We start from the raw sequence: 40,928 nt of genomic DNA, 5'->3' as shown, positions 1-40,928 counted from the left end.
GTCGGGGGACTGGCCGGCGTGGAGCGCGAGGGTTTCGGGTCCGAAGGTCTTGGGTTGGGTCATCGGCGGGGCGGCTGGTTGTCCTCGGCGCGAGCGGGGCTCACGCCAGTTCGTCGGGGTCGAGCATGCGCTGGATGACGGCGATGCGGTCCTTGAGGGCGAGCTTGCGCTTCTTCAGGCGGCGCAGCAGCAGTTCGTCTTCCTGCGGGGAGCCCTGCAGACGCGTGATGGCGTCATCGAGGTCGCGGTGCTCGTTGCGGAGCTCCGTGAGCCGGATCTGCAGGCTGGTGACGTGATCGAAGGCTTCCTCTGTCATCGGGTACCTGCTCGGGCTGGGCGTATGTACGCCGTTGGAGGGAGGTCAAGATCATCAATCTTATGCGCCGCGCAGGGCGATGACAACTTGCTGCGCCGCAGAGCGTGCCTTGTCGGCCAGCAGTTCCGCGCCGAGATGGGCCTTCAGTCCCGCCGGCTGGCGCGCGTGCACGGGGAAGTCGCGGCGCGCGGCTTCGAGCTGCGCGCGGTTGGCGCTGAAGTAGCGCGCGGCCTTGACCGCCCGCGGGAGGTTGCGCACCAGGTGCCAGAGGCTCCAGCGGTGTTCCCACAGGCGACGGGCGAAGCGGCGGCGGTAGCCCTCGCTGTCGTAGAAGCGGCGGACGTGCCAGTTGTAGAGGGCGTCCATCTCTTCGCGCGAGGCGAAGCCTGCGGGGCGGTAGACGAAGTTGAGGCAGTTCATCAGGCGCCAGTCCTCGCGGAAGTCGCCGCTGCTGCCGTCGACGCATTCGTCCCAGATCGGCGCGCCGTACATGGGGCTGAACTTGGTCATGTTCATCTCGTCGAGATCGAGCGAGAGGATGAAGTCGCTGGTGGCGCGCAGCGTCTGCGGCGTCTCGCCGGGTAGGCCGAAGATGAAGAGGCCCTTCGCGCGCAGCCCCGCGGCGTGGATCTTGCGGACGGTGTCGCGCACGGCGTCGAGGGTGACGCCGGCCTTGTGGCGTTCCATCATCGCCGGGTCGGCGGACTCGATGCCGAGCGAGACCATCAGCGCGCCGGCGCGCTTCAACTGGTGCAGCATCTCCTGCGAGGTGTGGCCGGTGCGGATCGCGCAGTTGAACTGCATGCCCAGGGGCTTCTCGATGAGCAGGCGGCACAGCTCGTCGACGCGTTCGCGGCTGGCGGTGAACAGGTCGTCGTAGAAGTTGATGTGATGCACGCCGAACCGGTCGCGCAGGTGCTTCATGTGCGCGTAGATGTAGGCGGCGGAGTTCACCTTGTAGAGGCGCTCGAACACGGTGCGGTCGCAGAACGAGCAGGTGTAGGGGCAGCCGCGCGAGGTGATCATCGTGGCGCCGTGGCGCTTGGCGTAGGAGAAGAGCGGCAGGTGGTAGCCGGCGGGGAAGCCGGCGAGCTTCTCGTAGGCGGGGAAGGGCAGTTCGTCGAGGTCCAGGATGCGTGGCCGCCGCGGGTTGGCGACGATGCGCGCGCCGTCGCGCCACACGAGGTTGTCGATCGCGGCAGGGGGCTTGCCGTCGGCGAGGTCGAGCAGGGGGCCTTCGCCCTCGCCGATGCACAGGTAGTCGATCTCGGGGAAGTGCTCGAGCAGCGGTGCGCCGATGGACGAGGCGTGGACGTTGCCGAGCACGATGCGGATGTCCGGCCGGCGGCGTCGGATGCTCGTCGCCATGTCGACGGCGTCCATGAACGCCGAGGTGGTCGCGGAGAAGCCGACGAGTTCGGGTTCGGTGGCGAGGATGGCGTCGACGTTGGCTTCGATGCCGGGCGGCGCGAAGGGTCCGAGGCAGTCGTGGACGGCCGTTTCATGACCGTGCTTGTCCAGCCAGGCGGCGAGCGACAGGATGCCGATCGGCGCCATGCGGTTGGCCAGCACCGAGAAATCGGGCTGTCCGGGGACGAAGTTGAAGCCGGCCGGATGGACGAGGGTGACGCGCACGGGGGGGCGTCAGCCGCAGAGCGCAGCGAGGATCAGCTGGCGGTTTTCGCGAGTGGATTCGAGCAGATTGTCGAGGTCCTGCTGGTCGATGCCGTGCGTGGCCGCGTCGAGGAGGCTGGCACGGTGATCCAGTCCGAGGAGTTTGTCGAAGGGGTTGGGCGTTTCCGCCGCAAGCTCCGCGACGAAAAGAATGTCGGCGAGGTTCGCGGGGGGCCAGGAGCCGCCGTAGGGGTTGCTGCACTCGAATGCGTCCAGGATCGATTCGGGCAGTTCGAAGACGTCGAGCACTGCCTCGCTGACGGGTTGGCTCCAGGTGGTCACGAACTCGGCAAAACGCGGCAGGTTGTCCTCCAGCGCGGGGTATTCGGCGGCACGGGCGAGCAGCAGGAATTGCCCGATGTCGGCCAGCATGCCTGCGAACATCGCGGTGTCGGGATTGACGACGCGCAGTTCGCGAGCGAGGGCGGAGGACCACGCGGCGACATCCACCGAGTGCATCCACAGCCCGGAGGCGATGGCGCGCATCTTGGGCGAGCGGTGATCCTGGGCGAGCTGTTCGGCGGCCACTGCGAAGGCCAGGCAGCGCAGTGACGAGAGGCCGATGCGACGCACGGCGTCGGCGACGTTGGTGATGGGGGTGGCTTGCGGGTTGAGCGCGACGGCGTTGGCCATGCGCACCGTCTTGGCGCTGAGGACCGGCTCGGTCTTCACCGCGGCGGCGATCTCTTCCAGCGAGGATGCGGGGCTGTCGGCGAGCCGCTTGATGCGCAGGGAGACATCGAGGGATGTGGGGAAGCTGAGATGCCCTTCGGCGATCTCGGCCTCGATCTGCTCGCCGAATGCCCGTGCCTGAGATTCGAAATCCTGCATCACGCCCCCGGATGAATGTTGTTCGTGAGAGTTTACCCTGCCTGCGCGGCTGCTGCCGGGGCTTGGTAGCTCGCGGGAACCGCCTGCGGGCTGGTTGCCGCGGCGACGTTGCTGCCGTCGAGTTCGCGAATCAGCGGGGCGAGCCGTTCGAGCGGGGTGCCTTCGGTTTGGGCTTCGGCGCGAAGGTGCAGGTTGCGCGCGAGGTTGCGCATGCGCCATTCGATTTCGCGGATCACGAGATTGATTTCCGCGATGAGTTCGCCGTCGAGGTTGCCGGCGCCGAGGGAGTTGGCCTCCATGACGCCGGTGGAGCGCAGCGACTTGAGCAGGTTGTGCAGCAGGGCGAGCGCGTTGCCGGCAGTTTGCCGCAAGAAGGGCGTCTGACCCTTGGCGATCAGGAACTCTGCCTCGGCCATCGCGGCGTTCATGTGCCGCCAGCTTTCCTGGATGCGCGCGCCGAAGTCGCCCTCGGGCGTCGTTCCGAACGCGTCTTCGCCGTTGCGCAGGGCCTGTGTCACGACCGCAACCGCGTCGTGGTCGAATTCTTCGGGAACGATGCGCAGCGCCAGCGAGGCGCGCAGGGCGGCTCCGTCGTCGCCGCGTGCGAGGATGGCCCCTACGGAGTCGGCGACCGCGAGCCACGAACCGAGGCGGCTGTGATTGCTGCCGCCCACCTGATTCGGGTAGCCGCTGCCGTCGAGGCGTTCATGATGGTGCGCGACGCACTGGCCGACGGCGGCGGGCAGCGTGGTGAGTTCGGCGATGAGGAGCTGGCCGACGCGGGGATGGCTGGCCACGTGCTTCCATTCCCCCGGCTGGAGGCGGTAACTGTCGCGCAGGAAGTCGGGGTTGATGTACATCTCCCCTAGGTCGTGCACCAGGGCCGCGACCAGCAGGAGTTGTGCGTCGTGATCGCTCGCGTTCAGGCGTGCGGCAATCCCGGCGCATATGACGACAGCGCTAAGCGCATGCTTGAAGCTGCTGCTGCCCTTTGCATGTGCGGCGGTGAGCAGCAACCGCAGTGGCGGCGGGAGCGGCACGTTGCGCATGTTGTTGATGAGCCCGATCGCGTCGCGGTTGACGATGCGGGCAAGCAGCGGATTCTGTTCGATGTGCGCGACGCAGGCGCTGGCGACGTCACTGAATGCGATGGCGCCGTCGACCGCCAGGGTGGCTTCGAGCGGCTTCGCCAGTTTGCGGCGGAGGAGCTTCTCCTGCAGATCGGCGGAAACGGGCTTGCCCTTGGCCCAGAGTTTCATCCCGCGCTCATCGTAGATGTCTTCCGCGGCCTCCACCGTTTGGGTTTCGGCGAGTTCTACGATGCGTCCAAGGCAGTGCTGGTTGACCGAATTGAATAGCATGATGTGCTCTTCCTGGCGGCGATGCCGGCGGCACACATGCGACCGGCACGATACCAGCGGGATTTTGGGCGCTTGTAGCGGAGGGATCAATAGGTAATTTTGCCCCCCCGCGGCGTACCGACCGATAGGGGGATCAGAGGCTGATTGAGGCTCCGATGGCCGCGATGCCGGCGCGCGCGATCAGCGCGTCGTCGGAGGATTTGACGCCGGAGACACCCACGGCGCCGATCACTTCGCCGCCGACGACGATCATCTCGCCGCCTTCGAGCGGGGTGACGGGCAGGCCGAGGCCGGCGAAGCGGCCGTTGTTGACCATGTCTTCGATGGCCTTGCTGGGTTTGCGCATCATCACGCAGGTGCGGGCCTTCTCGGGCGCGACATAGGCGCTCGACGGGGGCGCGTTGTCCAGACGCTGCAGCCACAGCAGGTGGCCCCCTTCATCGCAGATCGCAATGGTGACGGCCCAGCCGTTGCGCAGGGCTTCGCTTTCCGCCGCGCTTGCGATCTTGCGTGCGTCTTCGAGGGTCAGGACCTGGCGGGTCTTCATCGTGGGGCTCTCCATTGGGCAAAAAGGGCGCAATTGTGCAGTGTGCGGCGCATTTGGAAAAGCTCGCGTCGGAGGGCGGAGGCGAGGGTGCGGGAATGCCACGGCCCGGTCACGCGGCGAATGTATGGTGCGCGGCGGTGTTCTTGATGCGGATCACGTATTTTCTCGGCGAATCCCCATACCCTGACGACAACGCTGACATATACCGCACATCCGGATGCCCGGAGGATGTGCAACGGATGTCCGGTGATGCCGGAAATGTGTGCGGGCTCGTTCGTGGAGTGAATCGTGAAACTGATTTTTGCACCTGCAGTGGGTCTGATGAATCGTTGCAGCTATCCGCTGAAGTTCGGCCTGCTGGGCCTGATCATCCTGGTGGCCTTTGCCAGCCTGATGCTGACGCTGGCGCGCCAGCTGAACGCGACGATCGAACGGACCGAGCGCGAACTCGTGGCGTCGGAGCTCTCCCGCCCGATTTCCCGGGTGGTGGAGCTGATGCAGCAGCACCGCGGTTTGTCGTCGGCGCTGCTCGGAGGTCTGGAGAGCGCCAAGGCGACGCGTGCGGACAAGGCCGTGGAAGTCGATCGGGCCATCGAGACGCTTGAGGCGGCGCTTCCGCAGTCGGTGCGCAACAGCGAGTGGGGCGACATCCGTTCGCGCTGGGGGGCGTTGAAGCAGGAGGGGCTGAAGCTGAGCCAGCCCGAGAATTTCGAGGCGCATACGCGATTGATCGACCAGGTGCTGGATTTCCAGATCTCGGTTGCGGACGAGTACGGCCTGACCTTCGATCCGCAGCAGGACAGCTATTACCTGATGTCGACGGCGGTGATCCGCATGCCCTATCTGCTGGAGCGCATGGGGCAGTTGCGTGCCAGGGGGTCTGCCGCGCTGGCGCGTGGCACCATCGACGATGCGGCAAAGCTCAAGGTGAGTGTGCTCGCAGGCGACGTGGCCGAGGCGCTGGGCGACCTGGAGACCAACATCGGCAAGATCGTCGTCCAGCGGCCCGATCTCAAGCAACGGCTGGAGTCATCGGTCGCCGAACTGAAGCAGAAGCTCTCCGCGGTGAATGGGGTGGTGAGCGAGATCGTAAGCGGCGACCTGCAGAGCACACTTTCGTCGGCCTATTTCGGGATGGCCACCGAGACGATTTCCGTCGGCTACCGACAGATGAACGAGATCCTGTTGCCGACGCTGGATGAACTGCTGCGGCAACGGATTGCGGAGGCTCAGCGCGTGCTGCATTTCAACGTCGCCGTGCTAGTGGTCGTCGCCATCGCGATCGCCTACCTGTCGATCGGGGTGTATCTGTCGATCATGGGAAGCGTGAAACGGCTCGCCGAGGGGAGCCACCGGCTGGCGACCGGCGACCTGACGACGGCGATCAGGCTGCAGGCGCGCGACGAGTTGCATGTGATCGCCGACAGCTTCAACGACATGGCGTCGACGATGTGCCGCCTGATTACGAGCATCCAGGGCAATTCGGGCCAGGTGGCGGAGACGGCCCGCGGCATGGTGGAGTCGGCGCGCCAGATCGATACGGCCTCGCAACGCCAGAGCGAGGCGGCGTCGAGCATGGCGGCGGCGGTGGAGGAGATGACGGTGGGTATCGATCACATCGCGAGCAACGCGAACAGTGCCAATGAGCTTGCGCGCCGCTCGGGCAAGCTGTCGGGCGAGGGCGGTGAGATCGTCGAGTCGGTGGTCGCGGATATCGGAGAGATCGCGCGGGCGGTGTCAGCGTCGGCCGATACGATTGCCGAGCTCGACCGCAGTTCGGAGCGAATTTCGGCGATCGTGAACGTGATCAAGGAGATCGCCGACCAGACCAACCTGCTGGCGCTCAATGCGGCGATCGAGGCTGCCCGTGCGGGCGAGCAGGGGCGAGGCTTTGCCGTGGTGGCCGATGAGGTGCGCAAGCTGGCCGAGCGCACGACGCATTCGACGCAGGAGATCGCGCAGATGGTGGGCGCGATTCAGCGCGATGCGCGTGGGGCGGTGGGCAGCATGCAGGGCGGCGTGACGCAGGTGAATGCGGGTGTCACGCGGGCGCAGGAGGCGGGCGCGGCGATGTCGAGCATCCGCGACGAGGCTGGCCGGGTGGTGGAAACCGTGGCGGAGATATCGGAGGCCCTGCGCGAGCAGAGCGTGGCGTCCACGGAGATTGCGCGTAACGTGGAGACGATTGCGCGCATGGCAGAGGAGAACAGCGCAGTCGCCGTCGACAGTCACCGCACGGCGGATCGGCTGGAGAGCCTGGCGGAGCAGCTACTTGCCGACGTGAGCCGCTTCAAGGTGGCCTGAGGGCGTGGGGCCCGCCTAGGCTTGGGCCGCGGGAGCCGTCTGGCGCAGCGTTTCGGAAGGCAGCTCGCCGAACATCGCGCGGTAGTCCGACGCGAAATGTGAGAGGTGCCAGAAGCCCCAGCGCGCGGCGATGTCGGCGATCTGGTGGCTGGCGGGGTCTGCACTCTTGAGTTCGCGGCGCACGCCGTTGAGGCGCAAGGCACGCAGGAAGCTGACGGGGTTGAGGTTGAGGATGTCCTGGAAGCTGTATTGCAGCGTGCGGCGGGAGACGCGCAGCTCGGTGCATAGGTCGGCGACGGTGATCGGTGCGTCGATATGCGCGCGCATGTATTCGCGGGCGCGGTCTACGATGAGCTGGCGCGTGCGGCAGGGCGTGGCCGGTCGGGGAGTGTCGTCGCGCGGCGTGATGGCGGCGACGATGCTGGCGTAGATCGCCTGTTCCAACCCCTTGCGCATCTGCGGGTGGCGCAGCAGGTCTGGGGTGGCCTCGAGGCTGGCGAGCACGGTGAGCAGGAAGCTGCGCAAGGTGGCGGCCTGGTCGGCCGTTGCCGGGATGATGCGCCGCTTGCCGATTTCGGCTTCCACATCCCGGTGTTCGACGCGGAAGGCGTAATCGGTGAAGGCTTCGATGTCGGTCGTCACGGCGACGATGTCGTGCAGGCGTGGCGTGCGGTAGTCGAGATCGTCCCCGCCCTTTAGCGTGATGATGGAATCGAGTTCGCACGTTTCGCCGCAGTACCAGCCGGTGCCGTCGATCTCGACCGGCACGCCGATCGTGCGGGAGCCTTCCCACGACATGCCGATTTCATGCACGACCTGGTTGGTGCGTTCGCGGAAGACCTGCACGTTGTCGAACCAGAATTCGTCGAAGCGTCCCGTGAAGGTGCCGGCGGAAAGCTGGTCGTAGCGCTGTCTCCAGTGTTGCAGGCAGGCTGCGTGGTCGTCTGCGTCGCGCGTGTCGAGATGGACGACGGAATACGCGTCATCGCCGGCGGTGCGCGTAATGCTCTCGCGTCCGGCGAGGGTGTGAGCATCCATTTTCCGATTGTCTCCTGACCGGAATGGGCCGTTTGTAGTTATCGCTTTGATTGTTTTTCAAAACTAATACAAAAGTCGCAAGCCGAACAGTGAAATCTTTCTAATGAACGCGTCGTTTGCCCCACTTGAAGCTGCTCCGGGCTCCTCGCTGCGGATTGCCGATTTCGGATAACGCCTCCGGAGCCCGCTTCCTACAATCGTCTCCATCGGTTGTGCCGCCGCGTGAGGACGCGGTCGACGACAGCCGGAAAAAAAGCCGAACCGAACGGCACATCACATCAAGTGAGGAGACGACAACATGACCAAGACGACGAGCTCGCCTCGCCGCGCGCTTATCTGCATCATGCTCGCGGCGGTGCTGGGCAGCGGTGGCGCGCGTGCGGCAGCGACGGAGGCGGAAGCGGCCGCGCTGGGCAAGAGCCTGACGCCGGTGGGGGGCGACGCGGCTGCGAGCAAGGATGGCGCGATTCCGGCCTGGACGGGCGGGATGACGCAGGCGCCTGCCGGCTGGAAGCCGGGGCACCTCGATCCCTTCAAGGACGACAAGCCGCTGTTCTCGATCGACGCGGCCAACGTCGATAAGTACGCGGACAAGCTCTCGGCGGGCCAGATTGCGCTGATCAAGGCGTACAAGGGTTACCGCATGGACGTGTATCCGAGCCGGCGCAGCTGTCCGGTGCCGGATTTCGTCGCCGCGCAAACGAAGAAGAACGCGACCGCCGCGAAGCTGGGTGCCGACGGCTGGCAACTCGAGCAGGTGTTCGGCGCGGGAGTGCCCTTCCCGATCCCGAAGACGGGCGCGGAGGCGATGTGGAACTACAAGCTGCGCTATACGGGCCTGGGGCGCCGCGCGCAGATCTCGGCGCTGATGCCCGAGAAGGATGGCAGCTACGTCGAGAACAAGCAGTGGGCGTACGAGATGTATCCGTTCAACGATCCGAAGGTCTCCGGGCCGGCTGACGTGGGCGGGGTGGAGTCGAAGCTGCTGTACGACGTGCTGACGCCGCCGTCGCGTGCGGGCGAGGGCTACCTGATCCACGCTTACATCGACAAGCCGCAGGATGCGTGGATCTACTTCCCGGGCCAGCGCCGCGTGCGCCGCTCGCCGACCTTCGCCTATGACAACCCGATCGCGGGCTTCGACAACCTGTACTTCGTCGACCAGATCAACATGTTCACCGGGGCGCTGGACCGCTACGACTACAAGCTGGTGGGCAAGAAGGAGATGTACGTGCCGTACAACTCCTACAAGCTGATCGACAAGAAGCAGAAATTCAAGGACATGCTCGGCCCCGAGTACGTCAATCGCGACCTGATGCGCTACGAGCCGCATCGCGTGTGGGTCGTCGAGGCGACGGTGAAGGCGGACAAGCGCCATTCCTTCGCCAAGCGGGTGTTCCACTTCGACGAGGATTCGTGGGCGCTGCTGCAGGTGGATATGTACGACGCCAAGGGCAACCTGTGGCGCGTGCAGGAAGGCAGCGTGTGGGCGGCACCGGACGTCGGGGCGTGCATCACGTACGAAACGCAGATGTACGACCTGGTCGCCCGCCGCTACGTGGTCGACAACTGGACGGCCGAAGGCGAGGTGCTGGACCTGACCGCAGCCAAGGACGGGCGGATCTCCGCCGCCAACTTCACGCAGGACGAGATGCGCCGCCGCGGCGAGCGCTGATCCGCACTCCACCCAGGGAGAATCTCCATGAACAAAAGGACGATTTCGGATCGTCGGGGCACGCTCGCGCCTTCGATCCTGGCAGTTGCGGTTGCGGCGGCATGCTGGTCGCCGGCGAGCCATGCGTTCCGTTTCGGCTCGGAAGAGGGGCTGTCGGGCAGCTTCGACAGCACGGTTTCGTACGGCGTGATGACGCGCTTGCAGTCGGCCGGCTGCAAGACCGTGAGCAACGACAGCGGCGGCTGCAACAACGGCACGAACAATGAGCTGTCGCAGGTGTACAACCTGGGCAACGGCCTGGGCTACGCGAACGCGGACTTCAACTACACGAACTTCGACGACGGCAACCTGAACTACAAGAAGGGCGACATCGTCTCGGCGGTGCTGAAGGGCACGCATGATCTGTCGCTGAAGTATCCGGGTGGCTGGAGCGCGCTGGCGCGCTTCAACTGGTTCGTCGATACGAAGTCCGACGATACGCGCCGCACCGACGTCGCCAGCGAGGCCTCGGGCGAGACGACGCTGCTGGATCTTTGGATCGCCAAGGAGTTCAACGTCGGCGAGCGGCGCGGCAAGGTGAAGCTCGGCAACCAGGTGATCTCCTGGGGCGAGGACATCTTCATCATCGGCGGCGTGAACCAGATCAACGCGATCGACCTGCAGAAGTTCCACGTGCCGGGCACGCAGCTGAAGGAGATCTTCATCCCGGCGCCGATGCTGTCGGCGTCGCTGGGACTGACGGAGAACCTCGGCGCGGAGGCCTACTACCAGTTCGGCTGGAACGGCTTCAAGTTCGACCCCGTGGGTACCTTCTTCTCGGCGGCCGACGTGCTGGGCAAGGGGCGGCGGGTGGCCTACGTGCCGACCAGCATCATCGAGGACTTCGTCGGGCCGGGAGCCTGTGCGGGATTGCCGAACGGGCGTTGCGGCGACAATCCGGGCATCTCGGATGCGGACGCGATCGCCGCCGGCATCGCGGTGCCTTACCTGCGCACGGATGCGCCGAAGAACTCCGGCCAGTACGGGGTGAACTTCCGCTACAACGCGGAGGAGATCGACACCGAGTTCGCCTTCACCTACCAGCGCTATCACGACAAGCTGCCCTTCCTCGGCTTTACCGGCAACACGGCGGGCGCGGTGACCGGCTACTTCATCGCCTACGGCGAGGACAAGGACCTGTACGCGATCTCGGCGAACACGAAGATCGCGAACGTGGCGGTCGGTGCGGAGCTGTCTTACCGGCCGAACGACAGCGTCGGCATCGACCCCACCGTGCCCTTCGGCAACATCTTTGGCGGGCCGTCGAGCAAGTACAGCATCTACGAGCACGGCAGCCACCCGGGCTTCGTCGAGGAGGAGAAGTACCAGTTCCACCTGACGGGCTTCTACACCTTCTCGCACAACGATCCGCTGGGCGGCGTCGCGAAGGCGCTGGGGGCGACGGACGGCTTCATCCTCGCGGAAGCGGCGGTGGCGCATTACCCGGGGCTGGATACCAGCGGCGTGACGCCGTATTTCCTGCCGAACTATGCGCTGCCGGACAAGACCTCGTGGGGCTACGTGGTCGAGGCCGCGCTGAACTACCCGAACGTGGCCGGTACGGGCGTGACGCTGACGCCTCAGATCGACTGGTACCACGACGTGGACGGCACGACGCCCAACGGGCTGCCTTTCGTGGAAGGCCGCAAGGCGCTGACGCTGTCCTTGTTCGCGAACTACCGCGACGCGTGGAAGGGCGCGATCCAGTGGGTGACCTTCTATGGCGGTGGCGCCAACAACCTGATGCGTGACCGCGACTTCCTGTCGGCGAGCGTTTCGTACTCGTTCTGATGCACTTGCCGGCGCCGGGGGGGCAGTCTCCCCCGCGCCGGCCCAATGGATACCCCGACATGATCGAGAAACTCGTGCTGGCGATGCAGCGCGTGTGCTTCAGGCACCGCCTGCTGATCCTGCTGGCGCTGCTCGGCTTCACGGTGGTCATGGCGCTGTTCGCGTCGCGACTGCACATGAGCGCCGGCTTCGACAAGCAGTTGCCGCAAGACCACGAATACATCCAGACCTTCAACCAGTATCGCGAGGTGCTGTTCGGCGCGAACCGCATCATCGTGACCGTCGAGGCCGCCAAGGGCGACATCTGGAACGAGAAGGCGCTGACCAAACTTTATGACGTGACGCAGGCGCTCTTCTTCATGAAGGGCGTGGACCGGCGCACGGTCACGTCCTTGTGGACGCCGAACACCCGTGCGGTGCAGATCACCGAGGAGGGCATGAAGGCCGAGGACGTGATCGGCGGCGACGTCACCGTGAAGGCGCTCACGCCGGACAACATCACCGCGATCCGCGAGCGCACGATCGTCGGCGGCTTCATCGGCTCGCTGGTCGCGAACGACTCGTCGTCTGCGATGGTGGTCGCGGAGCTGGCGGACCCCGATCCGCAGACCGGCGAGCGGCTCGATTACGCGGAGTTCAGCCAGAGGCTGGAATCCGAGGTGCGCAACACCTTCAGCGATGCCGACGTGAAGATCCGCATCATCGGCTTCGCGAAGCAGATGGGCGACATCTCGGAGGGGGCGACGAGCGTGATCGAGTTCTTCGCGCTGGCCTTCCTGCTGACCGCCGCGGCCGTCTATTGGTATACGCGCTCGTGGCTGCTGACCTTCCTGCCGCTGGCGTGCTCGCTGGTGTCGGTGGTGTGGCAGTTCGGCACGATCACGCTGCTGGGCTTCGGCCTCGACCCGCTGGCGATCCTGGTGCCCTTCCTGGTGTTCGCGATCGGCGTGTCGCATGGCATCCAGCAGGTCAATTACATCGCCAAGGAAGTCATCAACGGTGCGGACGGCTATACGGCGGCGAGCCGCAGCTTCACCGGCCTGCTGGTGCCGGGGACGCTGGCGCTGATCACGGCCTTCGTCGGTTTCGCGACGCTGGTGCTGGTGCCGATCCCGATGATCCGCGAGCTGGCGATCACGGCGTCGGTGGGTGTCGCGTACAAGATCGTGACGAACCTCATCATGCTGCCGGTGCTGGCGAGTTACTTCCGCTTCGACGAGCGCTTCGTGCTGCGAGCGACGAAGATGGAGGGGCTGCGCAATCGCACGATGGCGTCGCTGGGCGTGCATATCGCGAATCCGAGGAATGCGGCGATCGGCACACTGGTGTGCCTCGCGCTGCTGGTGGTGGCGGTGTGGCAGAGCCAGGGGCGGCATGTCGGCCACGTGCTGCCCGGCGCGCCGGAGCTGCACGACGACTCGCGCTACAACCAGGACGTCGAAGCCGTGGTCGCGCGCTACGCGCTGGGGCTGGATCTGCTGACCGTGGTGGTCGAGTCGCCGGCCGACGGCTGCTATCGCCACGACGTCATGAGCCATGTCGACCGGCTGACCTGGTACCTCGCGAACGTGCCGGGCGTGCTCTCGGCGCAGTCGCTGCCCAGCCTCACGAAGCTCGCCGCATCGGGCGTGAATGAAGGCAATCCGAAGTGGGCCGCGCTGCCGCAGGAGGAACTGACCCTGGGCGAGGCGGTGCGCCAGGTGCCGGAAGGCATGCGGCTGTTCAACGCGGACTGCACGCTGCTGCCGGTGAACCTGTATCTCGCAGACCACAAGGCCTCGACGATCAAGGAGGTGGTTGCCGCGGTGAAGCACTTCCGCGAGATGCAGCCCTTCCCGGGCGTGACCGTGCGGCTCGCCAGCGGCAATGCAGGCGTGCAGGCGGCGACCAACGAGGTGGTCGAGCATTCCGAGCTGCCGATGATGCTGTATGTGTATGCGACGATCCTGGTGCTGGTGTTCGCGGTGTATCGCGACTGGCGCGCGATGATCGCGTGCTGCCTGCCGCTTACGCTGGCGACCTTTCTCGGCTACTGGTTCATGAAGGAACTGGACATCGGCCTGACGGTGGCGACGCTGCCGGTGATGGTGCTGGCGGTGGGGATCGGCGTCGATTACGCGTTCTATATCTACAACCGGTTGCAGATGCATCTGGCGCACGGCGAGGACATCGTCACCGCGTTCAAGCAGGCGCTGCGCGAGATCGGTGTGGCGACGGTGTTCACCGCGGTGACGCTGTCGATCGGCGTGGCGACCTGGTCGTTCTCGGCGCTGAAGTTCCAGGCCGACATGGGGATGCTGCTGACCTTCATGTTCATGGTGAACATGATCATGGCGATCACGCTGCTGCCCGCGCTGGCGGTGACGATCGACGTGCTGATCCCGCGCCGCGGTCCGGTCCGCGCGCCGCTGATGGCCCACTGAGGAGAGTCCGCGATGAAATCGATGCAGATCAGGCGGACCCTGGTCGGCCTGTGCCTGGCGGCAAGTGCCGCAGTGTTCGCGGCCGCCCCGGCCGACGCGGCCAAAGTGCCCGCACCGGCGATGAAGGCGCGTCTGGCCGCGAAGGTGCCTGTGACCGGATTGGTGCGGGCGGGCAACGCGCTCGTTGCCGTGGGCGACTACGGCACGATCGTGCGTTCGACCGACGAGGGCAAGACCTGGCAGCAGGCCGAGGTGCCGGTGAGCGCGCTTCTGACGGCGGTGAATTTCGTCGATGAGATGCGCGGCTGGGCGGTCGGGCATGGCGGGCTGATTCTCGCCACGACGGACGGCGGCGCGAACTGGCAGGTGCAGGCGACGCTGGACGAGAAGCCGGTGCTGCTGTCGGTGTACTTCGCCGATGCGAAGCGCGGCTACGCAGTGGGTGCCTACGGGACGGCCTTCGGGACGACCGATGGCGGACGCGAGTGGAAGTCGATGGCCGTAGGCAGCGGGCACGACGCGGACCTGCACCTGAACCATGTGTTCGGCACGCGCGACGGGAAGCTCTTCATTGCCGCAGAAACCGGCCTCGCCTTCCGCTCCACGGACCGCGGCGCGAGCTGGGCGAAGCTCGCGACGGGCGTCACCGGTTCGCTGTGGAGCGGGCTGGAGCGCGCGGATGGCGAGGTCGTGCTGCTCGGCATGAGCGGGCGCGTGATCGCCAGCCGCGACGGGGGCACGAGCTGGCGCGCGCTCGAAACCGGGACCGAGCAGTCGCTGACGTCGGGCATTGCGCTGCCGAACGGCGGGCTCATCGTCGTGGGGGCGGGCGGCGCGGTCCTTCGCGGGGACGGCAATGCGCCGCTGCAACTAGAGGTCCGCCCGGACAGGCAGAACCTCGCCGCAGTCGCGGCCGGCCCCACCGGAGCGCTGGTCGTGGCCGGTCAGCTGGGCGTGGAACGCCTCGGCTCGTCCAAATAAGAAACGACAACACCGGAGACCGACGCATGCTGACCAAACTGATGGCCCTGCTGTCCGGCGAACTGCAGGCGGAAGGGCTGGATACGGGCCCGTTCGAGCGCCGCCATATCGCGGTGGCCGCGCTGCTGCTCGAAGCCATGCACATCGACCACCGCGCGAGCGAGCGCGAGCAGGCGGCTATCCGACGCCTGCTGTGCGAGCACTTCGCGCTGCCCGAGGAGGAGGCCCGCAAGCTCGTCGAAGTGGCGGACGAGCGCTTTGCCGAGGTGCTCGACGACTGGGAATTCGCCGAAGCGGTGCGCACCGGCTTCAACGCCGCCGAACGGCGCGAGGTGCTGACGATGCTGTGGGAGGTCGCCTACGCGGACGGTGATCTCGAGCGGCTGGAGGAGCGCCTGGTGTCGCGACTGGGGCAGCAGCTGGACATCGATGCGGAAGGCGTGGATGCGGCACGTGCGACGGCGGTGGCGCGCGCGGGGCTGATCGACGGCGGACCGGACGCGTGATTCGAAATCGATGAACAGACCAACCAATAAGACAGAGGAGACAGGTACATGGAGCGTTACCACGGACAACTGCTGAGCGAAGGCACGCGGCGCTTTCTGGAGCGGCCGCGGCGCATGCTGATCGGCGCCGAGTGGGTGGAGGCGGCGAGCGGCGAGACGCTGGCGGTGGTCGATCCGGCCAATGGCGAGAAATTCGCCAGCGTGCCGGCGGGCGGCGCGGCCGACATCGACCGTGCGGTCGCGGCGGCGCGCCGGGCCTTCGAATCGGGCGACTGGCCGAAGATGCGCCCGGTCGATCGCGAGCGGCTGCTGCTGAAGTTCGCCGAACTCGTCGAGGCAAACGCGCAAGAACTCGCCGAGATCGAGTCGCTCGACAACGGCAAGCCGGTGACGATGGCGCGCCACGTCGATGTGGCGCTGGTGGTCGATTTCCTGCGCTACATGGCGGGCTGGGCGACCAAGATCGAAGGCTCGACCATGGACGTGTCGGTGCCCATCATCCGCGAGCGCGAATTTTTCGGCTTCACGCGCCGCGAGCCGGTGGGCGTGGTCGGCGCGATCATCCCGTGGAACTTCCCGCTGCTGATGGCGGCGTGGAAGGTGGCGCCGGCGCTCGCCACCGGCTGCACGATGGTGCTGAAGCCCGCCGAGGAGACGCCGCTCTCCGCGCTGCGCTTTGCGGAGCTGGCGCTGGAGGCGGGCTATCCGGCGGGCGTGCTGAACGTCGTGACCGGCCTTGGCCACACCGCGGGCGCGGCGCTCGCGTCGCACCAAGGTATCGAGAAGGTCGCCTTCACCGGTTCGACCGAGATCGGCAAGCTGGTCGGCAAGGCGGCGCTCGACAACATGACGCGCGTGTCGCTGGAACTGGGCGGCAAGAGCCCCGTGATCGTGCTCGACGACGCGGACGTGAGCGCGGCCGCGGCCGGCGCGGCGCAGGCGATCTTCTTCAACCAGGGGCAGGTGTGCACGGCCGGCTCGCGTCTGTTCGTGCATAAGAGCCGCTTTGACGAGGTGGTCGAAGGCCTGTCGGGCATCGCTGCGGGCATGAAGCTCGGCGCCGGCATCGACCCGACGACGCAGATCGGTCCGCTGGTGTCGGCCACGCAGCAAAAGCGCGTGCTGGGCTACATCGAGAGCGGCTTTGCCGAAGGCGCGCGCGCGGCGACCGGCGGCGCGGCGGGCGAGGGCGCGGGCTACTTCGTCAAGCCGACGGTGCTGGTCGATACCACCGACGACATGAAGGTGGTGCGCGAGGAGATCTTCGGGCCGGTCGTCGTCGCGATGCCCTACGAGGACCTCGACGAGGTCGCCCGGCGCGCGAACGACACGCCCTACGGGCTCGCGGCGAGCATCTGGTCGAACGACCTCACGCGCGTGCATCGCCTGATCCCCAAGATCCAGGCCGGCACCGTGTGGGTGAACTGCCACAACATCCTCGACAACGCGATGCCCTTCGGCGGCTTCAAGCAGTCCGGCATCGGGCGCGAGATGGGGCGGGCGGTGCTCGATCTGTACACCGAATCGAAGTCCGTGATCATGGCTTTGTGAGTGCGGCGCGCCGCTTCGGGATAGCCGTAGCGGCGCTTTTCCTCACCGGAGAGTGGAGACAGAAGTGAAGGCGCAGACCACACAACACACGCGCAGACGACTGCGCACTGCCGGCGCCGTGGCGCTGGCGCTGGGGATGGCGGGCACGCTGCCGGCCGCGGCGGCGCAGGATCCCGGCCGCGAGGTGATCGACAAGAAGTGTGCGAGCTGTCACCTGGAGGACGGCAAGCTCACGCGCATCCCCGAGATGCGGAAATCCCCCGAAGGCTGGGACATGACCCTCGTGCGCATGGGCATCTGGCACAAGGTCGAGCTGACGGCCGACGAGCGGCGCGCGGTGGTGAAGTACCTCGCCGACCGCCAGGGATTGGCGCCGTCCGAGGCGGCCCCCTTCCGCTTCCTGACCGAGCGACGCCCGAACATGCAGGACACGCCGCCCGACGACGAGATGGCGCAGATGTGCGGCCGCTGCCACAGCTACGGCCGGGTCGCGCTGCAGCGGCGCGACGAGGACGAGTGGCGCAAGCTGATGCATACCCACCTCGGCCAGTTCCCCAGTGCGGAATATTCGGCGCTCGGGCGCGACCGCAACTGGTGGGAGATCGCGCGCGACAAGATGCCGGGACGGCTCGCGGCGATGTACCCGAAGAACACCGACGCCTGGCGCGACTGGAGCCGCAGCAAGCACAAGGCGGCGGACGGACGCTGGGTCGTCGCTGGCGAGCGGCCGGGCTGGGGTGCCTATTCGGGCACGATGACCGTGACCGCGAAGGGCAAGGACCACTACGACGTGCGCTACGAATTGCACTTCGGGCCGGGCAACACGGTGCGCGGCCAGGGCGAGTCGCTCGTGTATACGGGCTACGAATGGCGCGGATCGGCGCACCTCGGTAACGAGCAGACGCAGTCGATCTTCGCGCTGAGCGAGGACGGCGCGCGCATGAGCGGGCGCTGGTTCCTGCGCAATGCCGACGAGATCGGGGCGACCTTCGAGGCGGTGCGCGCCGACAAGGCCGCGAAGAACGCGGTCGCGACGGTGACGCCGCAGATGCTGCGCGCCGGTGACACCGCGACCGTCACGGTGGCGGGCGCGGGTCTCGATGCCAAGCTCGACCTCGGCGCGGGCGTGGAGGTGGTGGAGTGGCTCGGCAAGTCCGCGGAGCAGCTGAAGGTGCGCGTCAAGGTGGCGGCGGATGCGGCGCCGGGTGTGCGCAAGCTGGCGGTGGGCGGGCGCGGGTCGGACAAGACCATCGCCGTGTATCGCCAGATCGACTCGGTCCGCGTCGAGCCGGCCTTCGGCATCGCGCGCGTCGGTGGCGGCACGAATCCGCCGATGACAGCGCAGTTCGACGCCGTCGCTTTCCTCAACGGCGCGGACGGTAAGCCGGGCACCGATGACGACGTGCGCCTCGGCAGCGTGCCGGCGAAGTGGAGCACCGAGCCCTTCGACGAGCGTGCCAAGCACGACGAGGACCTCAAGTTCGCCGGCCACATGGAGCCGCACGGCCAGTTCCTGCCGTCCTTCGCGGGCCCCAACCCGAACCGGCGCGGCCTCAACAACGTCGGCAACCTGTCGGTCGTCGCGACCGTGCAGGACGGCGAGCGCACGCTCGATGCGAAAGGCCAGCTGATGGTGACCGTGCAGCGCTGGAATACCCCGCCGCTGCGATAGCGCCAGGAGAGAGACAATGGCGACACTCCAAATCCAACCCCACAACTACCGCGCGATACGCAAGGGCGACCGGCAGGTGCTGCTGCACGTGCCGACGACCTCGATCTTCGAGCTGGACCCGGCCGCGTCCGACCTGCTCGGCCTGTTCGAGGCCAACCCGGCGGTCAGCGCGGACGACATCCAGAGCCGCTTCGACGGCCGCTACACGCCGGCCGAGCTGTGTGACAGCCTGAGCGATTTCATCGATCTGGGCATCGTCGCGCCGCAGGCCAAGCACTACGAGATCCCGGCGCGCGTCGTCGAGCGCTCGCCGCTGAAGACGCTGGTGCTGACGCTGACCACCGGCTGCAACCTCGGCTGCAGCTACTGCTACCGCGAGGACCTGACTTCGCCGAAGAACTCCTCGGTGATGGACTTCCAGACCGGCGCGCGCTCGATCGACCTCCTCATGGAGGAGGCGAGCGAGCACGAGCGCGTCGGCATCGTCTTCTTCGGTGGCGAGCCGCTGACCCGCATCGCCGTGATCCGCGACCTCGTCGAGTACGCCGAGGACAAGGCCGCGGCGGCCGGCAAGGAAGTCGAATTCTCGCTGACGACCAACGCGACGCTGCTCACCGACGAGATCATCGACTTCCTCGACGCGCACCGCTTCGGCATCACGGTCAGCATCGACGGCGACCAGGCGCAGCACGACCGCCATCGCCGCACGATCGCCGGCGGCGGCACCTACAAGACGGTCGCGATGCGCGTGAAGCGGCTGCTGGATAAGTACAAGTCGAAGCCGGTCGGCGCGCGCGTCACGCTCGCAAGCGGCAACCTCGACGTCGCCGGCATCTACAAGCACCTGCACGACGAACTGGGCTTCTTCGAAGTCGGCTTCGCGCCGGCGACCGCTGGCCCCGACTCCCCGGTCGGGCTCAGCCGCGAAGAGCTCGACATCGTCTTCGAAGCCTTCAAGGCCTTGGGCCGCGAGTACATCAGCGAGGCCAAGCGCGGCCGCCGCCACGGGTTCGGCAACATGCAGCAGCTGATGACCGACCTGTGGATGGGCACGAGGAAGGTCTTGCCTTGTGGCGCAGGCGTCGGCCTGCTGGCGGTCGGCACCAGCGGCAAGATTTCGCTGTGCCACCGCTTCACCGGGTCCGAGCTGGAGACCTTCGGTGACGTCGATAACGGCATCGCGCGCGAGTCGCTGTCCGCCTTCATGACCCGCGCCCAGGCCCCGCACGGCGCCTGCCAGGTCTGCCCGGCGCGCAGCTTGTGCGCCGGCGGCTGCTACCACGAATCGTATTCGCAGAGCGGCGACCCCTTCCAGCCGACCTTCGAATACTGCGACCAGATTCGCGAATGGACGGCCTTCGGGCTGGAGGCTTTCGGCGAGATCGCGCTCGCCAATCCGGCGTTCTTCAACGCTGCCATCGAACAAAGGAGTGCCCTGCAATGAAACGACTGCGAGCCCTGAACCACAAGGCGCACCTGATCGAACAGGCCGCCAGCGACGGCCACCGCGAGGAAGTGCAGCTGATGAGCAGCGTCGTCGGCTGCACGACGACCTTCGACCCCGGCTGGGAAGTCGATGCCTTCGGCGGGCTGGCGAGCCTGTGCCAGCCGATGGAGGCCGACCTCTACGGCTGCACCGACCCCTGCTGGTGGCCCGCGCAGCTCGCCGACAGCCTCAACACCGCGCGCGACTGGACCGACGGCAAGAACTCGGCGCTGCGCGACTGGCGCGAACTGCAGACCTTGTTCCCGGGAGACTGAGCGATGAGGATGCTGCCCATCAAGAAGGCGGTCGTTGCGCTATGCTGCGCCGCCGCGTCGCTGCCGGCGCTCGCCGCGGAGTACCTGCTGACCGTTACGCGACCGAACAACCTGCACATCGTCGATCCGGCCAAGCGGGCGATCGTCCGCTCGATCAATCTGCCCGGCGACGGCATCCCCGGCGCGATAACCGTGCCCAAGGACGGCAAGACCGCCTATGTGCTGACGAACCGCATGGAAAGCGTCGTCGGCGTCGACCTCGACAGCGGCAAGACTGTGTTCCGCGCCGATTTCTCGACGCCGCAGCGCCGCGTGAAGGGGTTCTTTGCCGTCGCGGTGAGCGAGGACGGCAAGGAGCTATACGTGCATCAGGCGCCGGTGCAGCTCGGCCGCTCCGAGTACAAGGTCGAGGATACCTACATCGCCGTGTTCGACACCGCCGACGGCATGACGGCCAAACCGCGCCGCACCTTCCCCGCGCCGCGCCGCATCAGCCTGATGGCCGCCACCGGCAACCCGGACCACATCATCGCGCTGGGCTGGGACATGTACCTCTTCAACACGAAGACCGGCAAGCTGGAGAAGACCTTCCCGATCCGCCACTGGAACCGTCCCGGCATCGGCGAACCGGATGTGCTCGCGATGTGGGGCACCTTCGAGCAGGCGCGCGCCTTGTCGACGCCGTATTTCGTCGCCAACACCGCCGCTGCGCCCGACTCGCCCGAAGCCTTCAAGGCGGGCATCGCGGTGTTCGACCTCGACAGCGAAACCTTGAAGGTCAAGGAGTTCGAGAACGCGACGACGGCGATGTTCTCGTCGGTGATCAACCCGGCTGCGCGCAACGAGGCCTTCCTCGTGATGAACCAGCTCACCAAGGTCGACGTCGACTCCGGCCAGCTCCTCAAGCGCAAGGACCTCGAACAGACCTTCTACGCGATCAACATCTCGGGCGACGGCAAGGAGATCTACGTCGGCGGCGCTCTGGACAAGATCGCGATCTACGACGCCGATTCGTTCGAGAAGAAGGGCGAGATCCAGATGCCCGGCGGTGCCGACCAGTCGATCGGCTGGATGCGGGTGGTGAAGCGCTGAGGGCGAGGCGATGGTTGCCGTGTGCTTGGTTGCCTCGAACCTGCCCCCGACGGGAGGCACTCCGCGCCTCGTTGGACGCGTGGCGGACGCCTCGGCACGAAGTGCCTCCCGTCGGGGGCTGCGCCGTGCCGATGGCGGACGTAGGGCGACGGACGTAGGGCGGGAGGAGCGAAGCGCATCCCGCCACGCGGCGTCCGGGCATCCGCTTTCGGCCGCACATCCGGCGGCTTATTCCGCAAATGCGACCTTAGGCTCATCCGACCTGCGGGTTCGGATGCTCTCCCGATGATCACGCCGGACCGCACCCGCTCCCTGCCGCTGCAAGCCCTCGCGTGGGCGCTCCCGCTCGTGCGCGAGCGCGGCGCGACCCTCGCCGCCGTCGTCATCCTGTCCTGTCTCGGCTCGGCCGCGGCGCTGCTGCCGCCCTACCTCACACAGCGCCTCGTCGACGATGGCATCGTCGGCGGGAAGGTCGAGCTCGTGCTGCAGCTGTGCGCTGTCTTCCTCGTGCTGATGGTCGGCGGCGTGCTCATCGAGACGCTGTCGCGCCTGAGCTACCTGAAGCTCTCCGCGCACCTCCTCTTCGGCCTGCGCGAACAGGTGTGGCGCCACCTGCAGACGCTCGCGCCGACGTATTACGCGCGCACCCGCGGTGGCGAGATCCTGTCGCGGCTCGACGGCGACGTCGCCGAAGTGCAGCGCTTCGCGCTCGACGCGCCGATGGCGGTGCTCAACGGCGTCTTCTCGCTGGCGGTCGCGCTGGTGTTGATGCTGTCGCTGAGCCCGCTGCTCACCGCGCTCGTCTTCGCGCTGGTCCCGCTGCAGGTCGCCGCGCTGATCCTCTCGCGTCCCTGGCTCGAACGGAGCACGCATGCAATGCGCAAGGAAAGCGCCGCGATGTCGAGCTTCTTCGTCGAATCGCTGCGCGCGATGAAATTCATCCAGGCGTCCAATGCTGCCCGGCGCCAGGAAGCCGGCTTGCGCGCCCACCACGGCGACTACTTCGCCGCGCTGCGCCGCTCGCAGCTCGCATCCCTCGGCGCAGGCGGGCTGCAGCGCGTGCTGTCCGGCCTCGGCGTGCTGCTGGTGTTCGCGGTCGGGGGGGCACTCGCGGCGGCAGGTGACTTGTCGGTCGGCGTCGTCGTCGCCTTCATCGCCTATACGACGCGCGCCGCGGGGCCGCTGCAGACCCTCGCCGGCGTGTTCATGGGCTGGCAGCGCGCGAAGGTGAGCCTCGAGCGCATCCGCGAGCTCGCGGCCGAGCGGCCGACCGTGCAATCGCCCGCCCAGCCCGTGCCGCTCGCGCATCCTGTTCGTGGCGAACTGCGCCTCGATGCGGTGCGCTTCGGCTACGGTACGGAGGCGGTGCTGGAAGGCGCGACGCTCGACATCCCGTCCGGCACCAAGCTCGCACTCGTCGGCGCATCGGGCGCCGGAAAATCCACGCTCATCGACCTCCTGCAGCGTCACTACGACCCGCAGGCCGGGCGCCTGCTGCTCGACGGCGTGCGCCTCGACCTGGTGGATCTCGCCGAACTGCGTCGCCAGCTCGTCGTCGTCGACCAGGAGCCAGTGCTCATGCCCGGCAGCATCCGCGACAACCTGCGCTTCGTCGCGCCCGATGCCGACGAAACGGGATTGATGCGCGCGCTGGACCTCGCCGGCCTCGGCAAGCTCGCGCATGCGGGCGGGCTGGACAGGCCGGTCGGCGCGATGGCCGCGACCCTGTCGCGAGGCGAGCGCCTGCGCCTCGCGCTGGCGCGCGCGATCCTGCAGGATCCGGCGGTACTGATCCTCGACGAGACCACCTCCGGGCTGGATCTTCCCGTCGCGCAGGCCATCATCGGCGCCGTCGACCGCGTCTTCGCCGGCCGCACGCGCATCCTCATCACGCACAACCTCGCGTCCGTCGGCGCCGTCGACCGCATTGTCGAGCTGCGCGACGGACGCCTCGTCGAACCCGATCCTGTCCGCACCGCCGCGCCACTCCTGAGGGCCGTATGACCATCACCGTCGGAATCATCGATGGCGGCTTCACCGGCGTGCTGCACGCACTGCACGGCGCGGCGAGCTTCGTGCCCGCTCCCGACGGCTGCGTGCAGCGCGCCCCTGCGGTCGGGCGCCCGCTGCCACACGGCGAAACCGTCGCCGCCCTGGTGCTCGACGCCGCGCCGGCAACCCGCCTCATCGACGCACGCATCGCCTCGCACCGCCATGCGCCGACGCCCGCCATGGTCGCGGCCGCGATCGCGTGGTGCGTGGAGGAGGGGGCCCGCATCATCAACCTGAGCCTCGGCCTGCTCGAAGACCGCGGCGTGCTGCGCGACGCCTGCGCGCAGGCCCTCGCCCGCGGCATCGTACTCGTCGCTGCGGCCCCCGCGCGCGGAACGCCGGTCTTTCCCGCAGCCTATCCCGGCGTGCTCGCCATCAGCGGCGATGCGCGCTGCGCGGCGGGGCAGTGGTCGTCGCTCCAGGGCGAGACTTCCGGCGGGGCTGACTGGGGCTGCTCCCCGGCCGGCACGGGGCGGACGCCCGGCGGCGCGAGCATGGCGACGGCCCGTTTCAGCGGCATCGTCGCCGGCGTCCTCGCCGACTTTCCCTCCATGAGCCTCCCCGGGCTCGTGGAACACCTCGCCGCCCGCGCCGCCTGGCATGGGCGGGAACACAAGAGAATCGCGGAGATCGATTCATGACAAGCACGCAGCACATCCCCACCCCCGACAGCGCCACCCGACCGATCGAACTGGGCTTCGCCCTCGTCGACGAACGCGAACTGGCCGGATTTGCGCGTCACGAACGGCTCACCCGCGACGACTACCTCGCCCAGCTGGGCGAGGCCAGCGATTGCGTCGTGCTGCCCGACGACGCCGAGCCGACGCACTTCTTCCTCGGCAGCGAGTTCTGCGAACACCTGTTGCCGAACGTCGAATCCATCGACCGCGCCGTCGCGTTGTGCGAGCGCTGGGGCCTCACCTTCGGCCTCGTCACGCCGATCGCCTGCGACGGTCTCTTCGATCCGCTGCGCGCCGCCCTCCGGCGTTTGCCCGCAGGCTCCGAAGTCACCGTCAACGACTGGGGCGTCGCGCGCCTCGTGCAGCGCGAGTTCCCCGAGCTGAGGCCGGTCGCCGGGCGGCTTCTCGGCAAGATGCTGAAGGACCCGCGCCTGCCGTCCGCGACCTGGGCGCGCATGTACCCCAACGGCCTGCGCGCCGGCCCCTTCCGCGACATCCTCGACGGATTGGGCATCGGTCGCCTGGAACTCGACTTTCCGCCCTTCGGCGCCGCCGACATGTATGCCGGCATCGATTTTCCCGTCGGCGTGCGCGCGCCCTACGGCTACATCGCCAAGGGCCGCATCTGCAAGCTCGGCTCGCTGTCGCTCGACATGCCGGAGAAGTTCTCGCCCGGCCACAAGTGCCACCGCGAATGCCTCGGCTTCAACGAAGTCGGCGCGCGCCCCGGCACGCACGAACTCCCTACCTCGCAGCGCGGCAACACCATGTATTACCGCCACGCCAAAGGCATGGCCGCCGCGGTCGCCGAGGCGGTCAACAACGGCTGGGTCAGCCGCATCGTCCTCTCGGGAGCCTGACATGCGAATTACCGCCCCCATCAGCACCCCCGCCGAAGTCGAACCGCTGGTGCGCGCCGGCGCCCGCGAGCTCTACTGTGGCGTCGTCCCCCCCGACTGGATCCAGCGCTTCAACACCTCCGGCGTCAATCGTCGCGTGTTCGGCAATCTCAACGGCTATGCGGACCTGGAGCGCGTCGTCGACAAGGCCACAGAGCTCGACGCCGAAGTCTTCCTCGTCCTCAACGCGCAGCAGTACGGCGAACAGCACCTCGACGCACTGACCGAGATCGGCGCCCGCTTCAAGAGCATCGGCGGCAAGGCCGCGATCGTCGCCGACATCTCGCTGATCGCCTCGCTCGCGGCGAACGTGCCCGACCTCGACATCCATGTGAGCTCGGTGGCGACCTGCCGCAACGTCGAATCCGCGCGCTTCTTCGCCGCGCTCGGCGCGAATCGCATCATCCTGCCGAGGGACGTGACGGTCGCCGAAATCGCCGCGATCACGACGGAGCTGCCCGAACTCGACATCGAAGCCTTCGTCCTCAACGACGGCTGCGTGTTCGAGGAGGGCGCCTGCCACACCGTCCATCTGCCGATGAACAAGGGCGGCCCGATCTGCATCGACAACTACCAGTTCGAGTATCAGGCGACCGGCGGCGGCCAACCGCAGGAGCGCGCGCTGCGCCGGTTGGAACAGAACGATCTCGATTACAAACGCTGGCTTTGGTACCGCTTCGGCAACGGCTTCACATCCGCACCGAACGGCTACCCTTGGGGCCCCTGCGGCGTCTGCGCGATGCCCGCGATGCATGCGGCGGGCGTGCATTCGGTGAAGATCGCCGGCCGCGAGGGCGCGAGCGAACGCAAGATCAAGAGCGTCGAACTGGTCGCTCGCGTACTGGAGCGCATCGAGGCGGGCGAGCCGGCCGACGCGGTGCGCAAGTTCGCGGTCGGCTTGCGCGACGCGCCGAGCCATTGCGCGAGCGGCTACATGTGCTACTACCCCGAGGTGCGGAGCCGGCAGGAGCTTGGCGATACCGAAGGGCAGCTGCTGACGGCCGTCTGAGGCGAGGCAGGCAGGATTCGCAAAAAAAAGCCCGAGCTCTGGAGGGGCTCGGGCTGTAATCCACACCAAAGGAGGAAGTGGAGGAGACAGTTGAAATACTAAACGAAATGGTTGAGTAATTCAACAATGTCGCTGTGAGAAGTTCTCATGCGGTGATTTACACGGCAAATGACCGGCAATGCAGATTCTTGGTGCGCCGACACCATTGCATGTGCCTCCGGTCGCCGAGACCGTTGCGCGCCGCGCGCACGAGCAAGCCGGGGATCGTGCGACCCTGACGAGTACATCGAACCGGCACAAAAGAAAAAAGCCCGGACCTGTGAGGGACCGGGCTAAATCCACACCAAAGGAGGAGGGTGGAGGAGACGGTTCAAATCTTAATGGTAGCGCTTGTGCGTTGCAATAAATTTGTACGACAAATTTTTTTATCGCTCGATCAGGCATCCGAATGTGCAGGCCCGGGGCTGCAATGCACGGGCAATACGCGCAATCGATGCACTCGGGAGCCGCCGAGTTTGGTGTGCGATGTTCCAGGGGGGGGCGGTCGGTGCTCGTGTTCCGGCACCGTCGGCGAAAAGCCAAAGCCGGAAAAGAAAAAGCCCGAGCAACTGAGGCCCGGGCTTAAATCCACACCAAAGGAGGAGGGTGGAGGAGACGGTTCAAATACTATCGAACCGGCTTGTGCGACGCAATAATAATGCACTTCAAATTTTTATATCCAGCGATTAGATCTTCGAATGGCCAGGCGGTGAAGGGGATTCCTAATCATGTCTTATACAAGACTGGAATTGTGCATTGCAGCATCTTGAGGCCTCGCACGGACCTTCGGGCTCAGGCCAGGCCGACCAGCGCGCGCGGTTGCGTGAGCACCTCGGGCCGCAGGATCTCGTCGAGCTGCTCGCGGGTGAGCAGGCCCTTGTCGAGCACCAGCTCATACACGCTATGTCCGCCGACCAGCGCCTCCTGGGCGATGCCGGTCGCGTTGGCGTAACCGATGTAGGGATTCAGCGCGGTCACGAGGCCAATCGAATTCTCGACGCTCCTGCGCAGGAATTCGCGATTCACGGTGATGCCCTTGACGCAGCGCTCCGCCAGCGTCAGGCAGCCCGCGCGCAGGTGGGTTACGCTCTTGAACAGGCTGTGGGCGATGATCGGCTCGAAGGCGTTCAGCTGCAGCTGGCCGGCCTCGGCGGCGAACGAGATCGTCATGTCGTTGCCGATCACCTCGTAGGCGATCTGGTTCACCACTTCCGGAATCACCGGGTTCACCTTGCCCGGCATGATCGACGACCCCGCCTGGCGCGCCGGCAAGTTGATCTCGCCGAAGCCTGCACGCGGCCCCGAGGATAGCAGGCGCAGGTCGTTGCACACCTTGGAGAGCTTCACCGCGACGCGCTTGAGCACGCCCGACAGCTGCACGAAGCTGCCGCAGTCCTGCGTCGCCTCGACCAGGTTCGGCGCCGTCAGCACCGGGATGCCGGTGATCTCGGCCAGATGCCGGCGCACCAGCGCGGCGTAGTCGGGGTGGGCGTTGATGCCGGTGCCGATCGCCGTCGCACCGAGGTTGATCTCGCAGATCAGCAGCACCGCCTCCTTCAGCCGCTCGATGTCCTCGCCCAGCATCACGACGTAGGTCGAGAACTCCTGCCCCATCGTCATCGGCACCGCGTCCTGCAACTGCGTGCGCCCCATCTTCAGCACGTCGGCGAACTCGACCGCCTTCTCGTGGAACGCCGCCTTCAGCACTTCCATCGCTTCGATCAGCTCGAAGATTCCCGCATAGCCCGCGAGCTTCAGCGCCGTGGGATACACGTCGTTGGTGCTCTGGCTCATGTTCACATGCTCGTTCGGGTGCAGGCGGGCGTAGTCGCCCTTCGCGCAACCGAGCAGCTCCAGTGCACGGTTCGCGATCACCTCGTTCGCGTTCATGTTGGTCGAGGTGCCGGCGCCGCCCTGGATCACGTCGACGACGAAATGCTCGTGCAGCGCCCCGGCGCGAATCTCCTCGCAGGCCCGCACGATCGCGTCCGTGCGTTCGCGATCCAGCAAGCCGAGTTCGTTGTTGGTCAGTGCGGCGGCCTGCTTGATCGCGGCCAGCGCACGCACGAGATCGGGATAGATCGAAATCGGCGTGCCGGTGATCGGGAAATTCTCCACCGCGCGCAGCGTATGGACCCCGTAGTAGGAGTCGGCGGGCAGGGAGCGGTCCCCCAGGAGATCGTGTTCGATGCGTTCGGTCGTCTGCGTCATGTTTCCTCCGATGTGTGGTGTGACGCATGGATGCTACGGACCGAAAACGGATTGCGTGCCGCGCCATGCAAAAAACGCATAACATCCCCAAGGAACCCGAATAGGGCGGCGCATCGCGACAACTCGCCGGATGCCGCGGCACGAACACCGCAGGAGCGTGCAACATGCAGATCAAGTGGATCGAGGACTTCCTGACGCTGACGGACGCGCGCGCCTTCTCGCGCGCCGCCGAACGCCGCAACGTCTCCCAGCCGACCTTCAGCCGCCACATCCAGGCGCTGGAAGACTGGCTCGGCGTCGAGCTCATCGACCGCCGCGCGCAGGGCGTGCATCTCACCGCCGCCGGACGGATCTTCCGCGGCTTCGCGGCCGACATCCTGCGGCGCACCTACGACATGCGCACCGTGTTGCGCGGACAGTCGCCCGGTAACATCGACACCGTCCGCTTCTCGGTCGCGCATACCTTGTCGCTCACCTTCTTCCCGCGCTGGCTGGGGCAACTGAAGGAAGCGCTGGGCAACGTCGTCGCGCGCGTCGGTGCGGTGAACGTGCCCGAAGGGGCGAGCGCGCTGATCGAGGGCGCCACCGATCTCCTCATCGCGTACCACCACCCGCAGCTGCCGATGCTGCTCGACCCCGTGCGCTTTCCCTACATCGCGCTCGCCACCGACCGCATGCTGCCCCTGTCGGCGCCGCGTGCCGACGGCCGCCCGCGCTACAAGCTGCCGGGGCGGGCCGAGGCGATCGTGCCCTTTCTCGCCTATTCGTCGGGCACCTACCTCGGACACGTGGTCGAGATGATCCTGCTCGGCGCCAACGAGCGCTGCCATTTCGACCGTTCTTTCGATACCCACATGTCGGAGGCGCTCAAGGCGATGGTGCTCGAAGGGCACGGGCTCGGCTGGTTGCCCGAGAGCTGCGTGGGCCGCGAACTCGCCGAAGGTCGGCTGGTGGAGGCCGGCCCCGCGCAGTGGACCTGCCCGCTGGAAGTCCGCCTGCATCGCGCGGCGGACAACAGCAATCCGATGGTGGACAAGATCTGGGCGCTGCTGAACACGCCGCGGGGAACTGCCTGAGGTCGCTCGCGGGCGCAGAAAAGAAAAAGCCCGAGCAACTGAGGCCCGGGCTTAAATCCACACCAAAGGAGGAGGGTGGAGGAGACGGTTCAAAGCATACGGTACCGTATGATGCGGCGCAATAAGTTTGTCCTACAAATGTTTTTATCGCGCGATCAGAATCCCCTATGGACTGGCGGGGCTGCAGAAAAGAAAAAGCCCGGACGTTTGACGGTCCGGGCTAAATCCACACCAAAGGAGGAGGGTGGAGGAGACGGTTCAAACTTTATTGGAAGAGCTTGTGCAACGCAACATCTTCTGCCTGAAAATTTTTTTATCTTCCGATTATTACGATAAATGAAACAGTTTAATCAATGAGTTGTAATTGCATGGTGATCTGTTTGGCATGTTGCGATGCCGTATGAAGGCCGCCGCCGCGCAGACGGTCCGGCGGTCGTGGTCGTGACGATGATCGTCCCGATCGGCCCCATCTGCGAACTACAGCCCGACTCGGCCAGGTTCTCGTCGATGGCCGACCGCGCGATGATCAGCGCAGCAGGGCGGAAATGAGCGAGAACTCATTGAGCGCCGCCACCACGCGCGTCTGCGACTCCGGCCCGCCATTGCCGAGCGAGGCCAGCATGAGGAGGTCGGTGAGGTTCTGCAGGCCGCCTTGCGAGGAATCACTGCCGCTGTCGAAGAGGCCGAGCGTCAGCTGCAGGGACGAGAACCGGAGCTGGGTCGCGAGAAGCGAGTTCACGTCGCCGTTTGACGAAGTGAATTCGGTCGCCACCGTCGCGAATGCCTCGGCCGCCCGCGCGAGCAGCGAGAAGCTGCCTTCGGGATCCGCCTCGAAGGCCGCGCGCAATGCCGCCATGTCGATGCCCAGGCGGCCGCCGGTGCCGGGCAGCAGCGATGGCTGCAGTTCGATGCCGAGGTCCGACAACTGCGTGAGGGCCGAATCGCCATTGTCGAAAGCCTCTTCGACGCGTGCCCGCAGGTCCGCCGACAGCTGGGCAGCAGGGGAGGAGGCCGGGGCGGTACCGAACAGGACATTCACCTCGCCGAGGCTGCCCTGCAGGCTGTTGAAGCTGTCGACGAAAAACTGCGCCTCGGCTGCGAGGCTGCCGAAGTCCGTGCCGAAGTTTTGTCCGATTCCGCTGTCGGACGACCCGGGGCGCAGCACGGCGAGGCGGTTCCCGAAGGTCGCGACGGCCGACAGGAGTTGGCCGAAACTCGACAGATCGACGATCGTCGACGAGCCGGAGAAGAGCGACAAACTGCCCGCCGTCGCGGCGAAATTCGTCGAAACGGGGCGAAGGGCGCTCGTGCCGAAGAGGCCGAGCGTCGAGCTCAGGGGCAGGATGCTCACGTGGCGGACTCCCGCGCGCGGCTGCGATCCGTGGTCGATCGCATTCCTTGGAGTGCTCGTGCCGGCCCGAGGTTTCCCGCGAGCACGCCGCCGAGGACAAAAGATCGTCTCGTTGGGGTTGCGCCCGATCCCCTCCTGCGCCACCTGCGGGTATCGTTCGGGGTATGTCCGCGGCAGTGGTGGCTGGCCCATTGCCACGGCATTCTTCGCCGCAGATGTCCGCACAGTCTGCGCGCTGCACCCTTAGCCGGACCGAGATCACCGCGAATCACGAGCAGGATGAAGAACATGACCCGACCCCGCCTCATCGTCACCCGCCGCTGGCCCGCCGAAGTCGAGCGTGAGCTCGCCGAGCGCTTCGACGTCCGCCTCAACGCCGACGATCACCCCTTCACGCGCGACGAGATGCGCGCGGCGCTCGCCTCGTGCGACGCACTGCTGCCGACGGTGTCCGACCGCATCGATGCCGACGTGCTCGGCGCCGCCCCGAGCGCGAAGCTGATCGCCAATTACGGCGTCGGCTTCAGCCACATCGACATCGACGCCGCCAGGGCGCGGGGCATCGCCGTCACGAACACGCCCGATGTCCTCACCGATTGCACCGCTGACCTCGCGATCACGCTGATGCTCATGGTCGCCCGGCGAGCCGGCGAGGGCGAACGCGAAGTGCGCAGCGGCAACTGGACCGGCTGGCGCCCGACGCACATGATCGGCACGAAGCTGAGCGGCAAGACGCTGGGCCTCATAGGCATGGGCCGCATCGCGCGCGCCGTCGCGCTGCGTGCGCAGCACGGCTTCGGCATGAAGGTCGTGTTCTTCAACCGCAGCCGCGTGGGTGCGGACGTGCTTGCCGGGCTCGACGCGCACCAGTGCGACTCGGTCGAGGAAGTGCTGGCCCAGGCCGATTTCGTCTCCCTGCATTGCCCGGGCGGTGCGGCGACGCGCCACCTCATCAACCGCGAACGCCTCGCCCTGATGGGGCCCGACGCCTTCCTGATCAACACTGCGCGCGGCGAAGTGGTCGACGAGGCCGCGCTCGTCGATGCGCTGCGCGACGGCACGATCGCCGGCGCGGGCCTGGACGTGTTCGAAGCCGAACCCAAGCTCAGCGAGGGGCTGCTTTCCCTGGAAAATGTCGTCCTGCTGCCGCACCTCGGCAGCGCCACGCGCGAGACGCGCGTCGGCATGGGCATGCGCGTGCTCGACAACGTCGAGGCCTTCTTCGCCGGCCGCACGCCGCCGGACCGCGTCGCCTGAGGAGGCTGCCGTGAAACTCTCGCGCCTCTACCAGCCGCGCAACCCCGCCTTCTGGATGATGATCGCGCTGAACGTCCTGTCGTCGGTGTTCGCGTGGATCCTGCGCAGCTATCCGCTGAGTACGCCGGCCCTTGTCGTGGTCGCCGGCGTTGCCCTCGCGAACGCGCTGCTCGGGATGTGGTTCGCATGGCGACTGGTGCGCGACGACGCCCCTGCAGGCGACGAAAGCGCCCGCGGCCGCGGCATGTGACTCGCATCGTCGCGGCAGGAATCGCTATCATGTGCGCCTTGTGCGGTTCCCGCTACCGTACCCGACGACACCCCACCGGAGAACCTAATGGCCTCAGCCCATGACAGCGTCAGCATGGCGGTGTTCTGCGATTTCGAAAACGTCGCCCTCGGCGTGCGCGACGCCAAATACGAAAAATTCGACATCAAGCCGGTGCTCGAACGGTTGCTGCTCAAGGGCAGCATCGTCGTGAAGAAGGCCTACTGCGACTGGGAGCGCTACAAGGGCTTCAAGGCCGTGATGCACGAGGCCAACTTCGAGCTGATCGAGATTCCCCATGTCCGCCAGTCGGGCAAGAACTCGGCGGACATCCGCCTCGTCGTCGATGCGCTCGACCTGTGCTACACGAAGTCGCATGTCGACACCTTCGTCATCATCAGCGGCGACTCCGACTTCTCGCCCCTGGTGTCGAAACTGCGCGAGAACGCCAAGCAGGTCATCGGCGTGGGCGTGAAGCAATCGACCTCCGACCTGCTGATCGCCAACTGCGACGAATTCATCTTCTACGACGACCTCGTGCGCGAGAGCCAGCGCGCGGCCAAGCGCGAAACGCGCGAAACCCAGCCCTCGACGAAGCGCTCGCCCGAAGAGGAAAAGCACCGCAAGGACGAGGTCGAAGCGCGCAAGCTCAAGGCCATCAACATCGCCGTCGAGACCTTCGATGCCCTGGTGGCAGAGCGCGGCGACAGCGGCGTGCGCATCTGGGCATCGATGCTCAAGGAGGCCATCAAGCGCCGCAAGCCCGACTTCAACGAGTCCTACTACGGCTTCCGCGCCTTCGGCAACCTGCTCGAGGAGGCTCAGGCGCGCGGCCTGCTCGAGTTCGGCCGTGACGAGAAATCGGGCGCCTACGTCTATCGCAGCAACCGTGCGGTCGTGACGGAAGCGATTGCCGAGGCGCCCGCAGCCGCGGAGCAGGGCACTGCGGTTGAGGCCATGACGGCGGCGGGCGAAGCGGCGCATGGTGAAGCGGTGTCGGCGACGCCGGTGGAGCGTCCGACGGGCGACGAGCCTTCCGCCCGGCACGAACCCCGCCGCAAGCGGGGCGGACGCAAGTCCGCGGCGAAAAAGGCGGAGGCCGTGGCCGAGGCCTTGGTGGAAGGGGGCAGGGCGGAGGCGCCGAAGACCGTCGAGGCGGAAGCTCCGGCACGCATACCGGCTCAGCCCGAGCAGGAGTTCGTGGTCGCTCCCGCACCCGTAGCCGCTGAACCCAGAGTCGAAGCGGCCGAAGTGTCGCCGGCCGAGCCCGCCAAGGCGGGCGCCCGTCGTTCGCGTCGCGGCAAGTCCCAGGTCGCGAAGGCCGAGATCGCGAAACCGGAAGCGGCCATGCCGGAAGCGGCGCAAGCCGTTCCGGCAGCAGTCGAAGCGGTGCCCGCGACGGAGCCGGCTAGCGTCGCCGGGGACGATGGCGCGGCCAAGCCCCTCCGCAAGACCGCAGCGCGAGGCCGCCGACCGCGCAAGACCGAGCCGCAACAGAACTGACCCTGCGCCGCCCCCGCGACCAGGGCGTCCGGCGTACGGTAATTCCTCACGCGATGGCGCGGGCGGGGCAAATACAATGGCTATCGCCCCGCGGGCGACCGACGGGGTGACCTGCCCATTGCGCAGAGGCTGATCATTCCGATGACATCTGTTCTCCTGAACCGCCAGATTGCCGCCGCGTTCGGTACCTGCGAGGAGGCCCCTCTCAAGGGCGCGCTGGATGCGCTGCAGTCGGCCGGCCTTTCAGACCTTGCGGCCAACCTCGTCAATCTCCTGGTCGAGATCGAGGATACCTACGATCGCCATGCCGAGATCGAACGGCGGGCCGAGAAGGCGCGGCGACTCGTCGCCTGTCTCGATCTGACGGGCGATGTGCTGTGCGAATGGGATCTCGTTTCGCGCAAGATCAAGCAATCGTCCGCGTGGCAGAGGCGCTTCGGCACCATCGGCGGTGCGCCGGTGCGCAGCATAGACGACTGGCTTGAATGGATACTGCCCGACGATCGTGCGATGGTGGGCGAGCGGCTCAACACCGTGCTGCAGCGGCGTGCCCCGCTGATGGAAATCGAGCACCGCATGCTGGATCCGGACGACGGGTGGCGCTGGTGGCTGCTGCGCTGCCGCGTCTCAGTGCGGGACGGCGAGGGCAAGCCCAAACGACTTCTTGTCCTGCATCGCGACATCACCGACCAGAAGCGCTCCGAGGCGGCCCTCGTGCGCGCAAAGGAAGAAGCGGAATCCGCCAACCGTGCGCGCGGAGCCTTTCTCGCGAACATGAGTCACGAGATTCGCACGCCGATGAATGCGGTCGTCGGCATGACCGAGCTTGCGCTCGATACCCCGCTCGACGAAGTGCAGCGTGGCTACCTGGAAACCGTCAAGTCGTCCGCGGACGCGCTGCTTACGATCATCGACGACGTCCTGGATCTCTCCAAGATCGAAGCTGGGCGTCTCGAACTCGAATCCGTCGTGTTCTCGCTGCGCAATGTCCTGGGTGACACCATGCGCGGGCTGGCGGTCTCGGCCCATCGCAAGGGGCTGGAGGTGCTGCTCGACGTCGCACCCGACCTTCCCGATCGACTTTACGGCGATCCCACGCGTCTGCGCCAGGTGCTCTCCAATCTCGTCGGCAACGCGATCAAGTTTACCGAACGGGGTGAGGTCGCCGTGGAGGTCAGCAAGCTGCGGCACAGCGGCATGTCCCTGTACCTGCAGTTCGTCGTGCGCGACACCGGCGTCGGCATCGCCCCGGAGCTTCACGAGCAGATATTCGATGCCTTCATGCAGGGCGACCCGTCTACGGCGCGGCGCTTCGGCGGCACGGGTCTCGGACTCGCGATCACGAACCGGCTGGTCAAGCTGATGGACGGCCAGATCTGGCTCGAGAGCGAGCCGGGTGGCGGCAGCACCTTCTACTTCACGGCCCGCGTGGCCGCCGAACCCAATGCCGCCGCGCCGTCGTTCGAATTGCCGACTGGGTTGCAGGGCCGCGCCGTCCTGGTCATCGACGACTGTCCCCACGCCCTTGCGCTAATCGCGCGCATGCTGCAGCAGCTCGGGCTGGAGGTCGACACGACCGACGATGCGTCCCGCGTTCCGGCCCTCGTCGCCGAGCGCGCCCGTGTCGGCCGCCCCTATGACCTCATCCTGGCCGATGGCGGCATGCCCGCGCCAGGCGGTCTCGCGCTCCTGCAGACGTTCGACAACGTGTTGTTGTTGCTGGCAAATCATGCCCAGAGACAGGAGCTCGCGCGCAGCGCTGCAGTTCCGTCGCGCCCCCATCTCGTCAAGCCGGTGTTCGAGGACAACCTGTTCGATGCACTGCGCGCCGCGTTCGATGTCGCGGACCTGCGGCGGCTGGAACTGGCGCGCTTCGAGGTCGACGAAGCGGCCGTGCTCGGGCTCGATGCTGCCGAGCCGCTCAATGTCCTGCTGGTCGAAGACACGCTCGTCAACCAGGCACTTGCCGTGCAGTTGCTGACCAAGGCCGGGCACCGCGTCACCGTTGCGAACAACGGTGTCGAGGCGCTTGAATGGTTCGAGCAGCAGCCGTTCGACCTCATCCTGATGGACCTGCAGATGCCTCTCATCGACGGCATGGAAGCCACCGCGAAGATCCGCGCTCGCGAAGCCAGCCGGAGCTGGGCCGTTGGCGAGGGGCCGCGGCAATGTTACATCGCTGCAATGACTGCTCACGCGATGCAGGGGGACCGCGAGCGCTGCCTCGCCGCCGGAATGGACGACTACATCTCGAAGCCCATCCGCCGTCAGGCCCTGAACGCATTGCTCAAGCGCGCGATCGACCATCGCCGTGCCCCCAAGGGCGAGCTGAGCGTTCTGCTGCAGAACTGGACGGGCTGAGACGCCGCTAAATGGTCCGCAGCTCTGCGCACAACTGCGCGAGGAGGCGGTCGACCTCGCCCAGCCACGCGGCTGCAGACGGGAAGTCCTCTGTCCTCGACGCGTCCTCCAGTGCCTTTACCGCGCGAATCAGCGCAGCGGCACCGAAGTTTTCCGCCGAACCCTTGAGGCTGTGACCCGCGCGGATCGCCGCCGTGACGTCGTGGTCGGCGAGGGCGGTGCAAAGGTCCGCAAGCAGACGCGGTGCATCCGCGACGAAGGTTGCGGCGATGGCCTGCAGGATCTCGACATCGTTGTCGAGGTTGTCGAGCGTCGCGCGAAGGTCGAACAGCGGCTCACTGTCCATCATCCGGTTCCGGGGCCGAAGCAGGCTCTTCCTCGTCAACGTAGCGCACGCGGATTTCCAGCACCTCGTCCCAGACGGCGAGGAAGGCATCCACGCACGCCGGGTCGAAATGCGTGCCCCGGTTCTCGCTCAGATAGTCACGCGCCTCGTCGAGCGACCACGCACGCTTGTACGGGCGCGCTGAGGTCAGCGCGTCGAACACGTCGGCTACCGCAACGATCCTGCCTTCGATGGGGATCGCCTCCTTCGCGAGGCCCCGGGGATAGCCCGAACCGTCGAACTTCTCATGGTGATGCAGCGCGATCGACGCGGCCAGCTGGATCGCATGCGAGCTGCTTTCACGCAGGATTTCGTACCCGATCTGCGTGTGCTGCTTCATGATCTCGAACTCTTCCGGGCTATGTCGACCGGGTTTGAGCAGGATGTGGTCCGGGGTTCCGAGCTTGCCGACGTCATGCATCGGCGCCGCATGCAGCAGCATCTCGGCGAAATCGGCCGGAAGACCCATCTGCACCGCGATGCGCTGAGCGTAATGGGCCATGCGCAGGATGTGCGTGCCGGTCTCCGGATCGCGACACTCCGCCGCGCGCGCCAGCCGCACGATGGTCTCGCGCTCGCGGTCGTGGATCTCCGCGACGGCGCGCCGCACTTCTTCGGCCAGCCACGTGGCGCGGTCGGCCAAGGCCCTCTGGCTGCGCCGCAGCGCGAGCATGTTCCTGACCCGCGCCAGGAATTCCATGCGGTCGACGGGCTTGTTGAGGAAATCCACGCCGCCTTCATCCAGTGCCGCGTAACGGACGCTCTTCTGATGGTCTGCAGTCACCATCAGGATCGGCAGACTGTCATGCCGGGGTTCTCGCCTCACGTGACGGATGAACTCCAGGCCGTCGAGCTTCGGCATCATGTAATCCACGATCACCAGATCGGGGTCATTCTCGAGGCACCAGTCGAGGCCCGAGCCCGAATCGGCGAAGGGGATGGGCTGGCAGCCGTCCAGTCGCTGGACGAGCATGCGCATCAACGCGAGGTTGGTCGGCGTGTCGTCCACGATGACGACGTTCATGGTGGAATCCTGGGCGGAGTGGCGTTGCAACAAGTTACAAACTACCGTGAACCGGTCACTGCCGCCGTGCAGCGCCTCACACTCAATGGCGGATGGATGATCCCTTATGAATAGCGTGGGCGGCACCGTATGGTGCCGGTCAGCGCCTCACCCTAGCGTGGCGTTCGCCAGCTTTGCGCCGAATCCGATGAACAGCCCGCCGACTCCCCCGGTTGCCGCCGCCGACAAGCGGCGGCGCCGACGGAACTGCGCCGCGAGGTGTGCGCCGCCGAAGATCAGCGCCGACAGGTAGATCGCGCTGCACACCTGCACGATCGTGCCGAGGATCGCGAACGACAGTGCGGGGTAGGCATAGGCGGGATCGACGAACTGGATGAAGAAGGACACGAAGAACAGGATCGCCTTCGGGTTCATCAGGCTGATCACCAGCGCCGTGCGGAAGGGGCGCGTCGCATCGGAGGCTGCCTGCTCGGGCGCCGCCGTGCCGGCCGTCCTGTCGCGCCAGCCGGCGATGGCCGATCGCAGCAGCGCGAGCCCGACCCATGCAAGGTAGGCGGCCCCGGCGTACTTCAGCACCATGAACAGGGCTGGGGTCGTCTGCAGCAGGGATGCGACACCCGTGGCCGACAGAACCATCAGCACCGTGTCGCCGAGGAAGATTCCGCACGCCCCGCGATAGCCCGCCGCGACGCCGAGGCGCGAGGCGACCGCCGTCACGTAAAGCGAGTTTGGCCCCGGCAGCAGGACGATGAAGATCGTGCCGAGAATGAAAGTCGTCAGGTCGGTTACGCCATAGAACATGATCCAGGTCTCCGCCGGTAGATCATCAATCATAACGCGTTCGCGCAGCCGTATTCAGCGGCTGGCGCGGCAGTTCTCGTACTGGCCGGCTCCCTGCATGTCCACGCGCGCCGTATCACCGCTGCGCCACAGTGTCAGGGCCCCGCAGGCGTAACGTTCGCCGCCGCCATCGGCCGCCTCTCTCATCAGTGCGAAGCGCATCCGCTCGATTTCGATGCTCGCATCGCCCCACGGATGGTAGGTCACCGAAAAGCGCTTCCCCGCGTCGCACGCGTAGGCGACCGGGCGCGCTGCGGGCGGGGTCTGGGCGCAACCAGCAAGCAGGGTGGCAATGAGGAGGACGGGGAGGGCAATCGTGCGGGTGTTCATGAGCACTTCCTGCGGGGAGCACGCCGGCGGCGTGGACGATGGAAAAACGAGGCTTCGTGTCGCGGTCGTTCACCCCGCCGCGGCCCCGGGTTCAGGTCGCCGGTGCGACGCGCATCGGTATGGTGACCGGCCCGTCATTGACGAGGTGCACCTGCATTTCCGCCGCGAATTCTCCGGTTCCGACCTGCGCGTGAGCCTTGCGCGCCTCGGCGACGAAATGCTCGTACAGCGTGCGGCCTTCATCCGGCGCCGCCGCGTTCGTGAAACTCGGCCGGTTTCCGCCGGTGGTGTCGGCCGCAAGGGTGAACTGGCTGACGATCAGCAGCCCGCCCTGTACATCCTGCACGGAACGGTTCATCTTGCCGGCTTCGTCGGAAAAGATCCGTAGCTTCAGGATCTTGCCCAGCAGCTTGTCGGCCTCGGCGCGACGATCGCCGCGCTCGGCGCACACCAGCACCAGCAGACCCCGGCCGATCGCGCCGGTGATCCTGCCGTCCACCTCCACGCGCGCCTCCGCGACGCGCTGCACCACTGCCAACATCAGTTTCGCTCCCTTGTTCCCGGCCTGCTTTGGCGCCTGAAGCGCAACCTTACCTGCACGCTCCGTGCGCTACAGTTCGTGGCTGCGAGCCCAATGTGCGATGGCCCCTGCGTTCATTGCGCCCGACTGCCGCGCCACCTCCTGTCCGTTGCGGAACAGGATCATCGTCGGGATGCTGCGGATGCCGAAGCGCGCTGCAAGCGCCTGCTCCTCTTCGGTATTCACCTTCGCAAGGCGCATCTGCGGTTCGAGCATGCGTGCTGCTTCCTCGAAGGCCGGAGCCATCATGCGGCAGGGGCCGCACCACGGCGCCCAGAAATCCACCAGCACCGGCAGGTCGCTGCGCTCAGTGTGGAGCGCGAAATTCGTCGCGTCCAGCGTCAGCGGCTTGCGTGCGAACAGCGGCGCATGACACTTGCCGCAGTTCGGCTCGTCGCTCATGCGCGCCGCCGGCACCCGGTTGAGTGCGTCGCAGTGCGGACAGGGCAGGGTCAGGGTATCGGGGGACATCATCGACTCCGTCGCCGGCTGGATCCCGACCGGCTTGTTCACATGCACTTACAGCGGTCTCGTCGCGACGATGGCGCCGCGGATCTGGCCTTCGCTGTAACCCGTCGCGCGATCCTGCGGGTAATGCTCGGCCAGGCGCGCCTTCACCGCCGGCGTCAGCTTGTCCTCGGCTCCGTGGCAGTTCAGGCACAGCGGCTGCGTCGGCAAGGCCTTGGCGTAGCGGAATGCGCGCGTGCCGTCGGCCTGTTCGACCACTTCACCCTTCTCCAGTTTCGCGGGGTTCTCGCCCGTCGCGGCGCGGCGGTCGAATTCCTCCAGTGTCTTGCGCTCCCATGCGTCAGGCGTCGCGCGCTGCGGATTGCGTGCCTTCAGGGTGACGCGTTTCAACTGCCAGCCGGTGCTCGCGACGATTTCCTTGGCCATCTTCGGCGCCATGTCACGGCATACGGGAATCGCGCCTTCCGGGCCGCTCCTGGCGATCTCCTCGTTGAGCGCCGTCACGAGCCGCGGCGGCAGGCTCGTCGCAGCGGCGCGCGCCTCGGTCATCAGCGCCAGTTCATCCGCCAGGGCGGGCAAGGCTGCACCCGCAATCGCCGCCGCCACGGCCAGCCGAACTATCGTCATCGCGATCTCCTCATTTAAATAAAAGCAAACGCTTATATTACTGCGAATGGCAGCGGTGAGGGGCTTCGGACGGGGGGCGCTGCGGCGATTATTCGATGCGCTCGGTCAGCGCCCACAGCAGCAGGAAGCTGCCGGCGGCGAGTGCGCCGATTCCGGCCAGGAGCAGGGTGCCGACCTGGTATCCCCCTATCCAGAAGCTGCCGGACAGCCGCGCGAGGCCGGCGATCAGGCACAGGGCGAGCCCGCCGAGGCCCGACAGCCTGCCGGCGAGTATCAGTAATCGATGCATGGCGCCTCCTCCCATCGTGTGCGACACCGTGCAGGCATCGCATCCTCGATGTCAGGCGATTAGACGCCGGTATCCTGCGTCGCACAAGCGTGTTGCGGCGGTCGGGGCGGTCGGGGC

Annotated in this window: 36 protein-coding genes; 20 read left to right on the top strand and 16 right to left on the bottom strand. The window is 66.6% G+C overall.

The annotated features are described in order from the left end of the window. Window positions 1-100: 100 nt before the first annotated feature. From GO615_RS20935 to GO615_RS20915, 5 genes are all read right to left on the bottom strand, one after another. Window positions 101-316: a DUF465 domain-containing protein gene (locus GO615_RS20935; protein WP_169131680.1), complete on the bottom strand. Its 216-nt coding sequence runs from the start codon at window positions 314-316 to the stop codon at window positions 101-103. A gap of 60 nt (window positions 317-376) precedes the next feature. After that, window positions 377-1,951: a B12-binding domain-containing radical SAM protein gene (locus tag GO615_RS20930; RefSeq protein WP_169131677.1), complete on the bottom strand. Its 1,575-nt coding sequence runs from the start codon at window positions 1,949-1,951 to the stop codon at window positions 377-379. Between the two features lie 9 nt (window positions 1,952-1,960). Then, complete coding sequence (locus GO615_RS20925) at window positions 1,961-2,821, bottom strand: HDOD domain-containing protein (protein ID WP_169131674.1); 861 nt, start codon at window positions 2,819-2,821, stop codon at window positions 1,961-1,963. A gap of 32 nt (window positions 2,822-2,853) precedes the next feature. Beyond that, window positions 2,854-4,182, bottom strand: coding sequence for an HD-GYP domain-containing protein (locus GO615_RS20920; protein WP_169131671.1), 1,329 nt, complete (start codon window positions 4,180-4,182; stop codon window positions 2,854-2,856). Between the two features lie 133 nt (window positions 4,183-4,315). After that, window positions 4,316-4,729 (bottom strand): GlcG/HbpS family heme-binding protein, encoded by a 414-nt coding sequence (locus tag GO615_RS20915; RefSeq protein WP_169131668.1) that lies wholly within the window; start codon window positions 4,727-4,729, stop codon window positions 4,316-4,318. 288 nt (window positions 4,730-5,017) lie between these two features. Between GO615_RS20915 and GO615_RS20910 the strand changes: the two genes are divergently transcribed. Beyond that, a complete protein-coding gene (locus tag GO615_RS20910) occupies window positions 5,018-7,033 on the top strand; it encodes a methyl-accepting chemotaxis protein (protein ID WP_169131664.1) in 2,016 nt (671 codons plus the stop codon). A gap of 15 nt (window positions 7,034-7,048) precedes the next feature. Here GO615_RS20910 and GO615_RS20905 read toward each other — a convergent pair whose 3' ends face one another. After that, window positions 7,049-8,071, bottom strand: coding sequence for a helix-turn-helix domain-containing protein (locus GO615_RS20905; protein WP_211167263.1), 1,023 nt, complete (start codon window positions 8,069-8,071; stop codon window positions 7,049-7,051). A 298-nt stretch (window positions 8,072-8,369) separates the two neighbouring features. Between GO615_RS20905 and GO615_RS20900 the strand changes: the two genes are divergently transcribed. The 14 genes from GO615_RS20900 to GO615_RS20835 all read left to right on the top strand — a co-directional run bounded on the left by GO615_RS20900 (window position 8,370) and on the right by GO615_RS20835 (window position 26,202). After that, window positions 8,370-9,746: a DUF1329 domain-containing protein gene (locus GO615_RS20900; protein WP_169131660.1), complete on the top strand. Its 1,377-nt coding sequence runs from the start codon at window positions 8,370-8,372 to the stop codon at window positions 9,744-9,746. A gap of 27 nt (window positions 9,747-9,773) precedes the next feature. After that, a complete protein-coding gene (locus GO615_RS20895) occupies window positions 9,774-11,576 on the top strand; it encodes a DUF1302 domain-containing protein (protein ID WP_169131658.1) in 1,803 nt (600 codons plus the stop codon). A gap of 59 nt (window positions 11,577-11,635) precedes the next feature. Further along, on the top strand, window positions 11,636-13,999 hold the full coding sequence (locus GO615_RS20890; RefSeq protein ID WP_169131655.1) for an efflux RND transporter permease subunit: 2,364 nt from the start codon (window positions 11,636-11,638) through the stop codon (window positions 13,997-13,999). A gap of 12 nt (window positions 14,000-14,011) precedes the next feature. Next, entirely contained in the window at window positions 14,012-14,980 is a 969-nt protein-coding gene (locus GO615_RS20885) for a WD40/YVTN/BNR-like repeat-containing protein (protein ID WP_169131653.1), read from the top strand. A gap of 26 nt (window positions 14,981-15,006) precedes the next feature. Then, entirely contained in the window at window positions 15,007-15,486 is a 480-nt protein-coding gene (locus GO615_RS20880) for a tellurite resistance TerB family protein (protein WP_169131651.1), read from the top strand. 48 nt (window positions 15,487-15,534) lie between these two features. Next, window positions 15,535-17,037, top strand: a complete 1,503-nt coding sequence (locus GO615_RS20875) for an aldehyde dehydrogenase family protein (protein ID WP_169131648.1) — start codon at window positions 15,535-15,537, stop codon at window positions 17,035-17,037. Window positions 17,038-17,101: 64 nt separating this feature from the next. Continuing rightward, the gene (gene peaA, locus GO615_RS20870) at window positions 17,102-18,709 is read left to right on the top strand and encodes a quinohemoprotein amine dehydrogenase subunit alpha (protein WP_169131646.1); all 1,608 of its coding nucleotides are present in this window, start codon (window positions 17,102-17,104) and stop codon (window positions 18,707-18,709) included. A gap of 16 nt (window positions 18,710-18,725) precedes the next feature. Then, window positions 18,726-20,153, top strand: a complete 1,428-nt coding sequence (gene peaB / locus GO615_RS20865) for a quinohemoprotein amine dehydrogenase maturation protein (RefSeq protein ID WP_169131643.1) — start codon at window positions 18,726-18,728, stop codon at window positions 20,151-20,153. After that, the gene (gene qhpC / locus GO615_RS20860) at window positions 20,150-20,470 is read left to right on the top strand and encodes a quinohemoprotein amine dehydrogenase subunit gamma (protein ID WP_050416581.1); all 321 of its coding nucleotides are present in this window, start codon (window positions 20,150-20,152) and stop codon (window positions 20,468-20,470) included. The genes peaB and qhpC overlap by 4 nt, the downstream gene beginning before the upstream one ends. A 3-nt stretch (window positions 20,471-20,473) precedes the next feature. Beyond that, window positions 20,474-21,562, top strand: a complete 1,089-nt coding sequence (gene peaD / locus GO615_RS20855) for a quinohemoprotein amine dehydrogenase subunit beta (protein ID WP_169131641.1) — start codon at window positions 20,474-20,476, stop codon at window positions 21,560-21,562. A 285-nt stretch (window positions 21,563-21,847) separates the two neighbouring features. After that, a complete protein-coding gene (locus GO615_RS20850; protein ID WP_169131638.1) occupies window positions 21,848-23,566 on the top strand; it encodes an ABC transporter ATP-binding protein in 1,719 nt (572 codons plus the stop codon). Then, complete coding sequence (gene qhpE / locus GO615_RS20845) at window positions 23,563-24,255, top strand: subtilisin-like serine protease QhpE (protein ID WP_169131636.1); 693 nt, start codon at window positions 23,563-23,565, stop codon at window positions 24,253-24,255. The genes GO615_RS20850 and qhpE overlap by 4 nt, the downstream gene beginning before the upstream one ends. After that, window positions 24,252-25,154 carry a hypothetical protein gene (locus GO615_RS20840; RefSeq protein ID WP_169131634.1) on the top strand — a complete coding sequence of 301 codons (903 nt, stop codon included), beginning with the start codon at window positions 24,252-24,254 and terminating at the stop codon, window positions 25,152-25,154. Before qhpE ends, GO615_RS20840 begins: the two co-directional genes overlap by 4 nt. A 1-nt stretch (window position 25,155) precedes the next feature. Then, window positions 25,156-26,202, top strand: coding sequence for a U32 family peptidase (locus tag GO615_RS20835; protein ID WP_169131632.1), 1,047 nt, complete (start codon window positions 25,156-25,158; stop codon window positions 26,200-26,202). A gap of 831 nt (window positions 26,203-27,033) precedes the next feature. On the opposite strand, the gene aspA is transcribed toward GO615_RS20835, so the two are convergent. Next, on the bottom strand, window positions 27,034-28,452 hold the full coding sequence (gene aspA / locus GO615_RS20830; protein WP_169131630.1) for an aspartate ammonia-lyase: 1,419 nt from the start codon (window positions 28,450-28,452) through the stop codon (window positions 27,034-27,036). A 164-nt stretch (window positions 28,453-28,616) separates the two neighbouring features. Here aspA and GO615_RS20825 point away from each other — a divergent pair, with 164 nt between their 5' ends. Continuing rightward, window positions 28,617-29,528 carry a LysR substrate-binding domain-containing protein gene (locus GO615_RS20825; RefSeq protein WP_169131628.1) on the top strand — a complete coding sequence of 304 codons (912 nt, stop codon included), beginning with the start codon at window positions 28,617-28,619 and terminating at the stop codon, window positions 29,526-29,528. Window positions 29,529-30,054: 526 nt separating this feature from the next. Here GO615_RS20825 and GO615_RS20820 read toward each other — a convergent pair. Then, entirely contained in the window at window positions 30,055-30,879 is an 825-nt protein-coding gene (locus GO615_RS20820; protein WP_169131626.1) for a hypothetical protein, read from the bottom strand. 288 nt (window positions 30,880-31,167) lie between these two features. Here GO615_RS20820 and GO615_RS20815 point away from each other — a divergent pair, with 288 nt between their 5' ends. From GO615_RS20815 to GO615_RS20800, 4 genes are all read left to right on the top strand, one after another. Next, the gene (locus GO615_RS20815) at window positions 31,168-32,136 is read left to right on the top strand and encodes a 2-hydroxyacid dehydrogenase (RefSeq protein ID WP_169131624.1); all 969 of its coding nucleotides are present in this window, start codon (window positions 31,168-31,170) and stop codon (window positions 32,134-32,136) included. Window positions 32,137-32,146: 10 nt separating this feature from the next. Continuing rightward, the gene (locus tag GO615_RS20810) at window positions 32,147-32,386 is read left to right on the top strand and encodes a hypothetical protein (RefSeq protein ID WP_169131622.1); all 240 of its coding nucleotides are present in this window, start codon (window positions 32,147-32,149) and stop codon (window positions 32,384-32,386) included. 87 nt (window positions 32,387-32,473) lie between these two features. Continuing rightward, window positions 32,474-33,907 carry an NYN domain-containing protein gene (locus GO615_RS20805; RefSeq protein WP_169131620.1) on the top strand — a complete coding sequence of 478 codons (1,434 nt, stop codon included), beginning with the start codon at window positions 32,474-32,476 and terminating at the stop codon, window positions 33,905-33,907. Between the two features lie 141 nt (window positions 33,908-34,048). Further along, a complete protein-coding gene (locus tag GO615_RS20800; RefSeq protein WP_169131617.1) occupies window positions 34,049-36,268 on the top strand; it encodes a response regulator in 2,220 nt (739 codons plus the stop codon). A gap of 7 nt (window positions 36,269-36,275) precedes the next feature. Here GO615_RS20800 and GO615_RS20795 read toward each other — a convergent pair whose 3' ends face one another. The 8 genes from GO615_RS20795 to GO615_RS20760 form a co-directional block, all read right to left on the bottom strand. After that, window positions 36,276-36,614, bottom strand: a complete 339-nt coding sequence (locus GO615_RS20795) for an Hpt domain-containing protein (RefSeq protein WP_169131615.1) — start codon at window positions 36,612-36,614, stop codon at window positions 36,276-36,278. Further along, window positions 36,604-37,677, bottom strand: a complete 1,074-nt coding sequence (locus GO615_RS20790; RefSeq protein WP_169131613.1) for an HD domain-containing phosphohydrolase — start codon at window positions 37,675-37,677, stop codon at window positions 36,604-36,606. Before GO615_RS20790 ends, GO615_RS20795 begins: the two co-directional genes overlap by 11 nt. Before the next feature lie 147 nt (window positions 37,678-37,824). Continuing rightward, window positions 37,825-38,478, bottom strand: coding sequence for a leucine efflux protein LeuE (gene leuE, locus GO615_RS20785; RefSeq protein ID WP_169131611.1), 654 nt, complete (start codon window positions 38,476-38,478; stop codon window positions 37,825-37,827). A 54-nt stretch (window positions 38,479-38,532) separates the two neighbouring features. Then, a complete protein-coding gene (locus GO615_RS20780; protein WP_169131609.1) occupies window positions 38,533-38,847 on the bottom strand; it encodes an MliC family protein in 315 nt (104 codons plus the stop codon). Window positions 38,848-38,938: 91 nt separating this feature from the next. Continuing rightward, window positions 38,939-39,388, bottom strand: a complete 450-nt coding sequence (dtd, locus tag GO615_RS20775; RefSeq protein ID WP_169131607.1) for a D-aminoacyl-tRNA deacylase — start codon at window positions 39,386-39,388, stop codon at window positions 38,939-38,941. A gap of 69 nt (window positions 39,389-39,457) precedes the next feature. After that, entirely contained in the window at window positions 39,458-39,898 is a 441-nt protein-coding gene (trxC, locus tag GO615_RS20770; protein ID WP_169131604.1) for a thioredoxin TrxC, read from the bottom strand. A gap of 48 nt (window positions 39,899-39,946) precedes the next feature. Next, window positions 39,947-40,522 carry a Tll0287-like domain-containing protein gene (locus GO615_RS20765; protein ID WP_169131602.1) on the bottom strand — a complete coding sequence of 192 codons (576 nt, stop codon included), beginning with the start codon at window positions 40,520-40,522 and terminating at the stop codon, window positions 39,947-39,949. Between the two features lie 88 nt (window positions 40,523-40,610). Continuing rightward, window positions 40,611-40,811, bottom strand: coding sequence for a hypothetical protein (locus GO615_RS20760; RefSeq protein ID WP_169131600.1), 201 nt, complete (start codon window positions 40,809-40,811; stop codon window positions 40,611-40,613). Window positions 40,812-40,928: the final 117 nt, after the last annotated feature.

The sequence above is a fragment of the Aromatoleum evansii genome (assembly GCF_012910805.1).
GTDB lineage: Bacteria > Pseudomonadota > Gammaproteobacteria > Burkholderiales > Rhodocyclaceae > Aromatoleum > Aromatoleum evansii.
Note: the sequence above shows the minus strand (reverse complement) of the source record. Positions and strands in the feature narration are given on the sequence as shown.

Bases quoted from the DNA above. Each gene is read 5' to 3' on its own strand.
- GO615_RS20935 (WP_169131680.1), bottom strand. From the start codon at position 316: ATGACAGAGGAAGCCTTCGATCACGTCACCAGCCTGCAGATCCGGCTC.
- GO615_RS20925 (WP_169131674.1), bottom strand. From the start codon at position 2,821: ATGCAGGATTTCGAATCTCAGGCACGGGCATTCGGCGAGCAGATCGAG.
- GO615_RS20920 (WP_169131671.1), bottom strand. From the start codon at position 4,182: ATGCTATTCAATTCGGTCAACCAGCACTGCCTTGGACGCATCGTAGAA.
- GO615_RS20915 (WP_169131668.1), bottom strand. From the start codon at position 4,729: ATGAAGACCCGCCAGGTCCTGACCCTCGAAGACGCACGCAAGATCGCA.
- GO615_RS20905 (WP_211167263.1), bottom strand. From the start codon at position 8,071: ATGGATGCTCACACCCTCGCCGGACGCGAGAGCATTACGCGCACCGCC.
- GO615_RS20900 (WP_169131660.1), top strand. From the start codon at position 8,370: ATGACCAAGACGACGAGCTCGCCTCGCCGCGCGCTTATCTGCATCATG.
- GO615_RS20895 (WP_169131658.1), top strand. From the start codon at position 9,774: ATGAACAAAAGGACGATTTCGGATCGTCGGGGCACGCTCGCGCCTTCG.
- GO615_RS20890 (WP_169131655.1), top strand. From the start codon at position 11,636: ATGATCGAGAAACTCGTGCTGGCGATGCAGCGCGTGTGCTTCAGGCAC.
- GO615_RS20885 (WP_169131653.1), top strand. From the start codon at position 14,012: ATGAAATCGATGCAGATCAGGCGGACCCTGGTCGGCCTGTGCCTGGCG.
- GO615_RS20880 (WP_169131651.1), top strand. From the start codon at position 15,007: ATGCTGACCAAACTGATGGCCCTGCTGTCCGGCGAACTGCAGGCGGAA.
- GO615_RS20875 (WP_169131648.1), top strand. From the start codon at position 15,535: ATGGAGCGTTACCACGGACAACTGCTGAGCGAAGGCACGCGGCGCTTT.
- peaB (WP_169131643.1), top strand. From the start codon at position 18,726: ATGGCGACACTCCAAATCCAACCCCACAACTACCGCGCGATACGCAAG.
- qhpC (WP_050416581.1), top strand. From the start codon at position 20,150: ATGAAACGACTGCGAGCCCTGAACCACAAGGCGCACCTGATCGAACAG.
- peaD (WP_169131641.1), top strand. From the start codon at position 20,474: ATGAGGATGCTGCCCATCAAGAAGGCGGTCGTTGCGCTATGCTGCGCC.
- GO615_RS20850 (WP_169131638.1), top strand. From the start codon at position 21,848: ATGATCACGCCGGACCGCACCCGCTCCCTGCCGCTGCAAGCCCTCGCG.
- qhpE (WP_169131636.1), top strand. From the start codon at position 23,563: ATGACCATCACCGTCGGAATCATCGATGGCGGCTTCACCGGCGTGCTG.
- GO615_RS20840 (WP_169131634.1), top strand. From the start codon at position 24,252: ATGACAAGCACGCAGCACATCCCCACCCCCGACAGCGCCACCCGACCG.
- GO615_RS20835 (WP_169131632.1), top strand. From the start codon at position 25,156: ATGCGAATTACCGCCCCCATCAGCACCCCCGCCGAAGTCGAACCGCTG.
- aspA (WP_169131630.1), bottom strand. From the start codon at position 28,452: ATGACGCAGACGACCGAACGCATCGAACACGATCTCCTGGGGGACCGC.
- GO615_RS20825 (WP_169131628.1), top strand. From the start codon at position 28,617: ATGCAGATCAAGTGGATCGAGGACTTCCTGACGCTGACGGACGCGCGC.
- GO615_RS20815 (WP_169131624.1), top strand. From the start codon at position 31,168: ATGACCCGACCCCGCCTCATCGTCACCCGCCGCTGGCCCGCCGAAGTC.
- GO615_RS20805 (WP_169131620.1), top strand. From the start codon at position 32,474: ATGGCCTCAGCCCATGACAGCGTCAGCATGGCGGTGTTCTGCGATTTC.
- GO615_RS20800 (WP_169131617.1), top strand. From the start codon at position 34,049: ATGACATCTGTTCTCCTGAACCGCCAGATTGCCGCCGCGTTCGGTACC.
- GO615_RS20795 (WP_169131615.1), bottom strand. From the start codon at position 36,614: ATGGACAGTGAGCCGCTGTTCGACCTTCGCGCGACGCTCGACAACCTC.
- GO615_RS20790 (WP_169131613.1), bottom strand. From the start codon at position 37,677: ATGAACGTCGTCATCGTGGACGACACGCCGACCAACCTCGCGTTGATG.
- leuE (WP_169131611.1), bottom strand. From the start codon at position 38,478: ATGTTCTATGGCGTAACCGACCTGACGACTTTCATTCTCGGCACGATC.
- GO615_RS20780 (WP_169131609.1), bottom strand. From the start codon at position 38,847: ATGAACACCCGCACGATTGCCCTCCCCGTCCTCCTCATTGCCACCCTG.
- dtd (WP_169131607.1), bottom strand. From the start codon at position 39,388: ATGTTGGCAGTGGTGCAGCGCGTCGCGGAGGCGCGCGTGGAGGTGGAC.
- trxC (WP_169131604.1), bottom strand. From the start codon at position 39,898: ATGTCCCCCGATACCCTGACCCTGCCCTGTCCGCACTGCGACGCACTC.
- GO615_RS20765 (WP_169131602.1), bottom strand. From the start codon at position 40,522: ATGACGATAGTTCGGCTGGCCGTGGCGGCGGCGATTGCGGGTGCAGCC.
- GO615_RS20760 (WP_169131600.1), bottom strand. From the start codon at position 40,811: ATGCATCGATTACTGATACTCGCCGGCAGGCTGTCGGGCCTCGGCGGG.